Source organism: Campylobacter concisus (genome assembly GCF_902460535.1).
In the GTDB taxonomy this organism is placed as follows: domain Bacteria; phylum Campylobacterota; class Campylobacteria; order Campylobacterales; family Campylobacteraceae; genus Campylobacter_A; species Campylobacter_A concisus_AS.
In genome coordinates this window covers 57,672-115,342 of the sequence record NZ_CABPTV010000003.1, presented here as the reverse complement: position 1 = coordinate 115,342, position 57,671 = coordinate 57,672, and the positions used below count along the sequence as shown (strand labels likewise).

Sequence of the window (57,671 nt, the reverse complement as noted above, 5' to 3'; positions counted from 1 at the left end):
TGGCGGTGGCGGCGCTAGAATGCTTTGCGGCGTTATTAAATAATTAAGCCACCACAAAAAGCCTTTAAATTTAATGTTTAAAGGCTTTTTAAATTTCGCGCTCAATTTTAACCTCCATTTCTAAGATGAAATTTCAAAATTTTAAACTACAATCCGCTTTTTAACTTAAATTTACAAAAGAGTAAAAATGGAATTTGACCTACTTAGCTACGCTCTCTTTTTTGTGGCTGCATTTTTGGGTGGTTTTATCGACGCGATCGCAGGAGGCGGCGGACTTATCACCTTGCCAGCTATAATGGCTATGGGCGTGCCACCTCATCTTGCCCTTGGCACAAACAAGCTTCAAGGCGTCTTTGGAAGCTTCACGGCAACGCTAAATTTCACTAAAAAAGGGCTGATTGACTATAAAGAGTGCTTTGTTGGCATAGTTTTTACATTTATCGGAGCTGCCATAGGTGCAACGCTTATCTTATTTTTAAATGCAAATTTCTTAAAAATAATCATCCCATTTTTGCTAATCGCCATCTTCATCTACACGCTTTTTATGCCAAAGATAGGCGAGAGCGACAGAGCTGCAAAGATGAATGAGAAGCTATTTTATGTCATCTTTGGGCTCATTTTGGGCTTTTATGACGGCTTTTTTGGCCCAGGAGCAGGCTCGTTTTGGATGTTTGCGATGGTGGCACTTATTGGGCTAAATTTAAAAAAGGCGGTCGCTCATACGAAAGCTTTAAATTTTACTAGCAACATCGTAGCACTTGGCGTTTTTATAGTAGGCGGGCAGATACTTTGGCTAGTTGGCTTTTTGATGGCTGTAGGGCAAATTTTAGGAGCTTATTTTGGCTCAAATTTAGTCATCAAAAAAGAGGTTAAATTTATTAGAATGATGTTTTTGATAGTTGTTGCAGCGACCATTTGCAAACTGCTTTTTGACTACTTCAAGGCTTAAAATTAAAAATGTTTTAACAATAATTTTGTTACAATCACGCAAAATTCTAAATCTAAGGTAAATCAATGAAAGATTTGTTTCTATTCTCAAATTTGCTAAACCATTCACATGCCTTTGTCTATGCGTTTCACTTTTGCCTTGTAGCCTTGATCATCCTCATAGTTGCTTACATCGCGAGGAGCAAGATGCAGCTTGTGCCAAGAGGCCTTCAAAACATAGTTGAGGCTTATTTAGAGGGCGTTATCTCTATGGGCAAGGATACTTTAGGTAGCGAAAAGCTAGCTAGAAAATACCTCCCACTTGTCGCAACTATTGGCTTTATCGTATTTTTCTCAAACGTCATCGGTATCATCCCTGGCTTTGAGTCACCAAGCTCAAGCTTAAATTTGACTTTAGTTTTGGCTTTGGTTGTATTTATTTACTACAACTTTGAGGGCATTAGAGAAAATGGCTTTTTCAAATACTTTGGACACTTTATGGGGCCAAACAAATTTCTAGCTCCTATTATGTTTCCAGTCGAAGTCATCTCACATCTTTCACGTGTAGTTTCGCTATCTTTCCGTCTTTTTGGTAACATTAAGGGCGATGATTTGTTCTTGCTTGCGATGCTTACACTTGCACCTTGGTTTGCACCGCTTCCAGCCTTTGCACTTCTAACGCTTATGGCTGTTTTGCAAACATTTATCTTCATGATGCTAACTTACGTTTATCTAGCTGGCGCAGTCGCTATTAGTGAGCACGAGCATTAAAATTTAAAGCCATATTTTTATATGGCTTTTTCTTTTTTAAAATTTAAATTTATCTCCAAAAACATTTTTAACCTATATAAATAGATCGCCAAAGCTCCCCTTTAGATATTTTAAAAGAAAGTATCGCTAAAATACGCACTAAAAATTTGCATAAATTTAAAGGTAAAAATATGTTTGAAGTCGTTATCGGTTTAGAAGTTCACACTCAGCTTAATACAAAAACTAAAATTTTCTGCTCTTGCTCGACTAGCTTTGGTGACGAGGCGAACACTCACGTTTGTCCGACCTGCCTAGCTCTGCCAGGGGCTTTGCCTGTATTAAACAAAGAGGCGGTCAAAAAGGCGATCAGCTTTGGCACAGCGATAAATGCTAAGATAAATAAAAAATCAGTCTTTAATAGAAAAAACTACTTCTATCCAGATCTTCCAAAGGCATATCAAATTTCACAGTTTGAGATACCTATCGTAGAAGGTGGCGAGCTCATCATCGACGTAAACGGCACTAAAAAACGCATCGGCGTAACAAGAGCGCACCTTGAAGAGGACGCTGGTAAAAATATCCACGAAGAAAACGAGAGCTTGGTTGATTTAAACAGGGCCGGCACGCCGCTTCTTGAGATAGTTAGCGAGCCAGACCTCAGAAGTAGCGACGAGGCGGTGGCTTATCTTAAAAAACTGCACTCGATCCTTCGCTTTTTAAACATCAGCGACGCAAATATGCAAGAAGGTAGCTTCCGCTGCGACGCAAACGTCTCTATCCGCCCAAAAGGCGACACCAAGCTTTACACAAGGGTTGAGATAAAAAACCTAAACTCATTTAAATTTATCCAAAAAGCGATCGATTATGAGGTAGAGCGTCAAAGTGCAGCGTGGGAAGATGGCAAATATGACGAAGAGGTCTATCAAGAGACAAGGCTGTTTGACACGACAAATTTAGTGACAAGATCGATGCGTGGCAAAGAGGATAGCGCGGAGTATAGGTATTTTCCTGACCCTGACTTGCTCCCTGTTGAAGTGCCAGAAGAGATGTATAACGAAGCGATCAAAATTCCAGAGCTTGCCGAGCAAAAGGTCGCAAGATATGTTAGCGAGCTAGGCGCAAAGGAGAGTGATGCGCTAAATTTAACTCAAAGCGTTGAGATGGCTAGATATTTTGAAGAGCTGATCGCTGCTGGAATTCAACCAAAACTTGCTACTACATGGCTCATAGTCGAGCTTCTTGGCCGCTTAAATAACGGCGTAACGATCGAGACAAGCCCAGTTAGTAGCGCCAAGATGATAAATTTATTAAAACGCATAGAAGATGGCACGATAAGTGGCAAGGCTGCAAAAGAGGTGCTAGACTATCTAATGGAGCATGACGCAGACGTAGATAGTGTCATCGAAAAGCTTGGCTTAAAACAAGTGAGCGACGACTCAGCGATCATTGCTATCATAGATCAAATTCTAGCTGCAAACACCGACAAAGTAGAAGAGTATAAAAACGGCAAAGATAAGATGTTTGGCTTCTTTGTTGGTCAGGTGATGAAAGAGGGCAAAGGTGCCTTTAACCCAGGCAAGGTCAATGAGCTTTTAAAGGCTAAAATAGGCTAAAAAAGGGCTAAAATGAGCATAGCAGTCATCGGAGCTGGCAAGTGGGGCAGTGCACTTTTTCACGCATTTAGTGAAAATAACGAGTGCGTCATCAGCTCAAGAACGCCAAGAGAGATGCCAAATTTTGTAAGCTTAGAAGAGGCTTTGGAGTGCGAGTATCTAGTCTGCACGATCCCAACGCAAGCTACAAATTTATGGCTAAAGCAAAACTACAAAAACAAAGGTCAAAAGATCCTAGTCGCCAGCAAGGGCATAGACACGGCAAATCTCAAATTTCTAAATGAAATTTACGAAGACTTTGTTGATAGAGAAAATTTGGCCTTTCTTTCAGGACCGACCTTTGCAAAAGAGATCATGCAAAAGCTTCCTTGCGCTTTGGTGGTAAATTCTAAAAATCAAAATTTAGCTTTAAAATTTGCCTCATTTTTCCCAAGCTATATGAAAGCATACACATCTGATGATGTGATCGGCGCTGAGGTATGCGGAGCCTATAAAAACGTGATTGCCATAGCTGGTGGTATCTGCGACGGACTTGGTCTTGGCAACAACGCAAGGGCGAGTCTCATTTCACGTGGGCTTGTCGAGATGGCTAGATTTGGCAAATTTTTTGGCGCAAAAGATGAGACATTTATGGGGCTAAGCGGCGCAGGCGATCTTTTCTTAACCGCTTCGTCGATACTCTCGCGCAACTACCGCGTAGGTCTTGGCATCGCAAGGCACGAGAGGCTGGAGAAAATTTTAAATGAGCTTGGCGAGGTGGCAGAGGGCGTTGATACTGCAAGGGCTATTAGCAAGATCGCAAAAGAGAGAGGCATTTACGTGCCTATCGCCAGTGAGGTAGAAAATATGCTAAATGGCAAAGACGTTTTTGAGAGCGTTAAATCGCTTTTGGGAAGAAGATGAGAGTTTTTAAATTTATACTTTTTATGGCTATTTTTACTCTTGGGCTAAATGGCGCTGAGGTGAGCCTAAGGGCTAAGGTCTCGCAGATGATAATGGTCGGCTTTAACGGCGCTAGCACAAAAGACGCTGCGTTTCGCGCGATGTTAAGCGACGCTGGGTACGAGAGATTTGGCGGCGTGATGCTACTTGGCAGAAATGTCACCAGCAAAGCCCAGCTAAAAGCTAGCATAAAGGCTATCAAAGAGAAAAGCCCTAAAATTTTCATCGCTATTGACGAAGAGGGCGGCAACGTAAGCCGCATGAAAGACAAGAGCTTTCATGGCCCATATCCTAGCGCATACGAGGTCGCAAGCACACTTGATATCAAAAGTGCTTATGATCTCTACTCAAAAATGGCTATAAATTTAAAAGAGTGTGGCATAAATTTAAATTTCGCCCCAGTGGTCGATCTACACGATGAAAACTCGCCCATAATCGCAGCTAAGCAAAGGGCATTTAGCGAGTATGCAAGCAAGGTGGTGATCTATGCTGATGCCTTTATGGACGCATTTAAAGAGCAGGGCATCTTAACGACACTTAAGCACTTTCCAGGACATGGCAGCTCAAAAGAGGACTCGCATAAAAATAAGAGCGAGGTCATGCTAAGTAAAGATGCGCTACTGCCATACAAAGACGCCATAAGCACCGGTAGAGCGCAGATCATCATGGTCGGGCATCTTTTTGTAAAGGGCATCGACGAGGAAAATCCAGCCACACTTTCTAAAAAAATAATAACTGATCTGCTTCGCAATGAGCTTAAATTTAATGGCGTGGTTATCAGCGATGATATGCTGATGAAAGGCGTTGGAGACGAAGCTTTGGCGCAAAAAGTGGTGAAATTTATAAACGCTGGTGGTGATATCTTGCTCTTTAGCGAGTTTAAGATAAATAACCAAAGAACAGCCGATCTAGTCACTCAGATCATAATGGATGCTGTAAATGAGAAAAAGATCAGCAAAGAGCGAATCGACGCATCATATAAGAGGATAATGGCTCTAAAAGCGAAGCTTTAAATTTGGTTTTTAGAAAGTTACGCTAGTAAATTTGCGTTATTTTCATCTTTTTCTAGATCAAAATATAAAATTTCAAGCCACATTTTATCTTCGTATCTAAATTTCATAGGCTCTTGCTCTACGCCGTCTATCTTTGGGTATATTAGATAAAGCCTTCCGCACTCATATTTTTTACCGTAAGCATAGAGCTGATATAGGTCAGCTTGTGAGATATCATCTTTTGAGCTTATGATCTTCCATTTTGTATCGGCTATAAATTTGCCTTCTAAAAATATATCAGGTCTTAGTTTGAAGCTTTTTGGATCTTCAATGAGGTGTTTTTCTGAGTGTTGTAAGCTAACATCGGCATATTTTTTCTTAATAAAATTTCCGACATAGCTTTCAAAGAGCGCATTCATATCAAATAGCAAGGCAAAGGCTAGATCATCGCCCTTGTGCGGAGTAAAAGAGTTGCCAAATAGAAATATCTTGCACCATAAAAGCGTTTGTTCGTAGTGTTTTACTTGGCGGTTTATGACAAGCTTTGCAAAGAAATTTTTATAATCCTCACACTCCGAAACCTCATCAAATATAAATAAAAGCTCGCGTATTTTTTGCTGATTTTTACTAGAATTTGACTTTTTGTATAGAAATTTAAGCGTCGTTTTTATGATCCTATTTATCTTTATATCGTTTAAAAATTCACTGTATCCTACGTAAAACCGCTCTTTGTGGATGCTATTTCTTTTTATCTGCTCGTTTATGTTTAGCTTTCCTTTTAGAAAATTTAGGCTCTCTTCTAGCGCCACATAGTCGCTTTTTATCCCCTTTTTTACAAGAGCTTCAAGCTCACATAAAAACATAGAGATGAAAATTTCCAAAAGCGGTAAATTTTGTGTTTTTAAACTGGCTAAATTTGAGCTTTTAAATGGGAAATTTTTTAGCATTCTTAGCATTTTTATAAAAACTGTTTTCGATCTTTCGGCGTCGTTTTTGTCTGCTATCTTTGGCAAAATCTCTATCGTTAAGCCACTTTTTGTTTGCAAAACGCCGACATAGTTTCTAGCTTGTATAAATTTCCCGCCAACCCCGCTTGCTATCCTTAAAAACGGCGCATTTTCATCGCTATTTTTAAGGATAAAATTTTCTATATCGCCAAAGTCTTTTTTGTCTATATCGTGCTGATATATGCGCTCGAACTCAGTTATCGTTATCTGGCTTTGTTGCATTTTTATAAATTTCTATATAGCTTTGCGGATTGTTAAAGGCTTCGTTATTTATCTCGTATAAAATCTTATCGTCTATATAGTCTATTTTTCCTCTAAATAGTTTTTCTACTGCCATATTTTTCTTGATTTTAACAAGCTGTAAATTTTCATCTTTTTGACTATCGCCTAGAACCAGCCTGATCTTCTCCCAGTCGTCGTAAAAATACTCTTGCAGTAGCGGTAAAATTTTATTTTTAAAGACATTTGCAAGCGTTTTTAAGTCTGACACATCTATAAAATAAGCATGTCCTATCGTGTGATCTCTGTCGTAAAGATACTCTATACGATCGTTTATCGTTTTTAGCATTTCGCCTATATTTATGTCTTCGATGTTTATTTTGTTTAGGTTGTTATATTCTGGCATCATCTCCACAAACTCAAACCTTCTTCTAAGAGCCGTATCCATAAGGGCTATACTTCGATCTGCTGTATTCATCGTGCCTATTATGTATAAATTTGACGGCACTCCAAATTTCTCTTTTGAATATGGCAGCTCCACCATTATCTCGTCATCTGCTCCGAGCCTTTTTGACGGCTCTATAAGAGTTATGAGCTCACCAAAAATTTTAGAGATATTTCCGCGGTTGATCTCGTCGATAAAGATGGCATATTTTGGTGTGCTGTCATTAAAAAACTTTTGTCGTTCATCTTTTGGCAGATCGCAAAAATCCCTAAGCTTGCCTTTGTATCTACTAAGAAGCAAGGCGTTTTCGCAGCACTGATAAAAAATTCCTTTTGATATCTCATAAGTTATATCGCCATCTTCGTTTTTGCTATCAAATACAGGCTTTATGCCCTCAACAAATTCCTCATATCCATAGCTTTGGTGAAATGTTATAAATTTTATTTGTCCACTTCGTATATATCCATCAAATTTCTTTTTTAGATCATTTCTGTTTTCGCTTATATCAACTTTTCTTTCTTCTATTATCTCGATAGCTTTTGTCACTGTACTGTATGTCTTTCCAGTTCCTGGAGGGCCATATAAAATTTGATTAAGTGGATAAGTTAATTTCTTGTCATCATCGGTCATTTTATGTCCTTCATTATCGCTATTATTATGTTGATTGTTTTCTATATTTTTATAAAATTTGTCATATGCTAGCTGATATATATTTGTTAGCGCTTTGAGTAAGCTTGTGTAGTCTAGGGTTGTAAATGTCTCTATATTTTCTATGGCAAAAAATATATTTTTTTCAAATTCAAATTCAAATTTATCAAGTTTAAAACCATCGATATGTATCTTTTTGCATTCTGACTCCAAGAAGTTATATATTTCATCTTTTAGTTTTTCTTCTGCATTGCTTAGTTTTGTATCAATTAGTCCTATGGATATATAAAAATTACTTGGTTTTGCTAATACGGCAAAATAAATAACCAAATGAGATTCGTTTTTAAAGGGCTTATATCTATTCCATATATATTTTGAAATGTTTCCGCTATTTTGCCACTTCCCATGATCTACGGTTTCAAAGCCATTAAATATATTATTAGAAAAAATTTTTAAATTTTCACAAAAATTACTTAATTTGCGGCGTGTTGCTTCGTCGTTTTTGCGATAAGTTATATCTTGAGCGTATCTATTTGTAAAATACTTAAACCCTTCTAAAATTTTATTTTTTAAATCATCGTTTATCATATTCCTCTCCTGTAGTTTTTGATTGCTCACATTATTCTATAGCTTATACTTTTTAAGTATCTTTTTACAACCCATCAAATTCTTTCTTTAGCTCGTCCCTTAGCTCTTCGGCTCTATCTTCGCCGTTTTTGAAATTTGCCTTCACAAAGCCATCGATCTCGTCTAAAATCTCAACCAGTTCGCTCTCCCAGTTTGCATTTTCCCGCTTTAAAAGCACCTCGACCTTATCTCTTATCTGCTCTAAGGTATCAAGCGCTTTGTCCTTATCGCCAGCCCAATTTAGCGCATCTTCAAAGAGTATGTCTTGTCTTAGAGCATTTATCTTTTTTTGTATGACGTTGCAAAATTTAGGGTATTTCTCAGCGTTATTTAAATTTTGCAAAACCTCTTGCACAGCTTTTTGATATGCAGGCACCGCTCCTTCTTCGTCGAGCTTTTTTGTGAGTTTTTGTATCTGAAAATATAAAATAAGCGCTGCAAAAAATGCAAGCAGCAAATACATCGTTACGCTATTCATTTTTACTCCTTTTTCTAAATTTATCCACGCTAATTATCGCAAGTGCCAGCCAGATCATACAAAATGAGATGACTTTGTAGCCATCTAAAATTTCGCCATAAATGAAGACCGCGCAAAGGATCGCGATGGTTGGTGAGATGTATTGCAAGTAGCCGATAGTCGTTAAATTTATCCTTGTCGTAGCTGCGTTAAAAGCGACAAGTGGCACGATGGTTACGATGCTTGAAGCGATCATTAAAAGTGAGTCTTTATTTAGTCCAAAGTGGCTTTGCGAGTGAAAAACCAGCCATAAAACATAGCCAAGCGCAAATGGAAACATAAAAAATGTTTCGATAAAAAGCCCGTTAAATGCGCTAATCTTCGCCATCTTTCTAACCATCGCGTAAAATCCAAATGAAAGCGGCAAGATGATAGAGACAAGTGGCAGGCCACCTTTGGCGTAAATTTGCACGCAAACGGCTGCGATGACGATGCAAACGGCTATGGCGCTAGCTTTGCTCAGGCGCTCTTTAAAGATGATGACGCCAAGAAGCATGCTTATTAAGGGATTTATAAAATATCCCAAACTCGTATCTAAAATTTTGCCGCTACCCACCGCATAGACATAAACGCCCCAGTTTATGGTGATAAAAATACCACTTAAAAATAGAGCCTTTAGCGAGCGGATATCCTTAAGAAGCGCAAAAATTTCGCCCATTTTGCCATTAATGCAAAGCACTGCCGCCATCAAGAAAAATGACCAGATGATCCTGTGGGCTAAAATTTCATAAGCATCGACATCTTTGCTAAATAGGTTGAAATAAACCGCCAAAAATCCCCACATAAAAAAGGCGCTAAGCGCGAGAATAACGCCTTTTTGGCTCTCATTTAGTCTTGGTATTTTTGTCGCCTTTTATAGAATTTATACTATCTATCATCAAAAGCGTGACAGAGATGGCTAGGCAGATCATCAAAAAGTATGAGCTTTTCTCCAGTCTCTCGCCGATGGCAAATGAGACAAAAAGCATCATTATAGGCTCAAAATATGTAAGCAAACCTAGTACATTTATCGGCACGAGCGTGCTTGAGAGGATCTGGGCGATGAGGGCTATGCCGCTGATAGCACCAAGCAAGATGAGCAGATAGTAGATGTTTGGATTTTGGCTCATTACGTAGTCCATATCGGCTGTGAGCGCAAAATAAAATGAGAATAAAAACATAAAAATTATCTCGATAACAAAGCTTGAGAAATTTGCAAGGTTGTAGTACTTTCTAATGGTAAAATAGACTGGATAAAGGCAAAAAACTACAGCGCTCTCCCACGAGATGCCACCACTAATGACTGCTGTGCTAAAGACGCCAATGGCAGCGAAAAATATCGATGCTAACTTTGTTTTTGAGAGGTGCTCTTTGAAAAATATCCGTCCAAAAAGGACCATGACTATTGGCATGATGAGGTAGCCTATCGAGACTTTTAGCGCTGCGCCGTTACTTGGAGCCCAGAGATAGAGCCACATCTGAAATGAGACGATGAGCGAGGTAGCAAGCAAAACTAGTAAAATTTTAGGTTTTAGCTTTATTTTTAGAAGTAAAAATTTGAAATTTCGCTGCTGTTTTAACAAAAAAATGGCGGCGATGACAAAAGGCATGGCAAAGATCATGCGGTATCCAATAAGAGCTTGCGTGCTGATGGGGTTCATGAGCACTGACATGTAGTAGATGCAGTTAAATAAAACTGATGCCAAAAGCGAATAAAAAATGCCTTTTATCATGAAAAAAATCTTCTCTTTTTTTGGGTAAATTTAAAGTAGCGATTGTATGCAAAATATCTTTAATAACCCATTAATGGCTTTTATTTTTTAAGTTTTGCGTGATATAATCAGCGCTAAATTAAGGTAAAAGATAGGAAAAATTTATGACTTGGAACAGAGATAGTTGGAGAGAATTTAATATCTTGCAACAACCAACTTATCCAAATTTAAAAGAGCTAAAAGAGGCTGAAGAAAAACTAAAAGCACTTCCGCCTTTGGTATTTGCTGGTGAGGCTAGAAGTCTTAAAAATGAGCTTGCAAAAGTTTGCAATGGCGAGGCATTTTTGCTTCAAGGTGGCGACTGCGCTGAGAGCTTTGCAAATTTTAACGCAAACAACATCAGAGATATGTTTAAGGTCTTACTTCAAATGGCGATAGTTTTAACCTTTGGTGGTGGCTGTCCAGTAGTCAAAGTAGGCCGCGTAGCAGGGCAGTTTGCAAAGCCTAGAAGTAGCGATTATGAAGAGGTAAATGGCGTTAAGTTGCCAAGCTATAGAGGTGACATCATAAATGGCTTTGAATTTGACGAAAAGGCTAGAGTTGCCGACCCAAAACGCATGATAGAGGCCTACTATCAAAGTGCTTCTACGATGAACCTCTTAAGAGCCTTTTCAAGAGGAGGTTTGGCAGACCTTCATCAGGTGCATAAGTGGAATTTAGGCTTTGTTAAAAAGCCAGAGATCGGCGAGAAATACGCAAAACTAGCTGACGATCTAACAAAAACTCTATCTTTCATGGCAGCTTGTGGCATCACTTCGGCAAATACCCCAGCGATAAATCAAACAGCAGTCTATACATCTCACGAGGCGCTACTTTTGCCTTATGAAGAGGCGCTAACTAGGGTTGATAGCCTTAGTGGCGAGTGGTATGACTGCTCAGCTCATATGCTTTGGATAGGCGAGAGAACGCGCGGCATAAACGACGCTCATGTGCATTTTCTAAGTGGTGTGAAAAACCCTATCGGCGTTAAGATCGGACCAAGCGCGAAAGCTGAAGACGTCATCGCACTCGCAAATAAGCTAAATCCAGAGAATGAAGCTGGCAGACTAAATGTGATAATCAGAATGGGCGCTGATAAGATCGGCGAAAATTTACCAAAAATTTTAAGAGAGCTAAAGCGCGAGGGGTTAAATATCGTTTATAGCATCGATCCTATGCATGGCAATACCGTTAAGACCTCAAACAACTACAAAACTCGTGAATTTAGTAAAATTTTAAGCGAGGTTAGAAGCTTTTTTGAAATTCATAAAGCTGAGGGCACAAGAGCAGGTGGCGTGCATCTTGAGATGACTGGCAAAGATGTGACAGAGTGCACCGGTGGCGCGCTAAACATCACTGAAAGCTCGCTAAAAGAGAGATATGAAACGCAGTGCGATCCAAGACTAAATGCTGATCAGGCTTTAGAGCTTGCATTTTTGATGGCTGATCTAGTTAAAAAAGCTTAAAATTTATAAAATTTGGAGAAAAATATGGCAAATATTTATGATCTAATAGTAGTTGGTGGCGGACCTTGTGGCATAGCTAGCGTAGTTGAGGCTAAAAGAAATGGCTTAAGTAATGTTTTGCTCCTTGAAAAAGGCGACAATCACAGCCAAACGATCAGAAAATTTTATAAAGACAATAAACGCGTAGATAAAGAGTATAAAGGGCAAGATAGCACGATACATGGGCTAGTTTCGTTTGAAGATGGCACAAAAGAGAGCACGCTTGATTATTTTGACAAGCTACTTGACTCTGAAAATATCGAGGCGTTTTTTAACTCTGAGGTCGAAAGCGTAAAAAAAGAGGGAGAAATTTTTAAAGTAACTACCTCAAAAGCTGTCTATGAAGCCAAAAATGTGATGGTCTCTATCGGCAAAATGGGACGACCAAACAAACCTGATTATAAGATCCCACCATCACTAAATTCAGTTGTAAATTTTAACCTTGATAACTGTACAAACGGCGAAAAAGTGCTAGTTGTGGGCGGTGGCAACTCTGCAGTTGAGTATGCTATCGAGCTTTGTCAGTATAACAAAACGACGATCGCTTACAGAAAAGATAAATTTAGCCGTGTAAATGAGACAAATTTAAGCGCTCTTTGGGAACTTGAGAAGCACAATAAGATAAAAGTAAGGCTAAATCACGATATAACCGAGATCGATAATGAATCAGGCAAGGTAAGAGTGCATTATGAAAATGGCAAGATCCGTGTCTATGACAGGGTTGTCTATGCTATCGGTGGCTCAAGTCCGGTTGATTTTTTACAAAAATGTCAGATAAAAACTGATGAAAAAGGCACTCCGATAGTTGATAGCAATTACCAAAGTAGCGTGCCAGGACTATATGTGGGAGGCGACATCGTTTTAAAAAATGGTGGCTCGATAGTAGTTGGACTAAATCACGCTCATAGCGTCATCAAAGATATCTTAAAAGGCAAGGCACAAGCTTGATAAATAAAATCGCACTAGCTATTGTTTGTCTGATAGCTGGCTTTTCTCTCTCGTTTTTGAAATTTCAAAAAGAGGACGAGGCGCCAAAAGATACTAATCAAACGATTTATTCTATAAATTTTGATGATCTCCCTGAAGAAGAGAAGCAAAGATATGTAAGCAAAGACGATCTTTACGAGTATGGTGGCTACATCACACCAAAGAGCTACATGCAAAATTTTGTTGATGATAAGGATCTAAATTTATCAAACAATGTAAATGAGCTTCAAGAGCAAGTGCGCGAGCTAAGCAAAAAAAATGAAATTTTAGCCGCTGATAATGTCGATATGAGCGAGAAAAATTTAGACTTCATAAGCAAAATTTCAGAGATGAAAAGAAATATCGAAAATGAAAAAAATGAGATAGTTGAAAAAAATCAAAAGGCTCTTGGCGAGCTTGAGGCGCAACACTTTGAAAATATCCAAGCTTTGACAAAGCGCCTAAATGAAGCGCAAGCTGATATGATAGAGAGCTCAAAGGCTTATGAGAAAAAGATAATCGACCTTGAAAATGCAATAAATGATGCTAGAAATGGTGATGAGAGCAAGCTAAAAGATGCTGAGGCTGGCTTTAATAAATTTAAAGAGAGCTTTGAGGCAAACTACACCGCTTTAAAAGAGCAAAATAACGAGCTAAATGCGACGCTTGCGCAAAAAGAGGCTCTTATAAAAGAGTATGAAAAAGCTCAAAGTGAAAAAGAGAAAAACGAGAAAAAAGAAATTTTGCTTTTAAAAGAGGAGATCGAGCGAGTTAAAAATGACGCCGACACTCAAAAATTTAGCTACGAAAAAGAGATAAATGCGCTAAATGATGGCTTTGAGACACAAAAGAGTGTTATGGAGGATGAGCTTTCTAAAAAGGCAAATAAGATAATTGATCTGCAGGAGGCTCTTGAGTCAAACAAGACTGCACTAAAAGATAGAATTTACGAGCTTGAAGAGATCAAGAAAAATTTAAACTCAAAAGATCTAATGGCACAAAGCTATAATGGCAAAAATTTAGAGCTAAATGCCTCGCTTGCGGCACTTCATAAGAGTTTTGATGATCTAAAGCAAAAGAGCCTAAAAAGCGAACAAGAGAACAAACTTGCAAATGAAAATATAAGCTCGCTTAAAAAAGAGCTTGAGAGGGCAAATGCCCTAAATAAAAAGCTTGAAAAGCAAAATTTAGACGCAAACTCAACTCTAAGTGAGTTAAGCAAAAAGCTAAGTTTGAGTGAAGAGAGCCTTAAAAAGAGCCAAGAAGAGCTAAAAGCGCTTGACACGAAGACAACTAAATTTCTAAAAACGCTATTTGATCAAAACCAAACCATCTCTTTGCAGTCGCAGAAACTTGGCTCAAACGAGGGTGAGCTAAAGAATTTGAGCTCAAAGCTTGATCTAAAAGATGCAAAGATAAAAGAGCTTGAAGAAAATGTCACAAAGACAAGCCAAATGCTCCTTTCTAAGCAAAGCGAGTTAGAAACTCAAAAAAGAACGCTAAAGATCGATATGCAAAACTATGAAATTTTGCGTCAGCAAATAAATATGCTACAAAAAAAGATAGTTGATACTTCAACATTTTTAACCGATAACAACAAAAGTGGCGGCAAAAATTTACTAAGCTTGCAAAATGAACTAGAAAATGCAAAGCAAAAGCTAAATGAGAGCAACAAGACGATCGAGCGGCTAAACTCAAAGATAAATGAGCTAAGCTCAACCACTCACAAAGGCGGTAGCGGTAGTGTAAATGCCCAGATAGTCGAGCTTCAAAAAGATATCGAGCAAAATTTAAACAGACAAGATGAGCTTGAAAATGAAAATGTAAATTTAAAAAATATCTTGCAAGCTACGACAAAGCCTGAAACTCCAACAAAGCTAGTCCTCATCTCTAGCATCGAGTGCGACGATATGGACGTAAAGGACAAGGTTAGCATAATGTGCAAAAACAGAGTGAGTGAGTTTTTGCAGAGATTTAACTCAAACTACATGTATGAGATCATCCCGATTGTGGATAAGAAAAATTTTGTCATCCCATCAAATGTCGCTCAAAATATCAAAAAAGATGACCTTGGCAAGCTAAACAACTACGTAAATTACGGTGTTGGCAAAGAGCGTGCAAAGGCGGCTGCTGAGCTTATAAAAGAGGAATTTGGCGACTTTGCAAGGATCAGCTTTAGCTCCGAAGTGATCGTAAAAGATGTGACGCGTGGCTTTATCATCAAGGTTTATAGATGATCTTGGCTCAGCTTGAAAATGGCTATCGCTACAACAGCGATACGCTCGTTCTTTATGATTTTATCTGCTCTGGCGTAGGCGAAATTTCTGGTAGAGTTTTGGACGTTGGAGCAGGGTGTGGGATACTTGGACTTTTGCTTAAGCGTGATTTTAAAAAGATAGATATAAGCATGCTTGATCTTTTGGAGCTAAATAGCGAAATTTCAAGTTTTAACGCAAAGAACAACTGCCTAGAGGCTAGAGCCATAACGGCTGACTTTGCAAATTTTAAAGATAGTGAGAAATTTGATCTAATCATCTCAAATCCACCCTTTTATCATGACGGTGTTACAAAAAGCCAAAATGAACACATAAAAGTTAGTAGATATGCAAGCTCGCTAAATTTAAAGGATTTTATAAGAGGCATAAGCGTAAATTTAAAGCCACATAAAAGGGCGTTTTTTTGCTATGCACCAGATGATCTTAGTGAGATAGTGGCATGCTTGAAAGAGTATAAACTAAATTTGGTAAGCTTAAAATTTGTCCATACCAAAAAGGATAAGCCAGCAAATTTGGCTTTACTTGAAGTGCGAAACAACTCAAACTCAAAGCTAAAAGTCCTACCACCTCTTGTGATGAGCGAAGATGGCTCACACACGAAAGAGGCAAGCGAGATCTTTAAAAAAGCTGATACAAACAGCATCTCTTACAAGGAGATCGCGTGAGGGCTGATGGTTTTAGCTATGAGTTTGATCCTAGTTTTTGTGAGAGTTGCGGGGGCAAGTGTTGCACTGGCGAGAGTGGCTATATCTGGATAGATGAGGGTGAAATTTTAAAATTTTGCTCCGCTTTTGGTATCTCAAAAGATGAGTTTGAGAGCAAATTTTTAATACGTGTTGGGCTTAGGCGAAGCATCAAAGAAAAGCCTTATGATGACGGTTTTGCTTGCATATTTTTTGATGAGAAAAACAAAAACTGCTCGGTTTATGAGCTAAGACCTAAGCAGTGCAGGACATTTCCGTTCTGGGATTATTTTAAAAAAAACTTAAAGGAGCTAAGAGCAGAATGCATTGGCGTAAAATTTTAATAATTTTTATAAGCGTATTTTTTAGCACGCATCTACTTGCAGATGATAACAAAAGTGTAAATTTACGCCTAATGCAAGCTCTCATCTCGCAAGATAGTGGCGATGTAAATGCTAGTATCCAGACCTATCTAGGGCTTTTTAAAGAGACAAATCAAAAGACCTATCTAAAAGAGGCGATCAAGCTAGCTTTTGCTACAAAAAATGAAAATTTAGATAGCCTCATGAGTGAGGGCGAGAAGAGTTTAAAAGACGATAGCGATTTTATCAGGATCAAAGTGGCAAATTTGGTCAATCTCTCTAAGCTAAACGAGGCAAAAGAGCTGATGCAAGAGCTTGCCACAAAAGAGCCAAACGCTCAAAATTTGCTCATGCTTGGCACAATTTGCATGATGCAAAATGATACGGTAACAGCGCTAAAATACTTCGAAGAGGCATACTCGCTAAAGCCTGAAGAGGAGAATTTACTCCGCATCGTTGATATCCTTTTAAACCGCATGGATAATGTAAATGATGCGACAAAATATCTTGAGAAATTTCGCGAGGAGCAGGGCTGCACGGTCAAAACATGCGAGCTTTTAGCTGAAATTTACTCACAGCAAAGAAATTTCCCAAAGGTGATCGAGCTTTTTGAGGAGATATTTGAGCTAAGTCACGACACATCATATCTTGATAAGATCGTGCAGTACTTTATCTACGACAAAAATTACAAAGCGGCGATAGAAATTTTGAAAAAATATGGCTACAACGACGCAACGCTGATGGATCTTTACGCTGCGACCGGAAATTTTGGCGATGCATACGTTTTGGCGGTTAAAATTTATAACGATAGCAGGGATCTAAATTTCTTAGCAAAGGCCGCCATCTACGAGTATGAGATGAATAAAGATAGCCTAGACGAGAAAAAGATCACTGATATCTTAGATAAATTTGAAGCTAGCGTGCCAAAGCTTAATAATGATATGTTTTTTAACTACTACGGCTATTTGCTAATTGATCATGAGATAGACCCTAGAAAGGGCGTAGAGATGGTGCAAAAAGCGCTTGAGATCTCGCCAGACTCGCCTTACTATGAGGACTCGCTAGCGTGGGGTTATTTCAAGCTTGGCGAGTGCAAAAAGGCAAAGGGCATAATGATGCACGCGATGAAAGATGTTGATTTTAAGGCTTCAAAAGAGGCAAAAGAGCACTTGCACCTCATCGAGCGCTGCATAATAAATTTAAACAAAAGGCTTAAAAAATGATACTTGATGAGATTATAAAAAAGACAAAAGAGGATCTAAAAAAGCGCAAGGCAGACTTTCCTATGGAGTGGCTAGGACGCTCGCTCGCATACAACCCATACGTGCCAAGAGACGTTTTGGGCGCACTTAGATCAAGTAAAGATGAGCCTATAAAGATCATAGCCGAGATCAAAAAAGCAAGCCCAAGCAAAGGCTTGATAAGAGAGGACTTCGAGCCGATAAAAATAGCGCAGGAGTACGAGCAGCACGCAAATGCTTTTAGTATTTTAACCGAGCCTCATTGGTTTAAGGGCGATACAGAGTACATCACGCAAGTTCGCCGCTACGCTTCAAGGCCGATCCTGCGAAAAGACTTTATCGTTGATAAGTATCAAATTTTAGAAGCGCTTGTTTATGGGGCGGACTTTATCCTGCTCATCGCCAAAGCGCTAACACAAGGCGAGCTAAAAGAGCTACTTGAGTACGCGCACCACTTGGGGCTTGAGGTCTTAGTGGAGACCCATGACGCGAGCGATGTGAAAAAGGCAGTATTTGCAGGAGCAAATATAATAGGGATAAATCATAGAAATTTAGATGATTTTACGATGGATATGAGCCTTTGCGAGAAGCTCGTGCCGCTTTTGCCAAACGACAAGATAATAGTTGCTGAAAGCGGACTTTACGAGCATGAGCAGCTTCGCGAGCTAAACAAGATCGGAGTTGATGCCTTCTTGATAGGAGAGCATTTTATGAGGCAAGATGATATAAAAAATGCCGTTAAAAAGATAAAGGAGGGCGAGTGATGCAGCACCTTTGTGCCCCTTGGAGAAGCGAGTATTTCAGCGCAAAAAAAGATAGTTGCGTATTTTGCGAGGTGATAAATTCAAAAGAAGACGACGAAAAAAATGGCGTGCTTTTTCGTGCTAAGCACTGCTTTGGGATCATGAATTTATATCCATATTCGCCAGGTCACTTTATGATCATACCAAACCACCACACCGACAAGATCGAGGAGCTTGACGAGCAGACGTGGTTTGAGATGAGTAAATTTGTAAGGCTTGGGGTTGAAATTTTAAAGCGCGAGCTTCACGCGCAAGGCGTAAATATAGGTATGAATTTAGGCAAGGCCGCAGGCGCTGGCATAGCTGAGCATGTGCATTATCACCTTGTACCAAGGTGGAGCGGGGATACAAATTTCATCACAACGATCGCCGATGTCAGGGTAAATGGCACGCCGTTTCATCCGCTTTATCAAAAGCTAAAAAAGGCTTTTAGTGGCGTTATTTGAGCTTGATATCGAGCAGTGGCTTGAAAAAAGAGGCGAGTTTGAAGTCCTAATAGACGCTAGATCGCCACATGAGTACGCCTACTCACATATAAAAGATGCTCTAAATTTATACGCACTTGATGACGCTGAGCATAAAGAGGTAGGCACGATCTACAAAAGCGACAGGGCCCTAGCTAAGAGCCTTGGCGCAAAATATATCTGCAAAAATTTACAAAACATCATCGATGAGGTCTATAAAAGGGCTAAGGTTGGCTCAGCAGTTGGCATCTACTGCGCAAAGGGCGGACTTAGATCAAGCTCGGTTGCCTACGTGCTAAGCATGATCGGGTATAGAATTTACAGGCTAAATGGCGGCTATAAGGCATATAGAAACCATGTTTTGGAGTTTTTAGAGCGTCCTTTGAGTACGAAATTTATCACTCTTTTTGGCAACACTGGTTGCTATAAAAGTAAGCTGATAAGGGCACTCTCACCATCAATAGACCTTGAAGCGATGGCAAATCACTTAGGCTCAGTCTTTGGCGCGATAAATGGCGCACAGCCTAGTCAAAAAAGCTTTGAAGACGCGCTTTTTGAAAAGCTCATCACACTAAAAGATCAAATTTGCTTTATCGAGGGCGAGAGCAGAAGGATCGGCTCGCTAACACTTCCAAAAAGCCTTTATGAGGCGATGCGTTGCGGCATCTGTGTTGAGGTTAGCGCGAGCTTGGAAAATAGAATTTCATGCATAACAAGCGACTATAAAAGCGTGGATAAAGCCTTTTTTGATGAGTGTATAAAGAAAATTTCGCCCTTTATCGACAAAGAGGCCAGAGATGAGGCGGTGGCTAAATTTAATGAAAATGACATCGCCAAAGTGGCTGAAATTTTACTCACAAAATACTACGACAAGGTCTATAAGAAAAATGAAAACATTAGCATTTTTGTAAGCTCTGATGACTTTGATGAGGCTGCAAAAAAGCTAAATTTGATAAGAGATGAGGCTAAATTTTAAATCCTTTTGGCGCTTTGTTTGGGCTAAATTTCATCTCTAAATTTAAATTTACTCTCTTTGGCTTGGTCAAATTTACTTTTAAATTTAAGATAGATCGTTTTTGCACTTAGAAATGGCTTATTTTAAGGCTATTTTTATACTTTAATATAAAATTTCTTGCTATTTTTGTGAAATTTTTAGCCAAATTTTCTGGGTTACTGGGTTAAATTTGGTTGCTGGATTGGCTGGATTAAATTTGGTTTTAGCTCCTCTGCCTATTTCCTAAGTTTTGCTCTAAATTTGCCAAATTTATCAAAATACTAAAAATATTACGTTAAATTATATGTAAAATACTTTGTAATATCCTTGCTCCAGCGTTAAAATTTTTTCAAAGAATTTAAGATAACGCCCAAATTTCGCTAAAAAGTTAAAATGGATTTAAAATGCTTTGGGATATAATTTGCGATAAATTTATCAAAAGGCTAAAGTGATGATAAAACAAATTTCTGGTTCGCAGATGATAAGCGAAGCCTTGCACGAAGAGGGCGTTGAGATAGTTTTTGGCTATCCTGGCGGTGCAGCTTTAAATATCTACGACGAGACATATAAACAAACTTATTTTAAGCATGTCTTGGTTCGCCATGAGCAAGCAGCCGTGCACGCAGCAGACGGATACGCTAGGGTTAGCGGAAAAGTAGGCGTTGCATTTGTAACAAGCGGTCCTGGCTTTACAAACGCAGTGACAGGTCTTGCTACGGCTTACAGCGACAGCATCCCAGTTGTGCTTATAAGCGGTCAAGTACCAACCTTTATGATCGGCACAGATGCCTTTCAAGAGATCGATGCAGTCGGCATTTCACGCCCCTGTGTCAAACACAACTTCTTAGTAAATAGCGTCGAGGAGCTACCTCGCATCATAAAAGAGGCGTTTTACATCGCAAGATCAGGCCGCCCAGGACCAGTTCATATCGATATCCCAAAAAACGTAACTTCAAAGCTTGGCGACTTTGTCTATCCAAAAGAAATTTCTATCCCAAGCTACAAGCCGACCTATAAAGGCAACTCTAAGCAGATAAAAAAAGCAGCTGCTGCGATAAATGAAGCAAAAAGACCACTTCTTTACATCGGTGGTGGCGCAGTCGCATCTGGAGCAAGTGAGATCATACGTAAATTTATGAAAAAAACTGGTATCCCAGCGGTCGAGACGCTTATGGCTCTTGGCGTGCTTGATGCAAAAGATGAGCTAAATTTAGGCATGGCAGGCATGCATGGCAGCTACGCTTCAAATATGGCTCTTAGCGAGTGCGACCTTCTTATCTCGCTTGGCGCTAGATTTTGCGATAGGGTCACTGGCAGAACGGACGAGTTTGCCAAACACGCAAAGATCATTCATATCGACATCGATCCAAGCTCTATCTCAAAGATCATAAACGCTCACTATCCGATAGTTGGCGACCTTACAAATGTGCTAAACGAGCTTTACGAAGAGGTGAAAGGTGAGCCTAAAAACTATGCACCTTGGAGAGAAATTTTAGATAGATATCAAAAGCTAAATCCGCTTGGCTACACAGATAGTGACAAGGTCTTAAAGCCTCAATGGGTCGTTGAAGAGACCGCAAAGATAGTTGACCCTGAGGCTATCATCGCAACTGACGTTGGTCAGCACCAGATGTGGGTAGCGCAGTTTTATCCATTTAACCGCGCAAGGCAGCTTGTTACAAGTGGCGGTCTTGGCACGATGGGATACGGTCTCCCTGCGGCGATCGGCGCAAAGTGTGCTATGCCTGATAATCTAGTCATAAATTTCACAGGCGATGGCTCGATACTTATGAATATCCAAGAGCTAATGACCGCTTATGAGACAAATGCCCCTGTCATAAACATCATCTTAAACAACAACTTCCTAGGCATGGTGCGCCAGTGGCAGACATTTTTCTATGAAAAGCGCTACTCATCGACTGATCTTAGCTTACAGCCTGATTTTGTAAAGATCGCTGAGGGATTTGGTGGCGTTGGCTTTGTTTGCAAGAGTAAAGATGAGTTTAAAAAGGCGTTAAAAGAGGCGATCAAGAGTAAAAAATCAGCACTTATCGACGTGAGGATCGACCGCTTTGAGGACGTGCTTCCTATGGTTCCAGCTGGGGCTGCGATTTATAATATGATATTAAAGAGCAAGGAAGAAAAATGAGTATCAGAAGAACGATTTCGGTTATAGTTTTAAATGAACATGGCGTTTTGGCTAGAATTTCTGGACTTTTTGCGGGTAGGGGCTACAACATCGACACGCTCACGGTTGCTCCGATACCTGAGAGCAACTTCTCAAGACTAAGCATCGTCACAAGCGGCGATGAGAGGGTTTTAGAGCAGATCGTAAAACAGCTTCACAAGCTCATTCCAACATATAAAGTCATAGAAAGTGGCGAATTTGTAGAAAAAGAGATGGCTCTTGTTAAAATTCCACTTGGTGAAAATTTTGCAGGCCTTGAGGCGATACTAAAGACATATAATGGCATCGTCACAAACACAAATGAAAACTACATCGTTGTCATGGTGGCTGACGATGCGAGTAGGATAGAGAGCTTTTTAAAATCGATAAAGAAATTTAACCCAGTTGATGTCGTGCGCGGCGGATCTGTGATAATGGATATATGATGAAACTAAGCGAAATAGCCTTAAAAGTAAATGCTACTTTTAGCGGAGAAGATCTTGAAATTTTTGCTCTAAATTCTTTAAAAAATGCAAATAAAGCTGAGCTAACATACTGCGATGGCGAGAAAAATGCTAAATTTATAAGCACTTCAAACGCTGGAGCCATCTTGGTGACAAAATCGCTTTTAGACTTAGTGCCAGCTGGCATGGTAGCGCTTGTGTGCGACAACCCGCACCTTGCGTTTGCTATCCTTAGCAAAATTTACGCTAAGCCACTTTTTTGCGAGCCAAAACCATCAAATATCGCCCAGAGCGCAAAGATAATGCCAAATGTCTATATCGGCTCAAACGTGAGTGTGGGCGAAAACACAATAGTGATGGCTGGGGCGTTTTTGGGCGATAACGTAACTATCGGTAAAAACTGCATCATCCACCCAAACGTCGTCATCTACAATGACTGCGTCATCGGCAATGAGTGTCACCTGCTAGCAAACTGCGTCATCGGCAGCGACGGCTTTGGCTATGCGCATACAAAAACTGGCGAGCATGTGAAAATTTATCACAATGGTAACGTTGTTTTGGGCGATTTTGTCGAGATCGGCGCTTGCACGACGATAGATCGTGGCGTCTTTGAAAGCACAATGATCGCAAACTACACAAAGATAGATAATCTTGTTCAAATAGGCCACAACTGTGAGCTTGGAAATGGCTGCCTCATAGTCTCACAAACTGGGCTTGCTGGCTCAACAGTGCTAGGCAGAAACGTCGTCATGGGCGGACAAAGTGGCTCGGCTGGACACGTAAAAGTGGGCGACTTTGCTCAGATCGCAGCACGCGGAGGCGTTAGTAAAGACCTACCTGGTGGCAAAAAATATGCTGGAGCTTATCCGATAATGGAGCTTTCAGAGATGTTTAAAATCCAGGCTAAGATGATTAGATTTTTTAGAAAAAACTAAAAATTGCAATAACGTAGCTAGAAGATCATCATTAAGAAAAATAACTTCAAATTTACTTGGCAGGTTGGATCAACTTGCCAAGCTTTCATATAAAATTTATACAAAAAATATCTATAAATAGGGCGGTTTAGCTATTTAAAAATATGACTAAACACCTAAAAATTTAGCAAGGGCAAAATAAAATATAGCTGATGAGATAGCAGCTGCAGGAAGCGTAATGAGCCAAGCTAGGATGATAGGTCTTACCATTTTCCAGTTTGCATTTTTATTTACGATGCCAATACCCAAAACCGCGCCTATTAGGATATGTGTAGAGCTAACTGGTATGCCAAGCTTTGTTGCTAGAAGTATGACGATACTTGAAGCAAGCTCGGCGCTAAAGCCAGTCGTAGGTAAAATTTCAGCTAGTTTTGAGCCAATAGTTGTGATCACTTCTTTGCCTAAAAACCAGAGTCCAACAACAAGGGAGATGCCAAAGGTTACCATTGCGATGCTTGGTATGGGCGAGCTTTCGTTTATAGAGCCAGTTTTTAGCACGTCAAGCACAGCAGCAAATGGTCCAACTGCGTTTGCGATGTCGTTTGCACCGTGTGAAAACGCAAAAGATGAAGCGGTAAAAATTTGAAACCATGAGAAAATTCTATTGATGCTCTTTTCGCTATCGTTTTTGCTCATGACGTTTATGATGGCAAGGCTTGCAAGATATGCTAGAGCTCCGATGACAAAGATGATCCAGACTGTTTGGATGATACTAAAGGCTAAATTTATATGCTCAAGCCCTTTAAAAAGCATCATTGATGAGATGACCATTGCGGCAAATCCAGCGATGATCGGGATGTGCTTTTTCATAGCTTTAAAAGTATCTATCTCTTTTTCGCTATCTTTCATGATGCGAATTTTTGAGCGGTACTCGCTGTATTCAGTGGTTTCGATCTCGTCCTCATCTATAACTGCGATCTTTGAAAGAGTGGCTATCTGCTCCTCAGCTGGCTTTGTTTTAAGCGCTTTTATAAAGCTTTCTTTATAGGCTTTTCTCTCAGCTTTTAGCGCTTTTAAATTTGTCTTTAGTTCGTGCGTTGGCTCGATTATTTTGCTTTTTACATAGCCAAATATGATGTAAGACATCACGCCACCAAGCAGTGGTGAGATGACCCAGCTAACGGCGATCCTGCCGATCTCACCCCAAGAGACCATATTAAGTGGCTCAGGATCTTTTATCATAAAACCCATGGCAAGTCCTGCGCCAACGATGCCACCAACGATCGAGTGAGTTGTCGAGACTGGCAAACCCTTTTTAGACGCATAAAATAGCCAAAGACCAGAGCTTAGAAGGGCTGAGATCATGATGATGACAAATTTCATCGGGTTTATGTCGCTTGGAAATTTCACGATCTCGTTTCTAATGGTATTTGTAACCTCAGATCCTGCGAATATCGCACCGCTAAGCTCAAAAATGGCGGCGATCACGAGAGCTTGTTTTAGTGTGAGTGTTTTTGCGCCGACGCTTGTGCCAAAGCTGTTTGCAACGTCATTTCCGCCGATATTAAACGCCATAAAAAGACCAAACATACCAGCGATCAAGAATAAAAAGTAGTTATTTGTCGGTATGTATTGATAGCCCCAAACGAAAAATCCAACGCTGCAAATCGCAAAAATAACTAACGCCAAGAAGTTATCTCGAAGCAATCAAGCCCCCTTGTAAGAGTTTTTAGCAAAATTATATCTTGAAAATTATTAAAGTTTTTAGAATTTTCTCACTTTAAATGATACTAAATTATCATATGTTAGAATTTGGCAAAAATATTAAGGATAAATTTTGGTTATAGCGATCGATCTTGGCTCAAACACCTTTCGCGTGGCACTTATAAAAAAGGTGCAAAATGGCTTTAGCAACGAGCAAATTTATGAAAAGATAGTTGGAGCTGCAAGGGGCTTAAACGAAAGTGGCAAGATAGGCTTGGAGACCAAAAATAGGCTTTTTGAAGCGATAGCTGAAGCTAAAAGCAAATTTGACTTCACTAAATTTAAATGCGTGGCAGTCGCGACTGAGGCCTTTAGAGTGGCGTCAAATAGCGAAGAAATTTTTAGTGAGATAAGAGAGAAATTTGGCATAAATTTTCATATCATTGATGGGCAAGCTGAAGCAAAACTTACATTTTTAGGCGTGCAAAATGCCTTAAGAAAGCTTGGCATAAATGATAAATTTAGCCTGATCGACATCGGCGGTGCAAGCTCCGAGATAGGCGAAGAGGGAAAATTTATAAGCTTTAAATTTGGCATCATAACCTTTTACGAGAGGTTTAAAACGCTTGATCTGATGCAAGAAAATGCAAAGATTTATACAAAAGAGGCAAGTGAATTTCTAACAAGTCTTGACAATAGACTTATCGTTCTAACTTCTGGCGTGCCGACCACCATCGCAGCACTAAAGCTTGGGCTAAACTACGAGAGCTATGATCCAAAAAAAGTGAGTGGATATGCGCTTAAAAATGGCGATCTTGCTTGGTTTGTAAATGAGCTTTTAAAGATGGATGAAAAAAGCGCTGACGTGGCGGTTGGAATAAGTAGAAAGTATCCGCTCATCGCTGGGACACTGCTCTTAAAAGAGCTACTAAACGGGCAAGAAGCTAAATTTATAGTTATCGACGATGGGCTTAGAGAGGGAGTTGGAGCGGCTTATTTAAAAGGCATATTTCAAGAAATTATCACAAAATTTTAGTTATGATTTCAAAAATTTAAAGGAGAGAAAATGAGTATAAGAGAGCAAATTTTAGCTGATATAAAAGAGGCCATGAAGGCAAAAGATGAGTTTAAAAGAGACACTTTAAGAACGCTAAATGCGGCACTTAAGCAAGTAGAAGTCGATCAAAGGATCGAGATGACCGACGAGGTCGTACTTCCGCTACTTCAAAAAGAGATCAAAAAGAGGGCTGACTCGGTTGAGCTCTATCTAAAGGGAGCAAGAGAGGATCTAGCCAAAAAAGAGCAAAGCGAGATCGAGCTTATCAAAGCATATCTGCCAGCTCAGCTAAGCGATGATGAGCTAAAAGAAAAGATCAAAAGTATCATTGAAAAGGTTGGTAAAAATTTAGGTGCTGTGATGAAAATGGCAAAAGATGAGATCGGAGCGAGCGCTGAAGCAAAACGTATAAGCATGATCGCAAAAGAGCTTTTGGGTTAAATTTTTAAATACACTTTCTCAAAAGCCTGTGCGTTAAATTTAATGTGCAGGCTTTAAAACTACTTCTTTTTACATAAAATAGTGCGTATTATTTTACATAAAAACTAAATTTTTAAGAGTAAATTTATAAATTTGGGCTAGGGTGATTTTAAATTTATGCCTTGCAGCAGGGATTTAAATTTGACTATTTTACTTTGAAACTGGTAAAACTTTTAAATTTACAAGCGTCAAAGAAGCAAACTTGGCTAAATTTAACTTTACTTTATAGCGATAATTATAAATTTTGACTATGCGGCTATTGTCATATTTGCCTTTCTCGCTTTGAAGCTAGCAACAAAGGTTTGCAAAGGATTATTTTTTGAGTTTATCGGTGCAAAAGAAGTAAAATTTAAAGTGGCAAGCCTAATTAAATTTGAGCTTGAAGTAATTATCCATAAGGCAAGCCCAAAAACAAATCTCTTATAAGCCCTAAATTTATTCAAAAATACTGCAGTAGATGGGGCATTTAAACGCTATGCTACGAGAGGATATGGACTTTTAAAATAGAATTTGATATACACAAAAAGCCTAGCTAAATTTATGCTTTGTTTTGCGATATCCAACTAATAAATTTGAAAACAAAATTTCTATGGGCTCAAATTTATTTACAATTTAAAGTAGTAAGTCTGACTTAAATTTAAAAATAAAACTTTAGAAAGCCTATCTGAATTTAGGTTTTATTGGCGGGCATCATCTTGTAAATTTAATTAAAATCTAGCTAAATCTGATCTTTCTCGCCAAAAGAGGTAAATTTTAAAAATCACTAAAATTGCAAAATACACTTGCAAGCACAATAGAAAATAGAATTTGATATATAAATTTAAAAAGCTAGACCCAAAGCGAGTCTAGCAAATTTGAAGTTATTTTGAAGCGACCATTTCGTTGTATGAGTTAAATATCTCTCTGCTAAGATCTTCAAGCTTTCTAAACTCAGTGACAAAATGTTTTAAATTTTTCTCGTTATAGCCCTTGCCAGCTTCTGTCAATATGGCTTTGATGTTTTTGTTAAACTCATCCACTAAATGGCGTGATTTTTCGTAAATTTTAGTGTGACTAAAGCTCTTTGCGCACTCATTTTCATACCACGCTACAAGATCATCTGCATCTTTTGCTATATCATCGCTGTAACCTTGCTCATTTACAGTGTCTGAATAAACGCCCACTTTATAGACAATGATAGCTATCTTTGCGATGATGCCAAAGGTCTTATCTTCTACATATTTTGATCTTTGGGCTGTCTCTTTTGCATTTTGGTTAAAGCTAGCTAAAGTTTGTTTGAAATTTTCGACATTTGCTGTGGCGATCTTTGAAATTTCATCTATCTTTTTAGAATTTTCATCTATATCTTTGGCTTCTTGCTGAAGTGTTTGGATATTTACGCCGATCTCGTGTGTTGCTTTTTGGGTATTTTCAGCTAATTTTCTAACCTCATCAGCGACAACTGCAAAGCCACGTCCATGCTCGCCTGCGCGTGCCGCCTCGATGGCTGCGTTTAGAGCTAGTAAATTTGTCTGCTCAGCTATATCTTTTATCAAATTTACAACCGAAGTGATGTCGTCTGTTCTGCTATTTAGCGTGCTTATGGCGTGGCTTGAGCCCTCTATCAGCTCCTCAAGTGAGCTCATATTTACGCTTAGCTCATTGATGCTTTGCGTCGTATCCTCGGCGATTCTAGCCGTATCTTTTGCCATGAGTGCCATTTGGCTAAGGTTTTTGATACTCTCATTTAGATCGTTTCTAACATCTTCTATGCCGTCGTTGCCGTTGCCAAGTGTGTCAAGCTCTTTTGAAAGCAGACCACGAACCTTGCTTTTTTGACCTTCTTTTATGCCAACAACACCATGGCTCATGAAAGTAGCATTTTGTTTAAAAGTTCCCCTAAAACCCTCTGTAAAGATATTTCTATATGTTAGTCCGCTTTGAGCAGCGTCTATTGAGGTTGAAATTTCTCTTTGAAGCGCTTCTACTTGATCAAGCAAGTCATTTATGCCAAGTGCTACTTCATAAAGTGGGTCATTTTCTTTTACATTTACTATCCTAGGCTCTAAGATGCCATTTCTAGCTGAGCCTACTACGCTTAAAATTTCATTTATAGAGTCAAGTTTTTTTCCAAACATATTATAGCCTTTGTAGGTTATTTACAAATTCATCATAACTTAGATTTTTTTCGTTCAAAAAATCAGTTAAAAATTTCATCGAAGCATCCATGCCACCGCTCTTTTCTACAGATAATAACTTTTGATATATAGGCTCTATCACCTCAATCGCCTTTGGATTTGGCTTGCGTCTAACTGAGTAGTAACCAACCGTGTTATTGCGGTCATCAACTGAGGCTGTGATGTTTGCAAAGACCCAGTAATATCCACCATCAAAGCTTTTGTTTTTGACATAAGCAAAAATTTCTTTTTTATCTTTTATATGCTCCCAAAGTAGCTTAAAAATAGCTCTTGGCATATCTGGGTGTCTTACGATGTTGTGAGGCTTACCCAAGACTTCAGCTTGTTTAGCTCCAACTATCTTTAAAAATGGCTCGTTACAATATGTAATACGTCCTTTTAAGTCGGTCTTTGAGACCAAAAAGGCGCTCTCTTCGACCATGTGTTCTTTGTTTTCAGACATCTTCTCTCCTTTAAGATTTTAATTATTTTAGTTTTTAACGGCTTTTGATAGATCCCACATCGGCAAAAATATACCAAGAGCTAGTAAAAGCACCATACCTGCTATAAAAACAAGCAAGATAGGCTCGATATAGTTTGAGATGTTATCAATGATATCGTTAAATTTCATCCTGTAATAATCAGTAACTTTTCCAGTCATATCGTCTAAGCTACCGCTTTGCTCGCCAGCGCTTATCATCTGTATGAGCATATTTTCATATAAATTTGTATCTCTAAAAGCCTCCGTTAGGCTAACACCCCTACCAACAAGTATCTTAACGCCGCTTAGCTTCTTTTTGATATCCTTGTTTGAAACCGTTATCACAGCCGTATCAAGGGCATCTGCTATAGGCAAACCAGCTCGAACAAGCTCTGTAAAGATGAGGTTAAACCTGCTCATATTCGAATAAAATATGATCTTACCGATGAGATAGACTTTCAAAAGGTATTTATCGACCTTATCTTGAAATTCTTCACTCTCAAGATAGTATTTTCTAAGCAAATATCCGATAAATGCAAGTGCTCCAAGGATATAAAAGCCGTAGTTTGTCATGACGTATTCGATATTTAGCAAAATTTTAGTTGGCAGTGGCAGCTCTGCATTTAACTGCTCGAAAATTTCTCTAAACTGCGGCACAACAAGTATCATAAGGATGACAAAGGCTATGATGATCGCGCAGATGACTGTTATTGGATAGCGGATGGCTTTTTTAAATTTTTGCTGATTGTCCCAGACCTCTTGCAAGATAGAGGCGAGCTTTGCAAGCGCGTCAGCCATATTACCAGTGCTTTCCCCTAGTCTTATCATCGCAAGCGTCACGTCACCAAGCTCTTCTTTAAAATTTTCTATACTATTTGTGAGGCTTGAGCCTTGATTTAGCTCCTCATCTATAGTTTGAAATATAAATTTAAGGCGTTTATCTTCGGTGGAGTTTGCAACCTCTTTAATGCTATCATGGATAGAAATTCCAGCATTTGTCATAACGCTAAGCTGCCTTATGGTGGCTACTAAATTTGGAATTTTTACCTTTGGATTAGTAAAAGCCTTTGCGATCACATTTTGTAAATTTTCAAAGTTATTTATGCTAGAAGTTTGCGTCTCTTTGATCTTTACGATCATGCCAGTAACATTTGCTTTATCTTTGATCTCACTTTTATTGTTCGCTCTTAGGCTCATCTTATGGCGTTTGCCGTTTTGGATGTACTCAACCTCAAAGTATTTCATATCTTAGCAACCCTATAAACTTCTTCAAGCGTAGTTATGCCATTTGCCGCTCTTATGACACCATCATGAAACATATCTATAAAACCCTCTTCGTAGGCTACGCTTTTAAGCTCGTCTTTAGAAGCGCCATTTGCGACCATACTTGCTATATGATCACTAATAGGTAAAATTTCACTTATCATCTCACGTCCAAGATACCCAGTTTGCGAGCATTGCGGACATCCAACACTTTTGTAAAACTGATAGTTTTCAGGGACAAATTTCTTAACCTCGTCAAATGCCTTTTGAGATAGAGTGATCTTTTGTTTGCAGTGCGGGCAGAGCTTTCTAACAAGCCTTTGAGCCTCTATGCAAACGAGCGCGCCACTTACTAGATAAGGCTCGATGCCCATATCTATCATACGAGGAAGCGCGCTAATGGCGTCATTTGTGTGAAGTGTAGAAAAGACAAGGTGACCAGTAAGTGCCGCTTGTATCGCTATGCGAAGCGTCTCTTGATCCCTGATCTCGCCTATCATTATGACGTCTGGATCTTGCCTCAAGATAGAGCGAAGCGCTGAGACAAAGGTAAGTCCAGCCTTTTCATTTACATGCACTTGTTGGATCATATTTAGCTGATACTCAACCGGGTCTTCAACTGTTATGATCTTAGTTTTTACGCTTTTTATATCATTTAGCGCACCATAAAGTGTAGTAGTCTTACCTGAACCTGTTGGACCAGTGACTAGGATGATGCCATAAGGTGCTTTCATACTCTTTTTAAATTTAGAAAAGTTGTCTGGGTGCATGCCGAGGTCTTCAAGGTTGATGATGACCTTTGACTTATCCAAAATCCTTAAAACTATACTTTCACCGTTTAAGATAGGTAGCGTCGAAATACGAAAATCATACTCTTTGTCTAAAATTTGAGCTGAAAATCTACCATCTTGTGGGCGGCGGCGCTCTGCGATGTCCATGTTTGATAGCAACTTCATACGGCTAACCATCGGCGGATAGATATCTTTATCAAATATAAATGTTTCGCTTAGCATGCCATCGATCCTGCTTCTTACGATGCAGTTTGTCTCGGTTGGCTCGATGTGGATGTCGCTGGCTCTGCTTTGGATAGATGTTTTTAAGATGATCTCTATTAGCTTTAAAATTCCAGAGTTTTCAGTGTTTTGACCTTGGCTAGCCGAGCTTGAAAGCTCTCTTCTGATCTCTGTTATCACATCTTTTATGCTCTCATTAAGTGCTAGCTTGCTTATATATTTTTCTATCTGAGTTGGCTGAGCGATAGCAACTTTTAGTAGTTTTCTATTAAATAAATTTTGCACCTTATCTTGAGCGATAACATCAAATGGATTTTTAAAAGCGACATATACGCTTATCTCATCTTCTTTTACTGGGATCGCATTATATGTTTTTAGCTGAGCGGTGCTTAGCTTCTCGCTGATGCGGTAGTCGATGTCGATATCATCAAGGTCAAAGTATAAAACCTTAAATTTCTCGCTTATAAATTTAACAAAAGCCTTTATATCAAGCTCAAGATCGTTTGAAATTTCATCGATATTTACATGTCCTCTTCTGTAAATATCGGACAAAATTTCCATAAAATCTTCATCATTTATTAAATTTTCATCTCTTAAAATTTTAACAAGACCTTTACCTTCTTGCTCGCTTATCTGCTTTATCTTTTCTATATCTGATGTGCTTAGTTTGCCGTTTTGTTCTATATTTTTTAAGATTACATTTTCTACATTTTTCATTATCTATACTCTATTTGTGATTTCAGGTCGTTATTTTTAAAAATTTTAAGCACTAGCTTTGGTATTTGTCCATTTGTTGGGCTTATCTCATATCTTGTGTCAGAATTTGGCTCTTCAAAAATAAATGTGCCAAGCTCTTCGACATACTCTTTTTTTACAAATTTATCAAACAAAAATGAAAGTATATAATCACTCTTTGGAAGCCTGATATAGCTTATATCAACGCCATCTATCATAGCGTGAAATAAGAGCTTTTTCTTAAATAAGATGTCAGCAAAATAGGCAGCATTTTCTCTTGATTTTTCGCTCTTTACTAGCTTATCGATCGGAGTTGCTAGCCTGTTTAGATCGTTCATCTTTATGCAAGCGATGCCAAACATAGAAATTTGCTCTTCGTTATTTTGTGTTTTTAAAAAGTCCTCAACCTTTTGATTGCAGACTTTTGCATAGTTTGCGCTATTAAAGTCATCCCTTATCTCAGTCAGGCTAACAGCAAAAACTTCACAAACAAAAACCAAAAAAATAACAAAAAATTTCATAATGTTCCACTTTTTATCTTATTTATAAGCTCATTTATCGAAGCTTTGTTTAAGTTTTTATTATACTCCCTTAGAGCTTTGACGGCATCATCGCTTTGTTTTAGCTTATATTTTGACTTTGCAAAGATGATCCACGACTCCTCTAAGCTATTATCTATATCGTTCGCAGCAAGCGACCACTTTATAGCTTCTTTGAAATTATTATTTCTAAAATTTAATCTAGCAAGCTCGAGCGCAATAGTTGGATTATTTGTTTTTAAAAATTGATCCCTTAACACACTCTCTTCATTTGATGCTGACGTTACTTGTATATTTACACGCTTTCTAGCTGGTTTTGACTCAAGATCTATCACTTCATCTTGTGGCACGCTTATGCCATTTATACCATTTTGTTCGGTAAGTGGCTCTTCATCAGGGATGTTTAGCTTAAGCCAACCTTGTGAACTTCTTTGCCTTTTTGGGTCATTTTTTGAAGTATCGTTTGTTTCGTTTATCTTTACAACCTCTTCGAGCTTTTTAGCTATCTTGTCAGCTAGCTCATCTTGCTTTTTACCCTCTTCAAATTTAGCTTTAGCAACCTCGCTCTTTTGCTTTAGCTCGCTAAGAATGCTTGCATTTGTTTCGTTTTTTTCTACCATTTTTACTGCGGTTGCATTTTTGGCTAAAATTTTATCGCTTTTACTAGCAAGGCTTGGAGTTTTCTCTATGCTTAGCGCTATCAATGCAGCCAGCAAAATGATGACAAGTAAAAGCTCGATGATTAAAATTTTCGAGTTTTTGGCATTAAAAATTTTATGCAAAAAGCCACCATTTTTTTTCTTGTAGCTCTCATAGAGCTTTTCTAGTCTTTGAATTTCTTGTGGTTCAAGCATTGATTAGCCCCGCATCAAGTGCAGCCATGGTGAGTATCATGGTATTTGCCTTATCACCGCTAAGCTTTGAAGGCTGATACTGCTCGTAGTATTCGCAAATTTCATAAAATTTATACATGATCTTGTTTAGCGTTCTTAAATTTCCACCGCAAAATGAGTAGGCGCACTCGTAATCTTTTTTCTCAAATTTAAGATATTTGTCATAGTTTTTTTGACTAAGCTTTCTTTGCAAGTAGATGATGATCTCATTTACATCAGCGCTACTTAGCTCGATGCTCTCCCAGATCCTAGTCTGAAAATAATCTTTTGCCAAAATATCTTCGTTTTCGGTTTTATGTATCGTAAAGAGAAATTTAAACATCCTAGTATCAGCCATAAGCCTTATCTTCTCGATAAGCTCAGTCGGATAGAGCTGCGCTTCATCTAGGATAACCGTCATTTGATTTTTTAAAATTTCATCTTTACTGCTAAAGTCTTTTGAATAAAATTTTATAAAGCTCTCGAAGTTGTTTATATCTTCAAGCTTTTTTCCATAAATTTGCTCACAAAGTGCCTCGATAAATGTCGCCTCGCTAAAAAATGGATGCGGGAAAAAGATGAGACTTTTATCCTCTTTTAGATCATTTGCGATCTTGTTTAACAAAAAGGTCTTGCCGCTACCTGGCTTGCCATAAAACAAGATGAGCTTTAGTGGCTTTTTTAGAGCTAAAACTATCTTGTTGTAGCAGCTTATAGAGTTGTCTAAATTTACGAAATTTAAACTCTCGTCTTCATCTATGAAAACATCTTTTATATGTGTATAAATATTTTCGTTACTCATAGATCGATTTAGAAAATCCTAGATCTTTTAGCGACTGCTGAACTGGTTTTGGATCTTCAAGATCAACAACTCTTGGCGTGATGACAAAGATAAGCTCGGTCGTTTTTACGCCATCTCTTGTGCTTTTAAAGACGCTTCCTATCAAAGGTATGTCAGCTAGAAGTGGCACGGCTGTATTTTGCTTATTTTTAGTCTGTCCGATAAGTCCGCCAAGTATGATCGTATCGCCACTATTTACCTGAACGACGGTTGAGAGCTTTTTCTGAACTGTATCAGGGGCGATCTCTCTAATGGCTGTATTTTGTGATCTTATGTCATCTTCTGCATACTTAAAGCTGCTTAAGCTTGGGTTGATGCGAAGCATGATCTTGTTGTTATCTGAAACTTCTGGAAGTAAATTTAACAAGATACCTATAAATACAGAGTATTGCTTATAAGTTGTTGTAAGCCTGTTGTTATTGTTATTGTTGCTACCATTATCTGTCTCTTCCATTACACGGTAGTTTATATTATCACCCACAGAGATTAGTGCTTGCTGGTTGTTTAGAGTGGTTACTTTTGGGCTTGAAACGACCTTTGTTTTGCCATTTGTTTCAAGGAAATTTATCATGCCATCAAGGCTAAAGTTTAAATTTGCAGCGATATTTAGTGTGCGTCCAAAGCCATCGCTTAAGCTGTTGCCCTTGTTTGTCCAGCTTGCACTTGAGCCGGTGCTAGAGCCTTGGTTGCCTATATATGAGTTAAATCCAAGCTCAAATTTACTCCAATCAACACCTTGCTTATACTCATTATTTAGATCAACTGCGATGATAGAAACATCGATGATGACTTGCTTTTTAAGTCTTCTTTGCATCTCAGCTATATATTTTTCAACGCGTTTTAGCTGTGACGGGGTCGCTGTAACCGTGATAAGTCCAGCATTTTGGTTTATGATAGGATCTGGTGCGGTGATATGCTCGCTGCTATTATTTAAAATAGCTTTTAGCTCAGCATCAAGCTTCTCCCAGAAGTCAAATTTCTCAGTTGTTCTTATCAAGTTGTTTTCATTTTTTATGTCGTTTGAGCTAGTATCACTGCTTGAGCTATTGCCAACCTCTGATGGAGAGGCATCAACCGAAGCTTTTGTGATAGCTGTGCCTTCACGGATAGAGGTGATATAGTCTATTTTAAAAATTTTTGTTTGAAGCGATGAGATTTTTAAGACATTATTTGAAAACTCATAGCTTAAATTTTTCTCATTTAAAAGCAGATCAAAGACCTCGCTTAGGCTCATGTTTCTTATATTTACGCCAAAGACTTTATCGTCAAGCTCTTTTTTACTATAAGCATCTTTTGCAACGATACTAAAATCACACATTTCAGAGAGCTGATTTAAAACGTCTCCAAGGCTTATATCGTCTGTGATCTTCATACTAAAATTTTTACTCAAGCATGTGCTTGGTTTTGCCATCATAGGGGTAGCTAAAAATGAAGCCAACGCCACAGTTATAATAAATTTACTTAATTTTGATACCAACATTTTTACTTCCATTTTTAAGAGTTAGTTCTTGTTTTTCATCATCTTTTACGATGATAACCTTGCTGCCATAAACACTTGTGATATTGTAATCATCAATCATATCTCCCACTTTATACCACTTGCCATTTATATTTGCTTTATTTAGCAAAATGGCCTTTAGCATAAACCCCCTTGCAGAAGAGTATTTTGTAGTGTTTTGATCACCTTTTGGAGCAACTGGCAAATTTAGCTTAAAAGGATCTTGCAAACTAGAAATTTCACTGCCATTAAGCCCTTTTCTTTGCTCTTTTATCTTAACAAAAACTTCATCATAGTTTTTCATCTCGCCTTCAAACTCACTGCCAAATAGACCAAGAGATAAAATTAAAAATAAACCAAATTTTTTCATCAATACTTCATACCCCACACTGAGATAGAGAGCTTAGCACCTAGATCTTTTTGAGTGGAATTTATATCCATTTTGTGAAGATCTACTACGAGTTTTGACTCTTCAAGTCCGTTTATATAGCTAAGCATATCTTTAAAATTTCCAAGACAAGTGACATCTATATTTAAAATCTGCTCTATCTTTTGGAAATTTGGCTCTTTTATATCGCTTTTAAGCTCTAAAATTTTTATATTATTTTGCTTTGCCAAAAGCACAATACTATCTATATAGTTTGCCCAGTTTTGATTGTCAAAAAGCAAAAAAGAAAGCTCTTTAAGCTTTGAATCAAAATAGGTATTAAATTTCAAAATATTCGTGTAGCGAAGTTTTAGATTGCTTAAATTTCTATTTTCTTCATTTATCTTAAAATTTCTATCGCCATCAGGAGAGCTCACTGAGGCTAGATAGTTTCTAGTGTTTTCTAGCTTTGTAGAAATTCTCGTATGTTTATCAAGCTTTTCATCAAAGAAATTTTGCGCAGGATCAAAGCATAGCATATAGACAAGGTAAGCTATAATAAGCGCTGAGCCAAGAAAAATGAGGTTTGTTTCGTTTGGCTTTTTGCTATCAAAGTATTGATCTATTTTACTTAAAATATCTTGTCTCATTGTCTAATCTCTATGCTTATATTACTTTCATACTCGTGTTTAGCGTCATCTGAGCGAATTTTTTTAGTATTTACCAAGTATTTTTCATCTTTGCTGATATCTTTGATCAACTGTGTTATCCTTTTTTCATTATCGCTAACCGCAGTTATAGTCAAATTTCTATCGTTATTTACGATGTTTGTGATATGAACTGCATTTAGATTTAAAATATCGGTAATTTTAAAAAGATTTAAACCCTTCATGGCGTAATTATCTTTTTTATTTTCGATCTCAGCAAGCAAACCTTTTCTGAAATTTAGCTTTTCATTCTCTTTTTGAGTCTGTTCTTTTACCGCCTCTTGTTCTCTTGAAATTTTAGCTAGCGTCTCTTTTATCTGCATCTCTTGTGCGTTTAGGACGCTATATTCGTCATTTAGTCTTGCGCTGTCTTTTTCTAAAACAAGACCAGCTATATAGTTGTAAGCTGGATATAACATACTTAGCGCAAATGCCGCAGCGCAAGTGAGCAAAAATTTGCCACTTTTTCTTTTAACAAATGGATCTGGGCGAAGCATATTTGAGAGGTTAAAGTTCTCATAAAATGGCTCTTTGGTATAAAATCTACCATATAAAGCCATAACGTTATAACGCTCGTTGATAGTATAGTTTTTATTATTTATTGCAACTTTTATGTTTATATACTCGGCATCCAAACCAAGTTTAGTTGAGATGAAATTTGCAAAATTTTTGATCTCATAGTCACAATCTATGTAAATTTTCTTTATAGATATGCCATTTTGGCTATTTATAATATTTAATATATCGTTAAAATAAAAAATATAATCTTCAAAAACTGTGTTTAGATCATAGTTAAAGCCATCATCATCTTTATTTACAAGTCCTCTTTGAGACAAAACTTTTATAAATTTTTCATCACTCAAGCGATCGCCACTTTGCTCTAAGAATTTATCTTTAAGGTAGTTTAAGTTATAGCGAATTTCTCTAGCTGTAAAAAAATCACCATCTAAATATATACTTAAAAATGATTCATCTTTTCTAAGCGCGATAAAGCAGTCTGCTTGAGTGCTAGGAAGCAAGCCTTTTTTATAAATAGCAGAGTAGATCAAAGGCTCAGGCGCAAGGTAGTCGATATATGGGACTTTTTTTGCAACCGCTTTAAAGGTTGAATTTATATCTTCATTTGTGATAGCAAAAACAGTAAAAATTCTCTCTTGAGCTTTTGTGGAGCCTTCTGAGAAAAATATCTTATTATCAAGCGCAGGATCTAGCGAAAGCTCTGCATAGACCTTTGAATAAAGCTCCTCGTAAAGGGTGTCGTTATCAACGCTTCTAGGGATAAAAATAGTTGTTGTTTTTAAGTCTTTAAATTTTATGTATGAGATGAAAAAGTCGCGTTTATTGACTGTTTTTGAAAAGTTAAAAGCTTCTACATTGCTGTTGTGATAACTAAATCCTTTATAGTCATACGGATCTAGTGCAACTATAGAAATCTCACTATTTTTTTTAATATTCATCATGAATTTAAAACCTTCTTAAACGCTTAAGTAACGTATTTTAATATCTTTCTAATAAAAAATCAATAGCCGATTATCTGATTTAGGCTCTTTTCTTCTTTGCTCCAGCCTTTTTTAACGACTACATCGAGCTTTAGAAAGACCTTTGTGTTGGTTAAATTTTGTATTAACTTTCTTGCAAAAATTCCTATTCGTTTAATAGTTTCACCATTTTTCCCGATGATCATACTTTTATGAATGTCACGCTCTGTGATGATGCTCGCATAAATTTCAGTTATGCCTGTTTTTTCTTTTACGCTTTTTATGATCGCATCACTAAGATATGGTATCTCGTCGCTTAAATTTTCATAGATCGCTTCAAGTATAAATTCTCTAAAAATTTCCTTCTCGTTTGTCGGCGTAAGAAATTCTGGATCATAAAAGTACTCATGCTCTGGCAAAAGCTTGCAAATTTCATCAAGAAGCGGCTTTTTATATGTAGTCTGCTTGGTGCTAAAAGTAAGCAAAGCTGCAAATTTATCTTGAAATTTCTGATACTGAGTGATCTTTTCAAGCACTTTTGCATTTGAGCTCTCATCGACTTTTGTTAGCACTAAGATATGCGGTTTTTCTGGATTTAGAGCTAGAAATTTCTCATAGTCGCTTGTGTCATCATGGATAGGCGCTAAAAATACGATGAGATCGCAGTCTCCCATCGATTTTATAGCTTGGCTGATTAGTAGTTGATTTATAGCCTTGTTGCTCTCGTGAAGTCCTGGCGTGTCGGTAAAGATGATCTGATCTTCGCCGTTCATCACGATGCCATTTATCTTTCTGCGAGTTGCATTTTGCTTGTGCGAGACAATGGCGATTTTTTCGTTCAATAAAGCATTTAAAAACGAGCTTTTGCCAGCATTTGTGCGTCCTATGATGCTAACAAAGCCTGATTTCAAAGTATGTACCTCGCTAGATCTTGATCCTCAACCACGTCTTTTAGGCGCTCTTTCACAAGCTCTTTTGTCACATTTATCTTCTCGCCGCTCTTTTCGCTAGCCTCAAAGCTGATATCTTCTATCACGCGCTCGATCACCGTGTGAAGGCGTCTAGCGCCGATATCTTCCATCTTTTCATTTGCTGCGTGAGCGATCCTTGCTATCTCTTTTATCGCTTCATCGTCAAATTCTAGCTCGACATTTTCAGTTGAAAGAAGCGCGATATATTGTTTTAAAAGCGAATTTTTTGGCTGTGTTAAAATTTGATAAAGTGCGTCTTCATCAAGGCTATCAAGCTCGACCCTTAGCGGGAAGCGGCCTTGCAGCTCTGGGATGAGATCGCTTGGTTTGCTTATGTGAAAGGCGCCAGCTGCGATAAACAAAATGTGATCTGTCTTTAAATTTCCAAATTTGGTATTTACATTTGAGCCCTCAACTATCGGTAACAAGTCTCTTTGCACGCCTTCTTTGCTTGGGTCTTGCCTGTTTGAGCTACCTGAGCCAACGGCAACCTTATCGATCTCGTCTATAAAGATAATGCCCTCGTTTTCAGCTCTTCTTAAAGCCTCTGTTTTTACGCTCTCAAGGTCTAAAATTTTATCATTTGCCTCGCTTTGAAGAGCTTTTTTGGCGTCTTTTACCTTCATCTCTTTTTTGATGTTTTTACCACCGATACCAATTATCTTGATAAAGCTCTCTTGCATCTGCGCCATATCAGGTGGCACGTTTGAGCCAGCTTCAAGTGGGTTTTGTTGCACCTCTATCTCGATACTTAGCTCGTCAAGCTCGCCGTTTCTTAGCCTATTTAGCATCTTGTCATAGCTCTTAGCGTACTCTGCTTGCTTCTCTTCGCTAGCACCTTTTGGAAGTGGTGGAAGTAGCTTTGAGACGATCTTTTCTTCGATGTAGGCATTTATCTTGTCTTGATTTTTCTCGCTTTGCTCGTTTTTTACTAGATTATATGATGCCATAGCAAGGTCTCTTACCATGCTCTCAACGTCACGACCAACAAAGCCAACCTCGGTATATTTGCTAGCCTCGACCTTGATAAAAGGCAGCCCCATCATCTTTGAAAGACGCCTTGCGATCTCAGTTTTACCAACGCCAGTTGAGCCAATCATCAAGATATTTTTTGGCATGATGTCATCTTGCAAGCTCTTTTCAAGCTTCATGCGGCGATAGCGGTTGCGAAGTGCGATAGCTATGATCTTTTTGGCATCCTTTTGACCGATCACATAGTCATCTAAAAATTTAACAATTTCTCTTGGTGTTAAGTTCATTTTCTCTCTTATTCTAAAACATAAGTTTTGATGTTTGTATTTGTATAGATGCAAATTTCGCCAGCGATCTTAAGGCTCTCTTTGACTAGCTCCTCTTCATCGATATCGGCAAATTTATCTAAGGCACGGGCCGCTGAAAGGGCGTAGTTGCCGCCGCTTCCGATGGCTGCTATCTTGCCATCTTCTGGTTCTACTACATCACCAGTGCCACTAAGTAAGAAAATTTTATCCCTATCAAGCACAAGCATCATCGCCTCAAGCTTTCTTAGATACTTGTCTTTGCGCCACTCTTTGCTAAATTCTATCACCGCCTTTAGCAAGTCGCCCTTTGTATGCTCTAAATTTTTCTCAAACATATCAAAGAGATTAAACGCGTCAGCAGTGCTGCCAGCAAAGCCAGCTAGGACTTTGCCGTTGTGAATTTTGCGGATTTTTACGGCATTGCCTTTTAAGACGGTGTTGCCAAAACTCACCTGTCCATCACCGCCGATTACCGCTTTATTTTTGCCTTTGTAGGCTAAGATGGTTGTCGCATGAAACATCTACTCTCCTTGTACATCAACCTTTAAGGTCGCATTTATCGAGTGGCCAAGCTTTATAGAGACATCATAAAGGCCAACTGCTTTTAGGTGAGTGTCCAGGTCGATAGCCTTTTTCTCGACTACCAAATGATGTGTCTTTTCAAGCTCTGCTGCGATCTCCTCTTTTGAAACTGAGCCAAAAAGCGAGCCATTTGCACCAAGAGTTTTCTTGACGACGACTGTCACTTTTGCAAGCTCTTCTTTTAGTTTTTCTAAATTTGCGATCTCATATTTTAGCTCTTCAGCCTTTCTTTTTTGAGCTGCCTCGTATTGGCGAAGGACATCTGGAGTGGCTGCTTTTGCAAAGCCTTTGCCGATTAAGAAGTTGTTGCCGTAGCCATCTTTTACCTCTTTTATCTCGCCAGCTTTTCCAAGTCCTTTTACATCTTTTATTAATAATACTTTCATTTTTATCCTTTTAAATTTTATTTTTAGTCAAATTTTCGCCCATTTTTGCGTGCGATTATAAAGCGAAGCGCATTTAGCTTGATAAATCCAGCTGCATCTTTTTGATCATAAACGCTATCTTCTTCAAATGTGCAGTATGCCTCGCTAAAGAGATTATCATCTTTGCTGCCTCTACCAAGGATAGTGACGTTGCCTTTATAAAGCTCAACTTTTACAGAGCCATTTACGTGCTCTTGGCTCTTGTCTATGAGCGCTTGGAGCATATTTCGCTCAGGTGACCACCAGTAGCCGTTGTAAACTAGCTCGGCGTATTTTGGCATGATCTCATCTTTTAAATGAGCTGCACCGCGGTCAAGCGTGATGCTCTCTATCGCACGGTGTGCTTTTAGCATTATCGTGCCGCCTGGGGTTTCGTAGCAGCCGCGGCTCTTCATACCAACTGAGCGGTTTTCTACGATGTCAAGTCTGCCGATGCCGTGTTTTGCGCCAAGGCGGTTTAGCTCAGTTAAAATTTCAGCTGGGCTCATTTTTTTGCCATTTATGCTCACTGGATCGCCTTTTTCGTAGCCAATCTCGATGATCTCGCTCTTATCTGGAGCATCTTTTGGGCTTACTGTCCATCTCCACATATCATCTTCTGGTGCGTGGCTCGGGTCTTCAAGTACTAGGCCTTCGTAGCTTATGTGAAGTAAATTTGCGTCCATTGAGTATGGGCTCTTGCCTGGTTTTTTGGTGATATCTATGCCGTTTTTTTCAGCGTATGCTAAGAGTTTTTCACGGCTGTTTAGATCCCATTCGCGCCATGGGGCGATGATAGTTAGATTATCGCCAAGTGCGTAGTAGCCAAGCTCAAAGCGAACTTGGTCGTTGCCTTTTCCTGTTGCTCCGTGGCTCACACCATCAGCGCCAACAAGTCTTGCGATCTCGCTTTGGCGTTTTGCTATAAGTGGGCGCGCGATCGATGTGCCAAGCAGATATTCGCCCTCATAGACTGCATTTGCTCTAAACATTGGAAATACATAATCACGTACAAATTCTTCTCTTAAATCTTCAATAAAAATATTTTCAGGTTTTACGCCAAGCGCTAGGGCTTTTTTGCGTGCAGGCTCTAGCTCTTCGCCTTGTCCGATATCAGCTGTAAATGTGACTACTTCGCATTTGTATTCGTCTTGAAGCCACTTTAAAATGATACTTGTGTCAAGTCCGCCTGAGTATGCTAAAACAACTTTTTTTACATCTTTTTTCATAGCTGTCCTTTTGTTGAAATGGTCGTATTTTAGCCTAAATTGATTAATCTTTAATAAATTAATCTAATTTCTAATGTAAGCATTATTTTAAAAACTCCATAGCTATTTTCATGGAAATTTATCATTTAAAATTATGATAATTAATATTGTTTTTATGCTTACTTTGTTAAATTTGCGTTTCGCTTTCATTATCAAAAATTAAATTTAACAAAAGGATATCCGTGAATAGATCAAAATTTATCGCCATTTGCCTTAGTGCTTGTGTGGCAAATTCTCTCTATGCAGTAGAGAAAGAGAATAACGAAACCAATCTAGATGGCGTTGTAGTAAGTGCGAGCGGCTTTTCGCAACAGATAAAAGAAGCCCCTGCAAGCATAAGCGTGATAAAGGGCGAGGAGCTAACAAAAGATAGCTTTACCTCGCTTCACTCTATCGCGCAAAAAGCGCCAGGCGTAAATGTCGTTGGCGGCGAGGATGGTCCAGCTAGTGGTATCTCGATACGCGGCATGGAAAGCTCTCAAACGCTAGTTTTGATAGACGGCAAAAGAGTAAATTCAAGCAGCGCAAATCCAAAGGGCGGAGCAGGGGATATGAACTCAAATTTCATCCCGCCAGCCGAGGCGATCGAGCGTATAGAGGTTATCCGTGGTCCTATGAGCTCGCTTTATGGTAGCGACGCGGTTGGAGGCGTTATAAATATCATTACTAAAAAAGACTTTTCAAAATTTAGCGGTAACGTCGGCATCTCAACCACGATAAACGCGCATAAAGGCATAGGAGACGGCAGGCAGGGCGACTTTTATCTAAATTTACCTCTTTATAAAGAGCTTTTTGCGCTTCAGCTTTGGGGATACAAAAAGCTAAGAGATGAGGATAATTACAAAGGTGGTTATCAAAAGAGCGATAAGAGAAATTTGAGTGCAAAACTTTGGATCACTCCAGATGAGCACAATAAATTTTTCATCCTTAGCTCAAGTGAAAAACACGACTACTCGCGCACCGTTGGCAAAACAGCCACTATAAAGACAAATAAGGTTTTAAACGCCTATGACTACGAGAAAAAGAGCTACGGAGTAGGCTACCTTGGTGAATTTGATAGCCTAAATGCCGATATCAGCTACATTTATGATCAGACGCAAAGAACGAGCCTTTTTGACAGCCTCATACCTGCAAAAGCTAAAAATCACAACTTCAACTCTAAATTTACAACCTTTTTTGGCGCACACACTCTAACTTTTGGCTATGACTTTAGCAAGCAAAATGTCGGCACGACCTTCATCGTCTCAAACGCCTCAAGAAACGGCTTAAAAGATCCAAAGACCTACTCGATGAGCGAGCATGCGGGATTTATCGAGGATGAGTGGCAAATCTTAGATGAGAAGCTATTTTTAACGCTTGGCTCAAGGCTCACGCACAATGAATTCTTTGGCAACCACCTCTCGCCAAGAGCCTACCTAGTCTATAACGCCACAGATACACTAAGCCTAAAAGGCGGCGTAGCAACTGGCTATAAAACCCCTGATGTCAATCAAATTTCTCCAGAAGTAGGCACTATCCAAGGCGGCTGGAGGATAGTTGATTTTGGTAATAAAGACCTAAAGCCAGAAAAGAGCACGACTTATGAGGTTGGGGCATATTATGACAATCAGGCTGATTTTAGAGGCTCGGTGACGCTTTTTAGAAATGAATTTAAAGATAAGATCCTAGACACCGACGGCAGTAATGTAAATAAAATTCCAGCCTTTGGTCCTTGCCCGTCAAGCGCTAAAATCCCAAGTGTGGGTTGCCCTGGTTGGGGAACTTACTTTAACATTGAGGGCGCGACCGTTTGGGGCGTGGAGCTTAGTGGCGACTATGACATCCTTTCAAATCTAAATTTAAGCTCAAACTACACCTATAATAAGTCAAAGATAAAAACTGGCAACCCAACGATAAACACGCCAAGAGGCCCTATGAAATTTAGCGAGACAAACCTAGCTAGACTTGATGGTAAAAGCCTAACAGCAACGCCAGAGCACACACTTCACGCCACGCTTACATATAAGCCTATAAAAAGCGTTAAGACATTTTTTGGCGCAAACTATGAGAGCAAGCTAACAAGCGTAAATTTTGGTGCTGGCAACAGAGTAAGAGAGAACACAAAAGACCTACTAACCTTCGATACAGGCATCAGCTGGGACGCGAACAAGCACTTAACTCTTAGCCTAAATGCTTACAACATCTTTGATAAAGTAAGATACGATGAGGCGTTAGCAGACGACGGCAACTATTACTGGTATCCGCAAGAGGGCAGGAGATTTTGGTTTAAGGTCGCTGCAAAATGGTAAAAGCCTTTAAATTTTTGCTTTTTACGCTTGGCGTGACGCAGACTTTGCATGCAGGACCTAGCCAAACGCCTGAGCCACTTAGCCAAAAAGCTGCTAGTAAATTTGAAATTTCAACCTTTAAAATGAGCGCAAATGATGAAATTTATAAAATTTTCACAGCCAAGCTAAAGGGGCAAAATGAGTTTAAAAATGTGCTTTTCTTACTTGATGCAAACGCCCAGTTTAACATGCTTTTAAATGAATTTGATGGCAAGGCTGCCCCACTAATAATAGGCATAGGATATGACACAAACAAAAGCTACGAGGTAGAAAAACGCACAAGAGATCTCACGCCAAAGGCGAAGGGCGAGGAGTTTAGCAAAGGTGGTGGCGCTGACGCGTTTTACCACTTTTTAACTAGAAATTTAGTGCCGCTAATTGATGAGAAATTTAACGTGCAAAATAGCCAAAAGAGCCTTTATGGACACTCTTTTGGCGGGCTTTTTACGCTCTATGCCTTGCTAAAAAATGAGGGTATCTTTTCAAATTTCTTTATCGCTTCGCCATCTCTTTGGTGGGGTGAGTCTGAAATTTTAAAGCAAAACGTGAGTGAGGGTAAATTTAAAGAGAAAATAAAGGCTAAATTTGTCTTTCTTAGCGTTGGCGAGCTTGAAAAGAGAAAGGGCAAAACAGACAAAGCTGGCATTTTAAAGGCGAGCGATCTAGCTGGGATTTTAAAGCAAAGCGGCGTAAATTCTCACTTTGAGTTTTTTAAAAATGAAACCCATGGCAGCGTCATACCTCTAAATTTAAAAGAGCTTTTAAAATATCTAAAGGATTAAAAATTTAAGGCTATTTTTGTTAAAATCCGCCACATGAGAGTAGATAAATTTTTAAACGTAGTAAATATCACCAAAAGGCGTGCCGTTAGCGAAGATATGTGCAAAAGCGGCGTTGTGAGCATCAACGGCGTGCAGGCAAAAGCGGCAAAAGATGTAAAGATCGGCGACGTTATCACTATCAAATTTCTTACGCGTGAGGCGAGATACGAGGTGCTAGCGATCCCGACTACAAAAAGCATACCAAAAAGCGCTCAAAGCGAATATGTAAAAGAGTTTTGATGGTTTTTGAGCTTTTAGAAAATGAGCTTGATGAGCTTGTGCAGGTGCTGCCAAAAAGTGGCGTGGTGCTACTAAGCGGCGATCTAGCAAGTGGCAAAACGACGCTTGTAAAGGCGATCATCAAGGCTCATGGCATAGACGAGAGCGTGACGTCGCCGACATTTTCTTTGATGCAAATTTATGGTAAAGATATCTACCACTACGACATTTACCAGATCGGATTTGACGGGATGGCAAAAAACGGCCTTTTTGAAAATTTATTTGAAGAGGGGCTTCATCTAGTAGAGTGGGGCGATGAAAATTTAGAAAAAGCTCTAAAGAAAAACGGCGAGAGCTATACATTAGTAAAAATTTCTCCTAGCAAAAATGGCAGAAAATACGAGGTTATAAGTGCATAAACTAGAAGTAAAAGATCTAAAAAAGACGATTAAAAAAAGTGAGATCATAAAAGGTATATCTTTAGAGGTAAATAGCGGCGAAGTCGTGGGACTTCTTGGGCCAAATGGCGCTGGAAAGACGACCACTTTTTATATGATCTGCGGGCTGATCTCGCCAACTAGCGGAGATGTCTTTTTAAATGATGAAAAGATCACAAATGTCCCGCTTCACAAAAGAGCGCACCTTGGCATTGGCTATTTGCCGCAAGAATCAAGCATATTTAAAGAGCTAAGTGTAGAAGAAAATTTACTCCTTGGGGCTGAAATTTTAAATCAAAGCAAAGAAGAGATCTCTAAAAGAGTAAATGAGATGTTAAATATGCTAAATATCGAGCCTATCCGCCTAAGAAAGGGCGTTAGCCTAAGTGGCGGCGAGCGCAGACGCTGTGAGATCGCAAGAAGCCTCATCATAAAGCCAAAATTTTTGCTGCTTGATGAGCCATTTGCAGGCGTCGATCCTATCGCAGTTAGCGACATCCAAAGTATCGTTAGAGACCTTAAAAAGCTAGGCATCGGCGTTTTGATAACTGACCACAACGTCCGTGAGACACTAGCCATTTGCGACAGAGCCTACGTCATCAAAGATGGCTCGCTGCTAGCAAGCGGCAGTGCGAGCGAAGTGGCAAACAACAAGCTTGTTAGAACGCACTATCTTGGCGAAGAATTTAAGCTGCTTGAGTAGATGATGCTAAGGCAAAAGCAAACTTTAGCGCCAAAGATCAAACTAAACCAAACGCTAAGAAGCTGGCTTCCTATCCTTCAAAGCGGGCTTGATGAGCTAAAAGAGACGCTTGAGCCTTTTATAAAAGATAATCCATTTGCTACGATCGAACATAAAAATTTAGAAAAAAGCGAAAAAAAGCGAAATTTTTTCGAGCAGGTTAGCAAAAACTCGGTTAGCGAGAGTATCGAGGCTTTAAGCATACATAAAGAAAGCCTCTATGAAAAGCTCGTTAGCCAGATAAATCCACCACTTTTCCCCACGCAAAAGTCCCAAGATATCGCATATAAGATCATCGAGTGTTTGGATGATGAGGGATATTTTTCTTATGATGATGAAATTTTTGCGGGTTTTAATGAGAATGAGGTGGAGCGAGTTAGAGCGAGATTTGCCTACCTTGAGCCCTGTGGCGTTGGCGCAAAGGATGTTAAAGAGAGCTTTTTGTTTCAGCTAAGCGAGGCAGAGGCGAGTGATGAGATCATAGAGTGCGCCAAAAAGATCATCTTAAATTTTGAAAATATAGAAAAGCTTAGAAAGCTTAAATTTTACGACGACGCGCTAAAGATCATAAAGAAATTTAAAAATCCCCCAGCTATTGAATATCTTGAAGATGAAAAAGAGGCGGTGCCTGACATCTTCGTACTAAGCACAAGTAGTGGCATAAGCGTGCAGATAAATGACGATTATTATCCTGAAATTTCTATCGACACCGAGGGACTAGACGAGAAAGAGGCCTTTGTAAGCTCGCGCATAAAAGAGGCAAGCGAGCTCATAGACGCCCTTGAGATGAGAAAGGCGACACTTTATAAGATAGGGCTCATGATAGTTGAGTATCAGTATGACTACTTTTTGGGTGGCGACATAAAGCCTATGAAGCTAAAAGACCTAGCTGACGAGCTTGGACGCAACCCTTCAACCATCTCAAGAGCGATCGCGAACAAATATCTAAGCTCTCCAAGAGGCACGGTCGCACTTAAAAATTTCTTCGCAACTGGCTTTGACGAGGAGACTTCAAACGCCGCGATAAAGGAATTTTTACTAGAGCTTATCAAAAATGAAGACCACAAAAAGCCACTTTCTGATCTAAAAATCCAAGAGCTCATCCAAGCTAAATTTAACATCCAAATCGTTCGCCGAACTATAACCAAATACCGCAAAATCCTAAACATCGGCAGCTCAAGCCAGCGAAAAAAGATCTATCAGATAAACGGCTAGCTACCACTCATTTATGGCAAAAAGAGTGGCTTTATGCATCTGCGTAAAAAGCTCTGCACTAAGCTCATCGTACTCTTTGTCACGCTTTTTACGCTTCGCCCAGCCTGCTGCGTCGTCGTTCCATGAGCCCATACCACCAAAGACATCAGCTGCACTTGCCGCATTAAAAAGAGCTAAATTTAGCTTTGGCATAAGTGGCGCGTTTAGGACATTTTGCTCTATATTTTCTGGCTCGTTTAGCGCTTTTAGCCCATTTCTGAAGCAGTCGCCAAAATTCTCACACTCTATCTCATCTGCAAATTTAGAGATCCTTGTTAGGATATCTTTAAACTCCAAAGTGTTGTCACTAAATTTTTGAATTTCTGGCACGCTATCTAGGCTAAATTCTTTATAGACTATGTCCCAGCCCTTTTTATCTTCTTCAAAGCTCCAGTGCGGCACGAAGTAGCTCATCTTATCTTTATAAATGCAAAGAATTGACTTGTGACTTACATTTGAAAAGCCTTGCAGCGAGCGCTCCTCTGAAGAGACTACTAAATTTGTAGCAAATCTCACGTCGCTTAGCCCAAGCTTTTTGGCGTGCTTAAACCACTCATTTATGCTAGTTTGCTCTCTTTTTTCTTGCTCATCCTCCAAAATATAGTCAAAAACTAGGCTTTTTATATATTTTTCGCCTTTGTAGTCTAGCTCTAAATTTGACTTTAGAGCTTGCTTTATGGAGGCTACGATAATGCAAGCATTAAAAACTTCACCATTCATTTTTGCTCCTTTTTTGAGGTATTTTATTAAAAGAAGCATAAATTTATCTCTTTAAGGATTGCAAGCGAAAACTTCAGCTTTTTATAGTAAAATAGCCAAAAATTTCAAAGAGGCAAAATGGATTTTAATGAGATTGATAAGCTGATAAATACGCTTAAGAAAAACTTGGAAGTTATCGAAAACAACGGCGTTGTCGAGCCTGAAACAAAGATCGATGCGCTTACTTTTAATAAAAATGTCGAAGAGATAAAAAAAAGACTTTATAGCACAACAGACGAGGGCAGTTTTTTTAAAAATGTCTTTAATACTGAAGATTACTACGAAAACATTAGCTCTTACCTCGAGCAGACAAACAAAAGCCTATACTACAAGATAGAAAAGGCTGGTGTGAGCCTAAAGACTAATCAAAATTTACAAGAGAGTCTGACAAACATCTCAAACATCATGCAAATTTTAGTTGCCGAGTATCAGATACAAAATAAAAAAAAGAAAAAGAGTATCTTCTCAAGAAGTGGCGACACAGCGATGATAAGAGGGCTACTTGCAGAGCTAATGGAGCTGCAAAATAGGATGAATAAAATTTTACATCTCGACTCTCAAATCGTCTCAAACGTCGTTTTGGAAAATTTTAAAACTATCTATACATTTTTTTACAACTGCATAAGAGTGGCTAAACAAAGGGGCGACGAGCTACTTTTGGTTGAGATCGCAGGCATCACAGATAGAATCATCGAGATGATAAGACCAGTGCTTTCAGGCAAGAGCCTAAAGACAAATGAGCTTATCTATCACTACCTCATTTACGAGCTACGAGAGCTAAAAGCCTACGCCATAGGCGAGGATCTAGCTTAAAATTTTATCCACTATCTCTTTTGCTCCATTTGGCAAAAGGATATCTTTTAGGGCTTTGCTACTTTTGTTTAGATCAAAGTTCTCGATCATTTTTATGACTTCATCTTTGTCTAAATTTTCGCCATTTTGCAGGCAAATTTCAGCTATGCCTTTATCTTTTAGAAATTTAGCGTTATAAAACTGGTGATTGCCAGCGGCATAAGGAAACGGCACAAAGATAGATGGCAGGGCGTTTGCACAAAGCTCCCAAAGCGAGCTAGCTCCAGCTCTTGATATGGCAAGATCAGCCTCGCTCATCTTCTTTTCTATCTCTTTGCTAAAGTCAAAAATTTCTAAATTTGCCTCGCTAAAGCCAAGCTCATCATATCTCTTTTTAAGCTCATTAATGGCGTTTTTGCCGCATTGATGAATGATTTTTATCCCTTTTTCTTTAAGATATGGGGCCAAATTTATAGCTAGCTCATTTATAGCTTTTGCGCCTTGTGAGCCACCTAAAAATAGTATCGTTTTTAGCTCGTCTCTAACTCTTTGGCTTTCAAAAAATTTATTTGCCACTGGGTAAGGGCAGGGCGAGAGCTCATCATAAGAGCTAAAAAAGCCCTTTGCGTATGGCTTTAAAATTTTATTTAGCTTGCCAGTTACGGCATTTTGCTCGTGGATGAAAAGCGGTGTTTTTGAGATGATAGCCGCTATGGCTGCTGGCGCTGCTGAGTAGCCTCCCACGCTAATGACTGCTTTAACGCCATTTTCTTTAAAAATTTGCCTGCATTTTAGAGCTAGGCTTATGATGTTTGTTAGTGATTTTAGCTTGGCTAGGCCTCTTTTATTTACGACACCACTGCTTGGTAAGAAAAATTTCTTTGCAAATTTATCATCATTTTCAAACCAAAATTTATCCTGACCGCTAGTTGAGCCGATGAAAATTGGCTTTATGCCTCGTCTATTTAGCTCCTCACAAAAGCTTCTAGCGATCGCCAAATGCCCTCCAGTGCCACCACCACAAATAACTATCATAGTTTCGCCTTTTTACTAACCATCAAGACCATGCCGATGCCGATGCATATAGCAAGCACTGAGCTGCCGCCGTAGCTAAGAAATGGCACAGCTATACCTTTTATCGGAGTGATCGATGTGATGCCGTAGCTATTCATCAAAAACGAAAACGACAAGATAAGACCGATACCAAGCGAGAATAGGTGATAGACCTTGTTTTCGCTCCTAGCTGAAATTCTAAATATCCTATAAAGTAGTGTGATAAAGATCGCTGTGATGCATAAAATGCCAAAAACGCCGACCTCTTCAGCTATGCCAGCTAGCACGAAGTCTGTATGCACCTCGCTTAAAAAGCCAAGCTTAAATATCCCAGCTCCAAGCCCCTCGCCAAAAAACTCGCCGTGTTTGATCGCATTTAGTGAGTGAGAAATTTGATAAGGCTCTGGTGCATCTGCCACTCTAAGCACGTTTGCCACGCTATCTGGCAAGAAAGAGAGAACCATGTTTTGTATCGTGCCCCACCATGACTTTATACGTAAAATTCTGTGCTCAGAGCTAACTATCGCCACTGTCATAACAAAGGCAGCGCCAACAATGCCTATGCCAAAGAGCCTAACGCTAGCCCCTGCAAAAAGAGCCATCGTCACAAAAGTAAGCGCCAAAACCACAACCTGTCCAAGATCATTTTGTAAAATAGCGATCAAAACAATGGCTACACAAAAAAGAATTAAATATGGAAAAAGTATCTTGATCTCATCCATCAAAGTTCTCTTGCCATCGCTAAATTTTCTAGTAAAACTCCATGCCAAAAAAAAGACAAAACCAACTTTGAAAAACTCAACAGGCGCAAGCGAAAAGCCCGGCAGTCTGATCCAGCGTCTTGCACCGCCAGCATCAGTCACCATAGAAGCTGGCAGGGCATGCATAAGTATCATAGCGATGATGCAAAAGCCAAAAAGGCTAAACCCTATCCAGTTAAGCGCTTTGTCGGGATTTAGCCTAGAGAGCCACCACATGAGAAAAATTCCTATACAGCCGACTGCAAACTGGCGGATGAAAAAGTGAAATTCGTCGTAGTTGAAAAACAAAACTGTAAAAACTGGCAAAGATAGTGAAAAAATGATACTTATGGCGATCAAAGTCGCGCAAAGATAGAAAATAACCTTATCAACTGCCAAATTTAGCTCCAACTTTAAAATGAGCCAAAGTATAATAAAAAACGGCTTACAAAGATATTATTTGCTATAATTGCAGGCTTTAAGGATGGGTATGAAGATAGGTATATTTGACTCGGGGCTTGGCGGACTTAGCGTCTTAAATGAAGCTTTAAGTAAGCTTAGCGAGCATGAATTTTTATATTACGCAGACGTGAAAAATGTCCCATACGGACAAAAGAGCAGGGAAGAAATTTTAAAATTTAGCTTTGATGCGGTGAAATTTCTTGTTAAAAATGGCGCAGAAGCTGTCGTGATAGCTTGTAACACAGCTACAAGCGTGGCGATAAAAGAGCTTAGAGCAAATTTAAGCGTGCCCATCATCGGCATGGAGCCTGCTGTAAAAAAAGCTCACGATCTAAGCCACGATGACGCCTTAAAAACGCTTGTCATAGCCACTCCAGTCACCGTAAATGGCGCAAAACTAAAAGAGCTGATCACAAATTTAAACGCAAAAGATAAAACTGAGCTGCTAGCTCTGCCTCGCCTTGTAAATTTCGCTGAAAAGGCTGAGTTTGAGAGTGAAAACGTGAAGTCATATCTAAAAGATGAGCTAGGTAAATTTGATCTAAGTAAATTTGACTTTTTGGTGCTTGGCTGCACGCATTTTAACTATTTTAAAGATAGCTTAAGAGAAATTTTGCCAGCAAATATAAGCATAATAGACGGCAACGAAGGGACGGTAAAGCGCCTCATAAGCGAGCTTGGGCTTCAAATTTCAAATATAAAATTAACTCCAAATGTAAAATTTTTCTACTCAGGTGACGAGGTGTGCGAGCAAAGTGAGCTAGAGAAAATTTCAAGAAATTTAGCTCGCCTAGAAAAAATGAGAGCGATCAGCTAGGCTAAATTTAGCTAAAAATTTGAGCCAAATTTAGCAAAATACACTAAATTTTATGTATTTTTATATGTATTTATCCTTTTCTTTGCTTCATTATATAGACCGCGCTTATTACCGCAACCACAGTTAAAAGAGCGATCGTGATAGTTAGAAGTATCTGTTTGTCTGGATTTGAGCCTAGAAAGTAGCCGACTCCAAGCAAAACCGCACACCAAATCCCAGCGCCAAGCGTGGTAAAAAGGCAAAATCTAAAAATATTCATCTTAGCAAGCCCAGCTGGCAAGCTGATATACTGACGAATTCCTGGGATAAGGCGTGAGTTGAAGGTCGAAATTTCGCCGTGTTTATTAAAAAATGCTTCAAATTTATCCATCTTTTCGTGGGTGATGCCTACAAATTTGCCGTATTTCAAGATGATCTCACGTCCAAAAAAGTAGCAAAGATAGTAGTTAAAAATGGCTCCAAGCAAGCTACCAAGCGTGCCTGAGATAAAAGCAAGCGCCAAGCTCATCTCGCCTTTATGAGCTAGATATCCAGCTGGTATCATCGCCACTTCGCTTGGAAATGGGAAAAATGAGCTCTCCAGAAACATCATCACAAATATCCCAGCATATCCCCAACTACTCACGCTCGAGACGATAAAATCAATAATGTCATGTAGCATTTTTACTCCGAAAATTTAATAAAGCGAGCCATTGTAGCAAAGCTTTATTTACTAATAGTAACTAACATGGAGTGATAAAATTTAAATTAAATGGGATAGCAAAAATTTATAAGGAAGTAGGGCGAAAGCTCGCCCCGTTTTTAAAATGCAGGTATGACCTCGCCTTTGTAGCGAGTGATGATGAAATTTTTAGTATCAGGGCTAAGAACCGCATCAACTAAAGCTTTGATCTTAGGACTGTTTTCGTTGCCAGCTCTTGTGACGATGATGTTAGCGTAAGGGCTGTTGGCGTCTTCAAGTAAAAGTGCGTCTTTTGCCACGCTCATGCCAAGATCAAGGACGAAATTTGTACTAATAGCAGCGATATCGACATCATCAAGCGTTCTTGGGATCTGAGCGCCCTCAAGCTCGACAAACTGCAAATTCTTAGGATTTTTAGTTATGTCATTTACAGTTGCAACTTTTACGTTTTTATCGATCTCTATAAGACCAGCTTTTTCTAAAATTCTAAGCGCTCTGTTGCCATTTGACGGATCGTAAGCGATAGCCACTTTTGCGCCATCTTTTAGATCTTTTATATTTTTTATCTTTTTAGAGTAAAAGCCAAGTGGCTCAACATGCACGCTCGCAACGCTTACAAGGTGCAGGCCTCTAGCCTTGTTTTGCTCCTCAAGATATGGCAAATGTTGAAAGAAATTTGCGTCTAAGCTACCATCTTCTGTGGCGACATTTGGTATCGAATAGTCTGAAATTTCAGAGATAACAAGGTCATAGCCCTTATCTTTTAGCTTTGGTTTTACAAATTCTAAAATTTCAGCGTGTGGCACAGGCGAGACGCCAACAGTGATAGTGTGGTCTTTATCGGCTGCGTGAAGGCTTAGAGCAACTAAAGATGCGGTTAAAAGTTTGATAAATTTCATTGTTTTTCCTTTTTTGTTTTGGTAAAGCGACGCTAAAAAGGTAAAAGCTTTTACGTCGCTTTTTATAAATTTAATTAAAACGCTGGGATGATAGCGCCGTTATATTTTGTCTCGATAAATTTCTTAACTTCTGGTGAGTTGATCGCTTTATCAAGTGCTTTAGTTTTAGGGCTGTTCTCGTTGCCAGCTTTTACAACTACGTAATTTACGTATGGGCTATCTTTGCTCTCGATCACAAGCGCGTCTTTTGTTGGATTGAGATTAGCATTTAGCGCGTAGTTTGTGTTGATAACTGCGATAGTAACGTCATCAAGCGTTCTTGGCACTTGAGCAGCCTCGATCTCTTCAAATTTAAGCTTTTTAGGATTATCAACTATATCAAGCGGAGTTTTTAGCGGGTTGTCATTTAGCTTGATAAGTCCAGCGCTAGCTACGATGTCAAGTGCGCGGCTCTCGTTTGTTGGGTCATTTGGGATAGAGACAACTGCGCCATCTTTTAGCTCTTTGATATCTTTAATCTTTTTAGAATAAACGCCCATTGGCTCTAGGTGCACGCCAACTGTTTTTACAAGGTGAGTGCCTTTGTTTTTGTTAAATTCTTCAAGATATGGGATGTGCTGAAAGAAATTTGCGTCAAGGTCGCCGTCCTCTGTCGCAAGGTTTGGCGTGGTGTAGTCGTTAAATTCTTTAATCTCAAGTGTGTAGCCATCTTTTGCCAAAATAGGCTTTACAACCTCTAAAATTTCAGCATGTGGGATAGGTGTAGCACCGACGATTATTGTTTTTGACTTGTCAGCAGCATTTGCGCTAACGCTAAGCCCTAGGGCAACTAAAGAGGTAAGAAGTAGTTTTTTCATTTATTATCCTTTTTTAAAATTTGCCAAGCACCAAAAAAGGATAAATTTAAGCTAGAAGGTTAAATTTCTTTTTAAGTGCTTAAGCTTTTTCCAAGCACTTAAAAAGAAATTCTGTGCTTAGAGATTAGTCTTTCGACGACGCGTTTTTTAGTAGGCGGCACATCTGGCACATATCTGATTTCATCTTTTGTCCTTTCAGCTAAAATTAATTTCGCGCATTCTAAATAAATAAAGTTTAAAAAAAAATAAATTTTAGAAATTTATCTTAGACTTTTTATGACACCTCTTGCATTTTTTGAGTTTTTGGCTGCTTTTTCCTCTAAAATATTTTTTAAACATTCCAAAAAATTTGGCAAACAGCAAATATCAACCGAGTAAAAAACATTAAGTCCAGACTTCTCGCTTTTTAAAATTCCCCCATTTTTTAATACCCCAAGATGCTTTGAAACCGTTGCTTGTTCTTTATTTAAAAGCTCGCAAATTTCACCTACGCTCATCTTTTTATCACCCAAAACCTCAACTATCCCGATCCTAACAGGATGAGCCAAAACTCTCATAAATTCGCTTTTTAGCGCAAGAATATCAACATATTGCATTTTTATACCTTTTTTATGATTTTAACTTAAAAGAGCTAAATTTATACTTGACTATATTCCTATATTAGTATATAATCATATAAAAATTTAAAGGTAAAAAATGCTCGATCTTTTTAATCAACACAATATATTTGAGTTTATCAAATTTTTCATACTTTATTTTACAGAGATTTCACTACTATTTTTTTGTGTCTCTTTTTTGGTATTTATCGTATCTGAAAAATTTAGTCAAAAACTCAAAAAACACCTTATAAACACAAGAATTTCAAGCTTTATCAAGGCGTTTTTGGTTGGCGCTATTACGCCGTTTTGTTCGTGCTCTACTATACCGCTTTTAAATGGGTTTTTAAAAAGCGGCGTATCACTTGGCGTTAGTAGCGTATTTTTGTTAAGCTCTCCACTTGTTAATCCTGTAATTTTAACGCTTCTTTTTATGAGTTTTGGGTTTAAATTTAGCATTATTTATTTTACGGTCATTTTTATCTCATCACTTGCTTTTGGTCTTTTGTTATCAAAAACAGATCAAAATCTATTTTTAAAAGATGATTTTTTAAAACCAAAATTTAGCCCATACAATCCAACTAAAGGCTTTGTTTTTACACCCGATAATCAGACACAAGCTTGCTCTTGCAAGGATATAAAAAATAGTAAAAATATTTACAAAATGGCACTTTTAAACTCGGTAAAAGAGTATAAAAAACTATTTTATTACATACTGCTTGCGATGTTTATCGGCGCCGCTATACACGGATTTGTTCCACAAAAGCTTATCTCAAACTACCTTGGTTCTAGCGACATCGCCTCGATACTTATTTCGGCATTGTTTGGAATTTTACTCTATGTTAGAGTAGAAGCGCTAGTGCCAATTGGCTTAGCGCTTCTTGCCTCGGGTGCTAGTGCGGCCGCATTTGGAGCGTTTGTAATAACAGCGGCAGGTGTTAGCCTGCCGGAAATCATACTTCTTAATAGGTTTTTTAAGCCAAAATTTATGGCAATTTTTATCGCTTTTATCTTATGTGTAGCATTAGCATTTGCAATGTTTTTAAAATCATTTTTTTGAAATTTTATAGAGATAGTTGCCTAAAACTTGGAAAATTTGCACCATAATGATGAGAATAACCACGGTGTAGAGCATGATATCTGGACGAAATCTCTGGTAGCCGTAGTTTATAGCGACTGATCCTAGTCCGCCACCGCCAACTGCACCAGCCATCGCTGAAAAGCCGATATTTACGATAAGCGTTAGCGTAAATGCCGAGATG

General features: G+C 38.9%; 58 protein-coding genes and 1 pseudogene (2 of these 59 cut by a window edge). 29 read left to right on the top strand and 30 right to left on the bottom strand.

The genetic code is table 11. The annotated features are described in order from the left end of the window. The 6 genes from FZ945_RS03760 to FZ945_RS03735 all read left to right on the top strand — a co-directional run. A protein-coding gene (locus tag FZ945_RS03760; RefSeq protein WP_107848444.1) for a superoxide dismutase family protein crosses the window boundary here: on the top strand, positions 1–43 show its 3' portion. 494 nt of this gene lie to the left of the window's left edge; only the last 43 of its 537 coding nucleotides appear in the window; its start codon lies beyond the left edge, outside the window; its stop codon occupies positions 41–43. A gap of 144 nt (positions 44–187) precedes the next feature. Then, complete coding sequence (locus FZ945_RS03755) at positions 188–949, top strand: TSUP family transporter (protein WP_148802581.1); 762 nt, start codon at positions 188–190, stop codon at positions 947–949. 65 nt (positions 950–1,014) lie between these two features. After that, on the top strand, positions 1,015–1,698 hold the full coding sequence (locus tag FZ945_RS03750; protein ID WP_002942300.1) for a F0F1 ATP synthase subunit A: 684 nt from the start codon (positions 1,015–1,017) through the stop codon (positions 1,696–1,698). 170 nt (positions 1,699–1,868) lie between these two features. Next, positions 1,869–3,290, top strand: coding sequence for an Asp-tRNA(Asn)/Glu-tRNA(Gln) amidotransferase subunit GatB (gene gatB, locus FZ945_RS03745; protein WP_148802579.1), 1,422 nt, complete (start codon positions 1,869–1,871; stop codon positions 3,288–3,290). Between the two features lie 12 nt (positions 3,291–3,302). Continuing rightward, positions 3,303–4,193, top strand: a complete 891-nt coding sequence (locus FZ945_RS03740; protein WP_148802576.1) for an NAD(P)H-dependent glycerol-3-phosphate dehydrogenase — start codon at positions 3,303–3,305, stop codon at positions 4,191–4,193. After that, positions 4,190–5,245 carry a glycoside hydrolase family 3 N-terminal domain-containing protein gene (locus tag FZ945_RS03735; protein WP_148802573.1) on the top strand — a complete coding sequence of 352 codons (1,056 nt, stop codon included), beginning with the start codon at positions 4,190–4,192 and terminating at the stop codon, positions 5,243–5,245. Before FZ945_RS03740 ends, FZ945_RS03735 begins: the two co-directional genes overlap by 4 nt. Before the next feature lie 17 nt (positions 5,246–5,262). Here the strand turns inward: FZ945_RS03735 and FZ945_RS03730 are convergent, their stop codons facing one another. The 5 genes from FZ945_RS03730 to rarD (FZ945_RS03710) form a co-directional block, all read right to left on the bottom strand. Beyond that, a complete protein-coding gene (locus tag FZ945_RS03730; RefSeq protein WP_148802571.1) occupies positions 5,263–6,453 on the bottom strand; it encodes an McrC family protein in 1,191 nt (396 codons plus the stop codon). Then, positions 6,425–7,756, bottom strand: coding sequence for an McrB family protein (locus FZ945_RS03725; RefSeq protein WP_262367145.1), 1,332 nt, complete (start codon positions 7,754–7,756; stop codon positions 6,425–6,427). The genes FZ945_RS03730 and FZ945_RS03725 overlap by 29 nt, the downstream gene beginning before the upstream one ends. Before the next feature lie 439 nt (positions 7,757–8,195). Beyond that, complete coding sequence (locus tag FZ945_RS03720) at positions 8,196–8,648, bottom strand: aryl-sulfate sulfotransferase (protein WP_148802567.1); 453 nt, start codon at positions 8,646–8,648, stop codon at positions 8,196–8,198. After that, positions 8,641–9,495, bottom strand: coding sequence for an EamA family transporter RarD (gene rarD / locus FZ945_RS03715; protein WP_258033412.1), 855 nt, complete (start codon positions 9,493–9,495; stop codon positions 8,641–8,643). Before rarD (FZ945_RS03715) ends, FZ945_RS03720 begins: the two co-directional genes overlap by 8 nt. Before the next feature lie 16 nt (positions 9,496–9,511). Continuing rightward, positions 9,512–10,399 (bottom strand): EamA family transporter RarD, encoded by an 888-nt coding sequence (rarD, locus tag FZ945_RS03710; RefSeq protein WP_009293763.1) that lies wholly within the window; start codon positions 10,397–10,399, stop codon positions 9,512–9,514. Between the two features lie 143 nt (positions 10,400–10,542). On the opposite strand from rarD (FZ945_RS03710), the gene FZ945_RS03705 reads away from it, so the two are divergent. The 12 genes from FZ945_RS03705 (at position 10,543) to lpxD (ending at position 23,277) form a co-directional block, all read left to right on the top strand. Further along, positions 10,543–11,883 (top strand): class II 3-deoxy-7-phosphoheptulonate synthase, encoded by a 1,341-nt coding sequence (locus tag FZ945_RS03705; protein WP_103615581.1) that lies wholly within the window; start codon positions 10,543–10,545, stop codon positions 11,881–11,883. Between the two features lie 24 nt (positions 11,884–11,907). Continuing rightward, positions 11,908–12,870 (top strand): NAD(P)/FAD-dependent oxidoreductase, encoded by a 963-nt coding sequence (locus FZ945_RS03700; RefSeq protein WP_002942343.1) that lies wholly within the window; start codon positions 11,908–11,910, stop codon positions 12,868–12,870. Next, entirely contained in the window at positions 12,867–15,125 is a 2,259-nt protein-coding gene (locus FZ945_RS03695; protein WP_148802564.1) for a coiled-coil domain-containing protein, read from the top strand. The genes FZ945_RS03700 and FZ945_RS03695 overlap by 4 nt, the downstream gene beginning before the upstream one ends. Continuing rightward, the gene (locus tag FZ945_RS03690; RefSeq protein WP_148802562.1) at positions 15,122–15,829 is read left to right on the top strand and encodes a tRNA1(Val) (adenine(37)-N6)-methyltransferase; all 708 of its coding nucleotides are present in this window, start codon (positions 15,122–15,124) and stop codon (positions 15,827–15,829) included. Before FZ945_RS03695 ends, FZ945_RS03690 begins: the two co-directional genes overlap by 4 nt. Continuing rightward, positions 15,826–16,191 (top strand): YkgJ family cysteine cluster protein, encoded by a 366-nt coding sequence (locus tag FZ945_RS03685; RefSeq protein WP_148802559.1) that lies wholly within the window; start codon positions 15,826–15,828, stop codon positions 16,189–16,191. Before FZ945_RS03690 ends, FZ945_RS03685 begins: the two co-directional genes overlap by 4 nt. Then, complete coding sequence (locus tag FZ945_RS03680) at positions 16,170–17,432, top strand: tetratricopeptide repeat protein (RefSeq protein WP_148802556.1); 1,263 nt, start codon at positions 16,170–16,172, stop codon at positions 17,430–17,432. Before FZ945_RS03685 ends, FZ945_RS03680 begins: the two co-directional genes overlap by 22 nt. After that, entirely contained in the window at positions 17,429–18,214 is a 786-nt protein-coding gene (trpC, locus tag FZ945_RS03675; RefSeq protein WP_148802553.1) for an indole-3-glycerol phosphate synthase TrpC, read from the top strand. Before FZ945_RS03680 ends, trpC begins: the two co-directional genes overlap by 4 nt. Next, positions 18,214–18,699 carry an HIT family protein gene (locus tag FZ945_RS03670; RefSeq protein ID WP_002942290.1) on the top strand — a complete coding sequence of 162 codons (486 nt, stop codon included), beginning with the start codon at positions 18,214–18,216 and terminating at the stop codon, positions 18,697–18,699. Before trpC ends, FZ945_RS03670 begins: the two co-directional genes overlap by 1 nt. Continuing rightward, positions 18,686–19,693: a tRNA 2-selenouridine(34) synthase MnmH gene (gene mnmH, locus FZ945_RS03665; RefSeq protein WP_148802551.1), complete on the top strand. Its 1,008-nt coding sequence runs from the start codon at positions 18,686–18,688 to the stop codon at positions 19,691–19,693. Before FZ945_RS03670 ends, mnmH begins: the two co-directional genes overlap by 14 nt. A 472-nt stretch (positions 19,694–20,165) precedes the next feature. Beyond that, complete coding sequence (locus tag FZ945_RS03660; RefSeq protein WP_262367148.1) at positions 20,166–21,860, top strand: acetolactate synthase large subunit; 1,695 nt, start codon at positions 20,166–20,168, stop codon at positions 21,858–21,860. Positions 21,861–21,862: 2 nt separating this feature from the next. Then, entirely contained in the window at positions 21,863–22,324 is a 462-nt protein-coding gene (gene ilvN / locus FZ945_RS03655) for an acetolactate synthase small subunit (RefSeq protein WP_223155267.1), read from the top strand. Continuing rightward, positions 22,324–23,277, top strand: a complete 954-nt coding sequence (gene lpxD / locus FZ945_RS03650) for a UDP-3-O-(3-hydroxymyristoyl)glucosamine N-acyltransferase (protein WP_148802545.1) — start codon at positions 22,324–22,326, stop codon at positions 23,275–23,277. The genes ilvN and lpxD overlap by 1 nt, the downstream gene beginning before the upstream one ends. A gap of 147 nt (positions 23,278–23,424) precedes the next feature. On the opposite strand, the gene FZ945_RS03645 is transcribed toward lpxD, so the two are convergent. Further along, positions 23,425–24,963, bottom strand: a complete 1,539-nt coding sequence (locus FZ945_RS03645) for an inorganic phosphate transporter (RefSeq protein ID WP_021089075.1) — start codon at positions 24,961–24,963, stop codon at positions 23,425–23,427. 130 nt (positions 24,964–25,093) lie between these two features. On the opposite strand from FZ945_RS03645, the gene FZ945_RS03640 reads away from it, so the two are divergent. Then, complete coding sequence (locus tag FZ945_RS03640) at positions 25,094–25,996, top strand: Ppx/GppA phosphatase family protein (RefSeq protein WP_148802541.1); 903 nt, start codon at positions 25,094–25,096, stop codon at positions 25,994–25,996. A 30-nt stretch (positions 25,997–26,026) separates the two neighbouring features. Next, positions 26,027–26,458, top strand: a complete 432-nt coding sequence (locus tag FZ945_RS03635) for a GatB/YqeY domain-containing protein (protein WP_103586352.1) — start codon at positions 26,027–26,029, stop codon at positions 26,456–26,458. An 899-nt stretch (positions 26,459–27,357) separates the two neighbouring features. On the opposite strand, the pseudogene FZ945_RS10510 reads toward FZ945_RS03635, so the two are convergent. The 16 genes and pseudogenes from FZ945_RS10510 to FZ945_RS03555 all read right to left on the bottom strand — a co-directional run. Then, positions 27,358–28,065 (bottom strand): annotated as a pseudogene (locus FZ945_RS10510) (methyl-accepting chemotaxis protein); the annotation flags it as partial. 550 nt (positions 28,066–28,615) lie between these two features. Continuing rightward, a complete protein-coding gene (locus FZ945_RS03625; RefSeq protein WP_021092381.1) occupies positions 28,616–29,116 on the bottom strand; it encodes a PAS domain-containing protein in 501 nt (166 codons plus the stop codon). Positions 29,117–29,143: 27 nt separating this feature from the next. Then, the gene (locus tag FZ945_RS03620; protein WP_012001751.1) at positions 29,144–30,379 is read right to left on the bottom strand and encodes a type II secretion system F family protein; all 1,236 of its coding nucleotides are present in this window, start codon (positions 30,377–30,379) and stop codon (positions 29,144–29,146) included. Beyond that, positions 30,376–32,127, bottom strand: coding sequence for a GspE/PulE family protein (locus FZ945_RS03615; RefSeq protein WP_148802535.1), 1,752 nt, complete (start codon positions 32,125–32,127; stop codon positions 30,376–30,378). Before FZ945_RS03615 ends, FZ945_RS03620 begins: the two co-directional genes overlap by 4 nt. Beyond that, on the bottom strand, positions 32,127–32,666 hold the full coding sequence (locus tag FZ945_RS03610; RefSeq protein WP_012001749.1) for a hypothetical protein: 540 nt from the start codon (positions 32,664–32,666) through the stop codon (positions 32,127–32,129). Before FZ945_RS03610 ends, FZ945_RS03615 begins: the two co-directional genes overlap by 1 nt. Then, positions 32,663–33,538 (bottom strand): CDC27 family protein, encoded by an 876-nt coding sequence (locus FZ945_RS03605; RefSeq protein WP_148802532.1) that lies wholly within the window; start codon positions 33,536–33,538, stop codon positions 32,663–32,665. The genes FZ945_RS03610 and FZ945_RS03605 overlap by 4 nt, the downstream gene beginning before the upstream one ends. After that, entirely contained in the window at positions 33,531–34,358 is an 828-nt protein-coding gene (locus FZ945_RS03600; protein ID WP_148802529.1) for an ATP-binding protein, read from the bottom strand. Before FZ945_RS03600 ends, FZ945_RS03605 begins: the two co-directional genes overlap by 8 nt. Then, positions 34,351–35,877: a pilus (MSHA type) biogenesis protein MshL gene (gene mshL / locus FZ945_RS03595; protein ID WP_148802526.1), complete on the bottom strand. Its 1,527-nt coding sequence runs from the start codon at positions 35,875–35,877 to the stop codon at positions 34,351–34,353. The genes FZ945_RS03600 and mshL overlap by 8 nt, the downstream gene beginning before the upstream one ends. Next, complete coding sequence (locus tag FZ945_RS03590; protein ID WP_103558081.1) at positions 35,855–36,265, bottom strand: hypothetical protein; 411 nt, start codon at positions 36,263–36,265, stop codon at positions 35,855–35,857. The genes mshL and FZ945_RS03590 overlap by 23 nt, the downstream gene beginning before the upstream one ends. Further along, positions 36,265–36,912 (bottom strand): hypothetical protein, encoded by a 648-nt coding sequence (locus FZ945_RS03585; RefSeq protein WP_012001744.1) that lies wholly within the window; start codon positions 36,910–36,912, stop codon positions 36,265–36,267. The genes FZ945_RS03590 and FZ945_RS03585 overlap by 1 nt, the downstream gene beginning before the upstream one ends. Next, complete coding sequence (locus FZ945_RS03580) at positions 36,909–38,429, bottom strand: PilN family protein (RefSeq protein WP_148802523.1); 1,521 nt, start codon at positions 38,427–38,429, stop codon at positions 36,909–36,911. Before FZ945_RS03580 ends, FZ945_RS03585 begins: the two co-directional genes overlap by 4 nt. Positions 38,430–38,488: 59 nt before the next feature. Beyond that, positions 38,489–39,358 (bottom strand): GTPase Era, encoded by an 870-nt coding sequence (gene era / locus FZ945_RS03575; RefSeq protein WP_148802521.1) that lies wholly within the window; start codon positions 39,356–39,358, stop codon positions 38,489–38,491. Further along, positions 39,355–40,677, bottom strand: coding sequence for an ATP-dependent protease ATPase subunit HslU (gene hslU / locus FZ945_RS03570; RefSeq protein ID WP_012001741.1), 1,323 nt, complete (start codon positions 40,675–40,677; stop codon positions 39,355–39,357). The genes era and hslU overlap by 4 nt, the downstream gene beginning before the upstream one ends. 8 nt (positions 40,678–40,685) lie before the next feature. After that, a complete protein-coding gene (gene hslV, locus FZ945_RS03565) occupies positions 40,686–41,219 on the bottom strand; it encodes an ATP-dependent protease subunit HslV (RefSeq protein ID WP_002940451.1) in 534 nt (177 codons plus the stop codon). Next, a complete protein-coding gene (rplI, locus tag FZ945_RS03560; protein WP_009293837.1) occupies positions 41,220–41,666 on the bottom strand; it encodes a 50S ribosomal protein L9 in 447 nt (148 codons plus the stop codon). Positions 41,667–41,689: 23 nt separating this feature from the next. Continuing rightward, the gene (locus FZ945_RS03555; RefSeq protein ID WP_148802518.1) at positions 41,690–42,913 is read right to left on the bottom strand and encodes an argininosuccinate synthase; all 1,224 of its coding nucleotides are present in this window, start codon (positions 42,911–42,913) and stop codon (positions 41,690–41,692) included. A 221-nt stretch (positions 42,914–43,134) separates the two neighbouring features. Here FZ945_RS03555 and FZ945_RS03550 point away from each other — a divergent pair, with 221 nt between their 5' ends. From FZ945_RS03550 to FZ945_RS03525, 6 genes are read left to right on the top strand one after another with little or no spacing between them, the layout of a single operon-like run. Beyond that, complete coding sequence (locus FZ945_RS03550) at positions 43,135–45,240, top strand: TonB-dependent receptor domain-containing protein (protein ID WP_187424156.1); 2,106 nt, start codon at positions 43,135–43,137, stop codon at positions 45,238–45,240. Next, positions 45,234–46,061 carry an alpha/beta hydrolase gene (locus tag FZ945_RS03545; RefSeq protein ID WP_148802513.1) on the top strand — a complete coding sequence of 276 codons (828 nt, stop codon included), beginning with the start codon at positions 45,234–45,236 and terminating at the stop codon, positions 46,059–46,061. The genes FZ945_RS03550 and FZ945_RS03545 overlap by 7 nt, the downstream gene beginning before the upstream one ends. A gap of 33 nt (positions 46,062–46,094) precedes the next feature. After that, positions 46,095–46,340, top strand: a complete 246-nt coding sequence (locus FZ945_RS03540; protein ID WP_148802511.1) for an RNA-binding S4 domain-containing protein — start codon at positions 46,095–46,097, stop codon at positions 46,338–46,340. Further along, complete coding sequence (gene tsaE / locus FZ945_RS03535) at positions 46,340–46,738, top strand: tRNA (adenosine(37)-N6)-threonylcarbamoyltransferase complex ATPase subunit type 1 TsaE (RefSeq protein WP_148802508.1); 399 nt, start codon at positions 46,340–46,342, stop codon at positions 46,736–46,738. The genes FZ945_RS03540 and tsaE overlap by 1 nt, the downstream gene beginning before the upstream one ends. After that, complete coding sequence (gene lptB, locus FZ945_RS03530; protein ID WP_009293825.1) at positions 46,731–47,459, top strand: LPS export ABC transporter ATP-binding protein; 729 nt, start codon at positions 46,731–46,733, stop codon at positions 47,457–47,459. Before tsaE ends, lptB begins: the two co-directional genes overlap by 8 nt. A gap of 3 nt (positions 47,460–47,462) precedes the next feature. Beyond that, the gene (locus tag FZ945_RS03525) at positions 47,463–48,713 is read left to right on the top strand and encodes an RNA polymerase factor sigma-54 (RefSeq protein WP_262367147.1); all 1,251 of its coding nucleotides are present in this window, start codon (positions 47,463–47,465) and stop codon (positions 48,711–48,713) included. Here FZ945_RS03525 and FZ945_RS03520 read toward each other — a convergent pair whose 3' ends face one another. Continuing rightward, positions 48,714–49,472: a hypothetical protein gene (locus tag FZ945_RS03520; RefSeq protein WP_148802502.1), complete on the bottom strand. Its 759-nt coding sequence runs from the start codon at positions 49,470–49,472 to the stop codon at positions 48,714–48,716. It lies immediately after the preceding gene. A gap of 117 nt (positions 49,473–49,589) precedes the next feature. On the opposite strand from FZ945_RS03520, the gene FZ945_RS03515 reads away from it, so the two are divergent. Further along, positions 49,590–50,324 (top strand): imidazole glycerol phosphate synthase, encoded by a 735-nt coding sequence (locus tag FZ945_RS03515; RefSeq protein ID WP_103614670.1) that lies wholly within the window; start codon positions 49,590–49,592, stop codon positions 50,322–50,324. On the opposite strand, the gene murG is transcribed toward FZ945_RS03515, so the two are convergent. Together murG and FZ945_RS03505 are read right to left on the bottom strand one after the other, a co-directional pair. Then, entirely contained in the window at positions 50,316–51,338 is a 1,023-nt protein-coding gene (gene murG / locus FZ945_RS03510) for an undecaprenyldiphospho-muramoylpentapeptide beta-N-acetylglucosaminyltransferase (protein ID WP_148802501.1), read from the bottom strand. The two genes, FZ945_RS03515 and murG, sit on opposite strands and share 9 nt — an antisense overlap. After that, the gene (locus FZ945_RS03505; protein ID WP_103567521.1) at positions 51,335–52,495 is read right to left on the bottom strand and encodes a peptidoglycan glycosyltransferase FtsW; all 1,161 of its coding nucleotides are present in this window, start codon (positions 52,493–52,495) and stop codon (positions 51,335–51,337) included. The genes murG and FZ945_RS03505 overlap by 4 nt, the downstream gene beginning before the upstream one ends. A 91-nt stretch (positions 52,496–52,586) precedes the next feature. Here FZ945_RS03505 and murI point away from each other — a divergent pair, with 91 nt between their 5' ends. Further along, positions 52,587–53,375, top strand: a complete 789-nt coding sequence (gene murI, locus FZ945_RS03500; RefSeq protein WP_148802498.1) for a glutamate racemase — start codon at positions 52,587–52,589, stop codon at positions 53,373–53,375. Between the two features lie 70 nt (positions 53,376–53,445). Here murI and FZ945_RS03495 read toward each other — a convergent pair whose 3' ends face one another. The 4 genes from FZ945_RS03495 to FZ945_RS03480 form a co-directional block, all read right to left on the bottom strand. Beyond that, positions 53,446–54,036, bottom strand: a complete 591-nt coding sequence (locus tag FZ945_RS03495; RefSeq protein WP_148802496.1) for a DedA family protein — start codon at positions 54,034–54,036, stop codon at positions 53,446–53,448. A 140-nt stretch (positions 54,037–54,176) separates the two neighbouring features. Beyond that, positions 54,177–54,956 (bottom strand): MetQ/NlpA family ABC transporter substrate-binding protein, encoded by a 780-nt coding sequence (locus FZ945_RS03490; protein WP_148802494.1) that lies wholly within the window; start codon positions 54,954–54,956, stop codon positions 54,177–54,179. Between the two features lie 74 nt (positions 54,957–55,030). After that, complete coding sequence (locus tag FZ945_RS03485; RefSeq protein ID WP_148802492.1) at positions 55,031–55,813, bottom strand: MetQ/NlpA family ABC transporter substrate-binding protein; 783 nt, start codon at positions 55,811–55,813, stop codon at positions 55,031–55,033. Positions 55,814–56,073: 260 nt separating this feature from the next. Next, positions 56,074–56,409, bottom strand: coding sequence for an ArsR/SmtB family transcription factor (locus tag FZ945_RS03480; RefSeq protein WP_103599125.1), 336 nt, complete (start codon positions 56,407–56,409; stop codon positions 56,074–56,076). Between the two features lie 100 nt (positions 56,410–56,509). Here FZ945_RS03480 and FZ945_RS03475 point away from each other — a divergent pair, with 100 nt between their 5' ends. Next, a complete protein-coding gene (locus FZ945_RS03475) occupies positions 56,510–57,469 on the top strand; it encodes a permease (protein WP_148802490.1) in 960 nt (319 codons plus the stop codon). On the opposite strand, the gene FZ945_RS03470 is transcribed toward FZ945_RS03475, so the two are convergent. Then, positions 57,458–57,671 carry the 3' portion of a methionine ABC transporter permease gene (locus FZ945_RS03470; protein ID WP_148802488.1) on the bottom strand. 461 nt of this gene lie beyond the right edge of the window, so only the last 214 of its 675 coding nucleotides appear in the window; its start codon lies off the right edge, out of view; its stop codon occupies positions 57,458–57,460. The two genes, FZ945_RS03475 and FZ945_RS03470, sit on opposite strands and share 12 nt — an antisense overlap.

Coding starts and splice junctions, on each gene's coding strand:
- FZ945_RS03480 (WP_103599125.1), bottom strand. CDS start 56,409: ATGCAATATGTTGATATTCTTGCGCTAAAAAGCGAATTTATGAGAGTT.
- trpC (WP_148802553.1), top strand. CDS start 17,429: ATGATACTTGATGAGATTATAAAAAAGACAAAAGAGGATCTAAAAAAG.
- FZ945_RS03615 (WP_148802535.1), bottom strand. CDS start 32,127: ATGAAAAATGTAGAAAATGTAATCTTAAAAAATATAGAACAAAACGGC.
- FZ945_RS03625 (WP_021092381.1), bottom strand. CDS start 29,116: ATGTCTGAAAACAAAGAACACATGGTCGAAGAGAGCGCCTTTTTGGTC.
- rplI (WP_009293837.1), bottom strand. CDS start 41,666: ATGAAAGTATTATTAATAAAAGATGTAAAAGGACTTGGAAAAGCTGGC.
- mshL (WP_148802526.1), bottom strand. CDS start 35,877: ATGTTGGTATCAAAATTAAGTAAATTTATTATAACTGTGGCGTTGGCT.
- FZ945_RS03555 (WP_148802518.1), bottom strand. CDS start 42,913: ATGAAAAAAGATGTAAAAAAAGTTGTTTTAGCATACTCAGGCGGACTT.
- FZ945_RS03670 (WP_002942290.1), top strand. CDS start 18,214: ATGCAGCACCTTTGTGCCCCTTGGAGAAGCGAGTATTTCAGCGCAAAA.
- hslU (WP_012001741.1), bottom strand. CDS start 40,677: ATGAACTTAACACCAAGAGAAATTGTTAAATTTTTAGATGACTATGTG.
- gatB (WP_148802579.1), top strand. CDS start 1,869: ATGTTTGAAGTCGTTATCGGTTTAGAAGTTCACACTCAGCTTAATACA.
- FZ945_RS03600 (WP_148802529.1), bottom strand. CDS start 34,358: ATGAGTAACGAAAATATTTATACACATATAAAAGATGTTTTCATAGAT.
- FZ945_RS03590 (WP_103558081.1), bottom strand. CDS start 36,265: ATGAAAAAATTTGGTTTATTTTTAATTTTATCTCTTGGTCTATTTGGC.
- FZ945_RS03705 (WP_103615581.1), top strand. CDS start 10,543: ATGACTTGGAACAGAGATAGTTGGAGAGAATTTAATATCTTGCAACAA.
- FZ945_RS03605 (WP_148802532.1), bottom strand. CDS start 33,538: ATGCTTGAACCACAAGAAATTCAAAGACTAGAAAAGCTCTATGAGAGC.
- FZ945_RS03735 (WP_148802573.1), top strand. CDS start 4,190: ATGAGAGTTTTTAAATTTATACTTTTTATGGCTATTTTTACTCTTGGG.
- FZ945_RS03750 (WP_002942300.1), top strand. CDS start 1,015: ATGAAAGATTTGTTTCTATTCTCAAATTTGCTAAACCATTCACATGCC.
- FZ945_RS03690 (WP_148802562.1), top strand. CDS start 15,122: ATGATCTTGGCTCAGCTTGAAAATGGCTATCGCTACAACAGCGATACG.
- FZ945_RS03515 (WP_103614670.1), top strand. CDS start 49,590: ATGGATTTTAATGAGATTGATAAGCTGATAAATACGCTTAAGAAAAAC.
- FZ945_RS03475 (WP_148802490.1), top strand. CDS start 56,510: ATGCTCGATCTTTTTAATCAACACAATATATTTGAGTTTATCAAATTT.
- FZ945_RS03620 (WP_012001751.1), bottom strand. CDS start 30,379: ATGAAATACTTTGAGGTTGAGTACATCCAAAACGGCAAACGCCATAAG.
- FZ945_RS03700 (WP_002942343.1), top strand. CDS start 11,908: ATGGCAAATATTTATGATCTAATAGTAGTTGGTGGCGGACCTTGTGGC.
- FZ945_RS03520 (WP_148802502.1), bottom strand. CDS start 49,472: ATGAATGGTGAAGTTTTTAATGCTTGCATTATCGTAGCCTCCATAAAG.
- FZ945_RS03680 (WP_148802556.1), top strand. CDS start 16,170: ATGCATTGGCGTAAAATTTTAATAATTTTTATAAGCGTATTTTTTAGC.
- FZ945_RS03610 (WP_012001749.1), bottom strand. CDS start 32,666: ATGAAATTTTTTGTTATTTTTTTGGTTTTTGTTTGTGAAGTTTTTGCT.
- FZ945_RS03585 (WP_012001744.1), bottom strand. CDS start 36,912: ATGAGACAAGATATTTTAAGTAAAATAGATCAATACTTTGATAGCAAA.
- FZ945_RS03540 (WP_148802511.1), top strand. CDS start 46,095: ATGAGAGTAGATAAATTTTTAAACGTAGTAAATATCACCAAAAGGCGT.
- FZ945_RS03485 (WP_148802492.1), bottom strand. CDS start 55,813: ATGAAAAAACTACTTCTTACCTCTTTAGTTGCCCTAGGGCTTAGCGTT.
- FZ945_RS03740 (WP_148802576.1), top strand. CDS start 3,303: ATGAGCATAGCAGTCATCGGAGCTGGCAAGTGGGGCAGTGCACTTTTT.
- FZ945_RS03525 (WP_262367147.1), top strand. CDS start 47,463: ATGCTAAGGCAAAAGCAAACTTTAGCGCCAAAGATCAAACTAAACCAA.
- lpxD (WP_148802545.1), top strand. CDS start 22,324: ATGAAACTAAGCGAAATAGCCTTAAAAGTAAATGCTACTTTTAGCGGA.
- rarD (WP_009293763.1), bottom strand. CDS start 10,399: ATGATAAAAGGCATTTTTTATTCGCTTTTGGCATCAGTTTTATTTAAC.
- FZ945_RS03490 (WP_148802494.1), bottom strand. CDS start 54,956: ATGAAATTTATCAAACTTTTAACCGCATCTTTAGTTGCTCTAAGCCTT.
- FZ945_RS03730 (WP_148802571.1), bottom strand. CDS start 6,453: ATGCAACAAAGCCAGATAACGATAACTGAGTTCGAGCGCATATATCAG.
- FZ945_RS03635 (WP_103586352.1), top strand. CDS start 26,027: ATGAGTATAAGAGAGCAAATTTTAGCTGATATAAAAGAGGCCATGAAG.
- FZ945_RS03755 (WP_148802581.1), top strand. CDS start 188: ATGGAATTTGACCTACTTAGCTACGCTCTCTTTTTTGTGGCTGCATTT.
- FZ945_RS03545 (WP_148802513.1), top strand. CDS start 45,234: ATGGTAAAAGCCTTTAAATTTTTGCTTTTTACGCTTGGCGTGACGCAG.
- tsaE (WP_148802508.1), top strand. CDS start 46,340: ATGGTTTTTGAGCTTTTAGAAAATGAGCTTGATGAGCTTGTGCAGGTG.
- murI (WP_148802498.1), top strand. CDS start 52,587: ATGAAGATAGGTATATTTGACTCGGGGCTTGGCGGACTTAGCGTCTTA.
- hslV (WP_002940451.1), bottom strand. CDS start 41,219: ATGTTTCATGCGACAACCATCTTAGCCTACAAAGGCAAAAATAAAGCG.
- murG (WP_148802501.1), bottom strand. CDS start 51,338: ATGATAGTTATTTGTGGTGGTGGCACTGGAGGGCATTTGGCGATCGCT.
- FZ945_RS03720 (WP_148802567.1), bottom strand. CDS start 8,648: ATGAATAGCGTAACGATGTATTTGCTGCTTGCATTTTTTGCAGCGCTT.
- FZ945_RS03580 (WP_148802523.1), bottom strand. CDS start 38,429: ATGATGAATATTAAAAAAAATAGTGAGATTTCTATAGTTGCACTAGAT.
- FZ945_RS03495 (WP_148802496.1), bottom strand. CDS start 54,036: ATGCTACATGACATTATTGATTTTATCGTCTCGAGCGTGAGTAGTTGG.